Origin of the sequence: Tahibacter sp. (assembly GCF_032229445.1) — a bacterium.
GTDB lineage: Bacteria > Pseudomonadota > Gammaproteobacteria > Xanthomonadales > Rhodanobacteraceae > Tahibacter.
On record NZ_JAVTWC010000019.1, the window covers coordinates 1 to 44,629 of the forward strand.

The following is a 44,629-nucleotide window of genomic DNA, read 5'->3' on the forward strand; positions in this document are numbered from 1 at the left end:
TAACGACACCAACGCACTCGCGTTCTTGATCTCCGGAATAGCGGGGCAGCTTCAGGTTACCGTACCCGTTTTGACAGTTGATCGTCAGCAGGCACTGGTCTATGTCGCTCATCGCTGCGATGGGCTGTGTGGCTCAGGTACATTGTTTCTCATGCAGCGGTCTGCGTCCGGCTGGCGTGTAGAAAAGCGCATGGTGTTGTGGATAAGCTGACGCCCTGACTATGCGTTCCAGCGGACAGCGCGGACAGGTCGTGATAATTCCTGGACTTCTTTCGGCCCGTTGCCGCTGAGCGTGGCGCTGGGCATCTGAAAATGCGGAGATTCCGATGAGCTATGACTTGATGGTGTTTGATCCATCAGCCGCTCCGAGTAAGCACTCGGATTTCATGGATTGGTACGACCAACAAACGGAGTGGGAAGAAGACCACGGGTACGACAATCCCGATGTCACTACGCCGGCGCTTCGCGCGTGGTTTCTGGAAATGACAAAGGCGTTCCCGCCCCTGAATGGGCCGAACGCTTCGAGTGACGACGACTCAACCGTCACGGACTACAGTGTTGGCAACTCCGTCATCTACGCAGCTTTTGCATGGTCCGTGGCGGAGCAGGCATATGAAGCCATGTTCGCACTGGCGCAGAAGCACGGCGTCGGCTTCTTCAATGCCAGCTCTGATCAGGCGGAGCTGTGGCTTCCCCAGAACGGCGGCCTGGTGTTGGTAGGCAGTGCGTGATGCGCAACTGTCGCTTGCAGCCGACGTCCCGGTCTCCGCTGCACCGCTCCGGCCGGCCCGCGACTGAAGCGGGGCGTTAGGCCATATGATCTTTGTCTTGGCAACTGATGACAGATCGCTGCATGTCTTTGCAGATGCGGACCAGGCCATCTCCTATTGCGAGGGCATCGATGTGGAAGACGGCGTGTGGGAGTTCTGGGGCCCAACTGGCGAGGCGCTTGAGGCTGTCTTCTCTACGCCAAATTGCCGCAGTGATGGTTGGGTGTCGAGCGGTGTGTACTCGCTGCAATCGAGCCTTGGGCGCCCGCATCTGCTCGTAGCGCTGGAGAGAATCGGGCATCTGGAAACCAATCCGCACTTCGCTTGCTTGGCCGCCGTCAGGGACCATCTTGCCCAGTGCAGCGAGCTCCAGCAGCATAGCGTCTAACCCATCGCTCAAGCCGACCGCCGAGGAAGTTGCGCGTATCATCCAAGCACCATCGCGCGGCGGCTTAACACGGCACGAGGCGTCAGCGGGAATGACTCCGATTCACTGCACCATCAATGGCGACGAGCCTCGCATTATCGGCCAGGCTTGCACTGGCTTCTTTGTGCTGCACTTCTACGATGGCACAGCAATCTCGGATCAAGTTGTCGTCGCGCATCTCAAGTTCGACGAACAGTGGTATCGGTTGTACTTCGAGTGCGGCATGGTTTTCTGGCGTGAGTCTCATGAGCCACCGGGAACGCCCGTCAACTCAACGCTTGAGTACGGCTTGGTTCTAAATGACCTATCGGAACTGAGTTCAGTTGTTGGGCAAGTCGTTGAGTCAATCAGCTACTCCGGGAACGAGTTCGGTGACGTAGAGGTCCGTATAGGCTTCGCTACTGGAATTGCTATGAAGTTCAGCTACTCGGCGGCGTCTGACTCCACTCGTGTTGCCGCCTAGCCCTCCCATCGCGCTGCCGTCTTCCAGCGGGCTTCGCCTGCTTCCGGCCGCAGCTCGTGTCAAACGTCAGGCGTGATATGAAGCGTCCTCGCACCTCCAAGAAACAAGTGAAGTCCCGGCGCGTCGAGCTGGATGCAAAGCGCAAGCTGAAGCTCAAGGAAATGTCCGGCTTCCGCTCTGTCAATGGCGTTGAGCTACCGCCGGGAGCCGTTCTCGCAAACTGGGCGGCGCTTGAGCACAACTACGCTACGTTTCCGCACATTGCCTATCCGCGCTTCTATGCCGATCGACCGTTCACGTGTCGGGACTGTGGTTCTGAGGAAATCTGGAGGGCTACTCAACAGAAGTGGTGGTATGAAACGGCGAAGGGGCCGATCGATTCAATCGCGATACGTTGCCGATCCTGTCGACGCAAGGAGCGCGAGCGCGTCGCTGCAGCCCGCGAGTCGCAAATGGCGGGGCTCGCTCGCAAGCGGCAAGACAAAGTCGCTTAAGCTGCGAGCTCAAACCTAATCATGCGTTCGAGCGGACCACGGGCGAGACTTCGATGATTTCTGATAGGTTGTCAGCCCGCGGCCGCTTGACGCGGGCGTTAGTGCTCATGTGGAAGCCGATCGTCGTCGTGTTGGCCTACGCGTGGGCGTTGCTCGCAGGCGCCGTACTCGTCTACTACGGGTCCTACGTGTTCCGCACTCCGGTAAATCCACTCGGCGCTGAGGCTCAACTCGGAGCGTGGCTCGGCTTCATTTACGGCTTGCCGGCATCGGTGGTTCTTGGTGTGGCTGCATGGCGCGTACGCAGTCAACGAAGTGCTTTGGCTGTTCTTTTGGCGTTACCCCCAGTGTTCGCCGTTGCGTACTTCGCCTGCCTCTGTGCAGTCATTTGGCGTGCGGGCGCTGCATGAGCACTAACAAGCGCCGTAGTGGGCCGGATAGCTCGAACGTTGGCCTTCTCATGAAACGACTGCTCTTGATTCCGGCGTTCCTTCTTTTGGTCTCCTGCGGCGGATTCGTCTGCGATTCCAATCATGCTGCCGCGGTGAGGGCTCGTTCCCTGACTCAGGCCGAGCTTGCTGCACTTCATGCCTACGTCTACGAGCTGCGGAAGTCCGACGCATTGCCCGGACGAGCGGACTCCCGACCGGAGATCGTTCAGAAGCTCCAGCCCGTGGAGATTCGCACTTCCCGCTGTGGCGCCCAAACCGGCCCATGCATCAAGCTCGCCGGGTGCTTTGACGAGTTCATTTTCCTCTACTTCTCTTGGGCCGAGGGCCAGAAGCGCATTGAGCTCGAATGGTCCGAGGGGCCCAACAAGCTTGCGAGAGAAGTGCTGTGGCAGGGCGAAGGCACTCAACAACGCCTCCCCAGTAGTGATTTCGCGGTTCGGCCCTTTCACCTCGACTGAGGGTCGGGGATCTGAATCGGGCCTCACCCGATCACCTGGCGGACCCCATGAATAGGCCGCACGAAGCCTTCGGGGCAGCGAGCTGGCGATCAATCGAATGCCCATGCATGCGAGAGCGTACTCACTTGGCTTCGACGCCCTCCCGGCCGGTGGAATTGTGCACACCGTTGATCGCCCGGGTATCTCCAGCTGGCCATTCAACAATGAGGCACGGGTGGCATCCGTCGAGTTGCAGAACACGATGCCACCTGATGGTTTCCGTGCGCTCTCAATCGCCGACTGTTTCTCGCGAAAGGTTTCTTAGGGCTTCGGCCAGTCCGCCATTCGTTGTCTGGCGCACGATCTCGAGGTTGATCGCCAAGTTGCTATCTTCCATTCAACGAAGGCGACGCGCGCATAAGCCGACGGCCAGCTCCTTGTGAGCGAGGCGATTTTGAGACCCACTGCCAGGATCGATCAGAACCGTTGTCGCGGCGATCAGTACTCACACCGAGCGCGAGGTCGTGGCCTTCAACGCAGACCAGTCCGGTCCGCGTACGGACGAAAACCTAATTGCCACTCGCTTCGGGACCCAACTGGAATTCCAGTGTGCGCGCCACGTCGACAACGCCCCCAATGTGCCGCAGTTTTTCCACGTTCTTGGCGGTCGCGTGGCCATTGACCACGCCAACTTCCTCCAGCACATCCGTGATCTGCATGCCGGCCTCACGCAAAGCTGCGGCGACGGCCGGAAGCGCAACACCCGGTTCCACAGTCACCGTCCATAACGGTTTCACGCTCACGATTGCTCTCCCAGCGACGGCCGCGAGCACACGCCCACGGCCGGCGCCACGGTAGCGCGTTCAGGGTGCCTGCACCAGTCCACGGCCGACGCGATTGGCGGGAACGGGCAGCGCCCGCGCCGTAGCCAACAAGCGATTCCACAGCGCCTGTCCACGTAAGGCTGGGTTCGATTGGGCCCACAGCGCTGCACAGCCGGCGACGTGCGGCGCCGCCATGCTGGTGCCGCTCTTGTAGCCATAGCGTGTGGGCCGCGGCACGGACGAATAGACGTCGCGCCCCGGCGCCGCAATCTCGATCTTGCCGAAGCTCGAGAACGCAGACGGCTGCAGGTTGTTGTCCAGGGAGGCAACCGCCATGATGCTTGGTGAATTGGCTGGCGCACCCGTGTTGGAGGCGGCGTTGCCGGCCGCAGCGATCATCAGCAATCCCTTCTGCAGCGCTGCTGCGCCCGCATTGGTGTAAGCCGCCTGCACGGGGGCCTGCGAACCCAGCGAGAGCGAGATCACCTCGCAGCGGTTGGCAATTGCCCAATTCATGCCAGCCAGAACGCTGCCGCCCACACTGCCACCGGAATTCGACAGCACCTTGCCGACAAAAATGTTCGACCGGAACGCGATCCCGTAGCGCGGCGTTGTGCCCGCCGGCGCCTGCGGACCGCAGGCCGTGCCGATGCAGTGAGTGCCGTGACTATGCAGATCCTGTGGCAACTGGCCTACAAAGGTAGCGGCAGTGATGCTTCGCCCGGCGAAATCCGGATGTGCGAGGTCCATTCCGGTATCCAGCACGGCCACCTTGATGCCCTGACCCGTGAATGCGCTGGCCGGCACTCGGCACGCAGCCAGGCCCCAGGTGGCGCCTTGTACTTGCACCGTCTCGCTGCTGTCCTCCAACGCCGGCTCGCCGAAATCGGCGGAAATCGCCTCGACGGCCCGGCGGAATCCGCGCAGATAGTCTGATGAAATGCCCTCGGCGAAGACGAAATACTCGGGCTCGACGATTTGCAGCGGATTCTCCGCGACGGCGGCCTCGAGTGCGCCAAATGCGGTGGCGGCCATGTCGCCGCCGCCAACCAGTGCCACACCAATTTCCGGGAAGATCACGGCGTCGGCGTCACCCAGTGCACCCATCTCCAACGCCTGCGCACCAAAATCGCGCGCATCTGCTACGCGCATGCCGCGCTTACGGAATACGGCGTCGCCACGTTCGAGTGCGCCGTCCTTGAACGTGACCAGGAAACGCCCGGTTTCCAGACTGTCATCGCCGCGTTGCTGCGCGGCCAGCAACAACTCATCGATACTGAGCCCGGCAGCCACGGGTGCTGGTTCGACCGCAGCGCTGGCACGGGATGTTGTTTTCCGTCGTTGGGTAGGCATAAGTACTCCATCGAACTGATCGATTGAATGTGGGCCAACCGGTGCGCCGGCGGCCGGTACGCTCTGGCGCCATTCGTCTGCGGACAGCGATCAGAACTCCATTCACCAGTGCTGCGAGCACGCTGAATCTCGCAGCGCGTCGCCGAAGAGGCTGTCGCAGATGCGGCCGGCGTCACCCGACAGCGCTGAAGCCACCTACCTTGCAGAATCGAGGGAGTGGGCGCGTTACGTTGCCTGGTCGCAGTACGGGCGCCAGGCGTAAACGCAGCGAAACGTCACGGCGTTGAATTCGCGCTATCACGCGGTGACAGTGGCGCGCTGCCGTCGACTACGCTCCGCTCAGTCATGTTTACTGTGGTGCCGGCATTTTCACCACGACTGAAGGCCAGGGATCAGTTGCACGTCGAACGGCTTGGTGCGATGGGCGAGCTGCCGCATGAGGCGTTCCCGACAGCGTTCTTCGAAATCGTCCTGGCCGCGATGGGTGCATTCCCCGCCTTTCGTCAGCACCGCGCAGATCAGCCTCGCGAGTTTGTGCGCGGCGGAGGTGATGGCTTTGCTGTTGTCCATGCGTGCGCACCGACGCCGGTCGTACGCGGCGATCGCCGACTGACAGGTGCGCCGTGCGGAGGCCGCACGACGCAGCGCCTCAACGGTGCGGTTGGCGCAAGGTTCCGTCTTTCCGCTCATGACGTTGGCGCCGGTGATCGTGGTGCCCGAACACAGCCCGAGCCACGAGGCAAACTGCTTGTCACCCGGGAACCTACTCCGATCCGCACCGACCTCGGAGACCACGGTCAACGCGGCCGTCGCTTCGATGCCATCGATGCGCGTGAAGTCGACGCCGCACCTGCGGTATGGCTGGGTAGGCAGCCTGCACTCCCACCCGTCAACGCTTAGCCTCACCGTCACCGGTTCCGGCCCATGACTCGGTTGCCTCGGCAGGTTGCCTGCCTTTCCGAGTAGAGGAACACCCCTCCCATGTTCTGCCGGATTCGTCCCGGCGCTCCGGGTGTCCTTATCCGGTGCAGACCGCTCCGTGCGAATCCCACTTGAAGCGCCGGAGCGACGCAGCGCCGACCCGGCATGGGGCAAGCCTACGGCCCCTTCTCCGAACGGGCTTCCATCAGCTCGCGCACATCTGCGTCTTTGCAAGGTTCACACCACGGCCCTCTCAAGCTTTCTCGTGCGTTATTACATAAATATATTAAGGCATGATTTTTTATTGACACCTACACTTAGTGAAAATAGCATCTGTGAACCACAAAGCGAGGAGGGTCAGCAATGAACAAGTATCCCGCATTTGATGATTCGGCGATTCAAGCATCAATCGAAACCGCCAAGAGCCACTATCAGGCTGTCGCCGCAGAAAGCGCCAAGTCATCGCCATCCATCGCGGATGATGGCCATATCAGCTTGCTCGCACAGTGCATCTCCGTGACTGTGTCAAACGGCAAAATTTGTTTGAATCTCCCCCTCGGGATTGGCAGTGTCTGTCTGCCGATTCCTTCTAGTTTTCCCGACGGCACGGCGGCCCAGGCCTGCTTGAGCATCTGCACAACGTGGGGCATCCCCACTGGCGTACAGGTCACGGTGTCCATCGCTGGCGTTGTCGTGGTGAGGAAATCCTTCGGGAAGTGCTGATAGCAAGTCGGAGCTGGACGCCATTGTGTCCAGCTCCGCTCTGCTCGAAAACGTGGGATCGCTATTCCTTCGTTGTGGGGGACTTGCACCTTTTACGCTCCGCCGGTTTCGCCGGCGCACCTACTGGAAACCGTGCCGGAAAAGCAGATCGGAATCCGACAGGCAGTACAACGCCTGGAACAAGCTACAGCCCACCGAGTCGAGATAGGACCTGGGCCAGCGTGGACCATTGGCTTCCGGCAGACTCGTCCAGCCCGCTCCCGACGATGCGTTCCAGCCGCTGCAATTCGCACCGAAACTGCCGGTGTTGTCCACGCCGGTCCATGCGTAGTTCACGAATGAATTCCTGTACAGGCCGGTCTCGGTCAGGTTCAGCGGGGCACGTACGAAGCCCGAGCTGATCTGCGCGAAATCGTCGGCGAACCTGACGCCGTCGAGCCGGAACCAGGGACCATCGTTCTGGAAGCGCGCCGCGGGATTCGAGCCGGCTGCGATATACGCCTTGTAGCTCTGTGGCTCGTACAGATTCGCGGCCTGCGCAGAGTTGCGGCAGATCGCATCGGCCGCAGCGAGGCCGGAATTCCCGCCCGCCAGCGGCGACGTCCCCAGGTTGCCGTTGGAGAGCTCCCGGGTAATGAACGCCTGCTTCCTGCCACTCGGCGGTAAGGACAGTGCAGGTCCCGCACCTTTCTGCATGCAGGCCAGACGGCCGCTGTTGCAGAAGGCCCTGCCGGAAGACTGGGTCCATCCCGGATACGTCTGGGACGTACTGCCGACTCTCACATCGTCATCGATAAGCCAGTTGCCGCAATGCAGATCGGTCACCGTGCCGTCGGACGTGGTCCCCGTATAGAGGCGCTGGTTGTTTACCGTGGCGCCGAACTCGTCGAGGCTCAACGGCATGTAGACGTCTCCTTCCACCGCGCGTTCGATCACCGCCATGAATGGCGTGCCGTCGACGCGCTGCCACGGTCCGGCGCCCTCCGGCAGCGTGGCCTGCCCGCACGAGTTGGCCTTGGTTCCGTTGAAGCCGTGAATGCGGCAGTAGGCGTCGTTCGTCGAATCCGACATCCACGCGACGAACTGACCCGGGTTGGGCAGATTCGCCGCCGTTGCGCGCGCCACGCAGATCGCATCGCCCGCGGCCAACCCCACGTTGCCTCCCGCATCGGCCCAGTTGCCCAATATCCCGCTGTCGGCGATGGAGGTGACGAACGCCTGATTGGCCGCCACAGCGGGCGTGCCGGCCCCGGCCGCCAGAAACAATGCGCTGGCGAAACCGAACCGGCCCGCTTGCTCGATCAGTAGATTCATGTCTCGCCCTTCGATGGATGGTTGTGACACAGCACACCCCGCGCCCACGCGAATGAACCTGCGTACGAGCGACGCTATCGACGGGACGTGTGGACCCAGGTGCTGTCCTGTGTTGGGCGCAGAGCGCCTATTCCATTGAACGACGGAAGCGCAGGAGCTCTGCCATCGCGTTTGCGGATCTGTCTCAGCAGCCTGCCAACCAGGCCCGCATCCGCCGCTTGGCGTGTACGCCAGCCCGGCGCCGCGCGCGGAACGGCCCTGTCGGCCCATCGCGACCCGACGCAACAGCGGGCCGGCGGGCACGGACTGATGCGAAGACCAGAGCCTTCCGCACACTGGGCATACGCACGCTGCACGTGCGGATTGGTAACCGATGCCCGCGTGATCGCACAGTGGGGATCGTCGATGAGGATGCGCTCGGACACGCCGCCGAAGTGCTCGAAGGCGCGGCGGTAGCAGGCCAGCCATGTGGCCACCGTCTGGTCGCGCACCACCTCGGCGCACGGGGGCGCGAGAACGCCAATGTCATGACGAAGATCCACGTCTCCATCACCTTGACGGTGTGCACGTCCACGATCGTCGGGCCAGCGCCGAAGTCCACCTGTGCCGCCTCCGCCGGCAAGAACGTCAACCGCATCGTCGTCACCAGCGGTCGCTGCGCGACCAGATGCTGAACAACCAAAACGGCGGACCGCGGAATAGCTGCCGGTGTAACCGTGGTTGCCCTGAGCTTGGCGTGGATCGTGGCAAACGCACCTCCGGCGGACCGACCGGCAGCACGCTCATCGGTGACATCCAAGGCTGGAGGGTCAAGTAGGTGGCACCTAATGCATCAACGGCCCCATTGCTCTACCAATCAGAAGCCATAGCGCCACCATTCCACCGGCGGCCAACAGCGTCAGGAGCCACGACGGATTCCTGGTCATCACACTCATAAACATTCCACCACCACTGGACACGATCAGGCTCACGACAAGAATGCGGATTATCATGCCCTCAGCACGTCGCGAGCCCGTAAGTAGCTCGGGGGCGAGTAGCCACAGCGCGGCGACAGTGAGCACGACGGCCGTCGCCAGAATGACTATGCCGCCTACTGCGCGTAGCCCTCCCGATTGCGCTTTAGCGAGGTTTTCGCCCTTCACGGCAACTTCATCACGTTGATCCGATGCAGTCATTGTCGTATTCCTACATGGAGTTGATGCGCCAGACGCCGGTCGCGTCACGCACAAAATGTGCGGGGTAGCCGCGCACCTCGCCGGTCAGATTGCGCACTGCCAGCAACCCTCCCATGTTCTGCCGGATTCGTCCCGGCGCTCTGGGTCGCAATCCGGTGGCGGTAGCGTGGACAAGCCCGCGCTGGAGAGCATCAAAGAACGGCGCAGCGGTGTGTAGGAAAGTGCTTGAGTTCAGGCGATACTGGATCCATTGCACCCTGAGTTGGGGCATGAATTGAAGCTAGCCGGACGAGAGCAATCATGGACCTGGCGAATCCCTGGGTAGCGCTGATCATCGGAGCAGCGGGCAGCCTGCTCGCAGCGGCCCTGATTCGCCTCGTGGCGGGGATCGGCGACTTCCTACCCCGGAAGATCGAGACGCTAAGCGTCGGTTCGTCGTTCCAGCCTTTTCGGGCAACAGGCGTGGGCGACCGCTACGACGACGTGCTGTGGATTCAACTCCGGAACGTCGGGAAGTCACCCCTCTTTGTCGTGCGTGCTGGGTTTCGTAACACAGATGGGCTTCCCATCTACGTGAACGCCCGACGGTCTCAGGCGCTGCGAAACGCGTACGAGGTCAAGTTCGGTGAACAGTGGCAGGAGGTGTCGACGCTGATTCCGGGTGATACGCAGGTGGAAACGTACGTGCCCCTTGCTGGCTCGGTGGAAGACGAGAACATGCCCCAAGGCAAACGCGGCATGCTAATTCTCGACTACGTCTATGATGGCCGACCGGGAAGGCACGTCGTTCAACTGTAGGAGCCACCGGCGGACAACCGGTTGCCGTGGACAGTCACTGCGCGGTCCGCCGCTGAACCGGGGCGTTAGCCGACCAATGTTTGAATCTTCGGAGGTGCGCGGGACGTGAAAGTCAGTGAAGTTCTGAAGTTGCTGCATGACGATGGCTGGTTCCTCGCCGCAACGCGTGGCAGTCATCGTCAATTCAAGCACGCTAGCAAACCTGGCCGGGTCACGCTTCCGGGCAAACCCAGCGATGATTTGGCAACCGGTACACTTTTGAGCATTCTCAAGCAAGCTGGTCTGAAGAGGTAAGCACCATGCGTTACGCCGTCGTCATTGAGCAAGCGGAATCCAACTTTTCGGCCTATGTGCCCGATCTTCCTGGTTGTGTCGCCACCGGGGGTTCGTTGGAAGAAACGGAGCGCGAGATTCGGGAGGCAATTGCATTCCATCTTGAGGGCCTCCGCGAAGATGGGCTGCCGCCACCGCCAGCAGCAAGCGTAGTCGAGTACGTCGAAATCGCCGCCTAACTCTGCGGCACTACTCGCGAGTCTTCAAACATTCATGGGCTACGCGGAGCCCGCAGAAAAGCATCGCATCTCTGGCGCTCACCCTGCGCCGCGGGCATCAGGGAAACCAACCGTCATGAATACTCCCAAAGCCGAAGTTGCTAAATTTCTGAGTTCGCTTCCCGACAACGCGAGCTACGAGGACATCCAGTATCACTTGTATGTCATTGAGAAGATCAGGCGCGGCGCTGAACGGGTTGAGACAGAAGACGCGCTGAGCCATGAAGAGGCGAAAAAGCGGCTCAGTCGATGGCTCACGAACTGACCTGGTCACGAGGCAGTTGAGGAAGTTGAGCAGATCGTCAGCTATCCCGTCTGGGCGGCGAAATCTAACGAATAGGCCCTGCGGTACAGCCGGGCGTGCAGCGTGCACTTCCACCTGTCAACGCTTGACCTCCGGCTCCGGCCCATGACCCCTTTACTACTGCGCGCGCTCGGGCAGCGGCATGTCCTCGAATGCCACCACTTCGACTAGCGCGCGCTCCATTACCGCGCGAGCCTGCGCGGTGCTGGCTCGCAGCATGGAGTGCAGGGCCGCCTCGTCGGCACCACGGTGTTCGCAATTGGCGCTGTAAAACTCGAACTCGTTCAAGGTACGGATGATGCCGACCAGATGGTGCGGGCATTCGCAATCGACTGTCGTTGAGCGTCGCGCAATCTCAAGCAAGGCTGCATCTTCGAACATGCGCGGCTCAAGGACCGCGCGCGTCGAGGCGGGTCGCGGATGCGCCTCGTTGGGTGATCGCCGCAATTCGCGAATGATCTGGGAAGAGCCAACGGGTGACTGCAGTGCAATCACACCTTCCGCTTCGAGTCGCCGCACCTGCGCGGCTTGGGAGAATCCATAGCAGACGACCACGTGCACGAAGGGCGATCGCCAGAACAGCCGCAGGATGTCGTCCACACGCTGCGGCATGAGCGCCGCCATTTCGATGACCATTGCTGCCGGTGAGCGCTCCAGGACGGCGGTTTCAAACGCCGCCCAGTTGTTGTACTGCCCAAGTACCGTCACGCCCTCGGACGCTGCCTTCTCGGTATTCATGGAACTCGGCGAGTCGCTGTAGCAGCAGACTTCGGTGGCGTCAGTCTCGCCTCGAATCTGCGCGTGCGCCGGCGCCTCGTGTAGAGCAAGCATCGCTTCCAGTTCCGCTCGCGAAAGGTTCGCCACGGAACCAATGGCGTGCCCGACGTCGACAAGTCGCTTGATGCGTACCAGCCGTTCGACATCGTCCTGGTCGTACAGGCGCGCCGGAGACAGATCGCGGTTCGGGGCGACGACTGCGTACCGACGCTCCCACACCCTCAGGGTATCCACCGGGACCTTGGTGAGCCGGGATACCGCGCCGATACGAAACTTCGGAGGCGGATCGGGAACGCTGGTTTTCGACGCTTTTCTGGACATGTTTCCAACTCTGTATGGGTGCGGCACCACGGACATTCTGCACGCGAACGCGGTGCCGTGACTGTCGCCGGGTGGGCGGAGTCTGTACCGTTGCGGCATCTGGTGTCCAGGTTTTGTCTAGTTCACAACCTCTTCACCGGGAAGGTGGCTAACTGCCGCCGCGGCCTGGGTAGTGATGGGCGCCTCGGTGGCTCCTGCCGACGCGCCGCTTCATGGGTCGCGCTTCTTCCTTCACAGCTGAACGACTTTCCCCCATCCCACTTTTCATCCTGATTCGCCACCCCAAAGGACACATCATGAAGAACAAACTGCTCGCACTGATTGCAGGCTCCTTCTTCGCAGCAGGCGCGTCTGCGGCGGACATCGTCGACACCGCGGTCGCGGCCGGACAGTTCAAGACGCTTGCCGCCGCACTGACCGAAGCCGGCCTGATCGATACCTTGAAAGGCCCGGGTCCCTTCACCGTGTTCGCGCCGACCGATGCCGCGTTCGCCAAGATCCCGAAGGCGGATCTCGACGCACTGCTGAAGGACAAGGCCAAGCTCACTGCCGTGTTGACCTACCACGTCGTGCCGGGCGCGCTGATGTCCAAGGATGTGAAGGCCGGAATGGTCAAGACGGTGCAGGGTTCGAACCTCAACGTCACCACGGACGGGGGAGTCATGGTCAATAACGCCAAGGTAACGGGCACCGACATCGTCGCCGACAACGGCGTGATCCATGTGATCGACACGGTGGTCATGCCGAAGTAAGCAGCCAGCACCACGTGAGCAAGTTCCGGCCCGGCAACGGGCCGTGACCTCTCCTCCCCTGGCCTCAACTACCCGACAGCTATCCATGCCATGCAAACGACGTTAGAGCGGACCGACGAGGTTGTTCCGAACGAGGGCGAGCCCATTCCGGTTTCGGAGAGGATCCGAGGGCGGCTGCGGTCAGCGCAACACCGCTTCCACGCCAACGACAACATCGCGCGTCACATCGAGGCGGCGGAACTGCCCCTCTTGCTCGAAGAGGTGACGCTGAAGATGCAGGGCGTGCTGCAGAGCCTGGTAATCGACACCGAAGGTGATCACAACACGCGGGACACGGCGCGGCGCGTCGCGAAAATGTACCTGACTGAGGTCTTCAGAGGCCGCTACCACCCGCAACCAGACGTCACGGAATTCCCCAACGTCGAACATCTGAACGAGCTGATGATCGTAGGTCCGATCACGGTGCGCAGTGCCTGCTCGCACCACCTGTGCCCGATTATCGGCAAGGTCTGGATCGGAGTCATGCCCAACGAGCATTCCAATCTCATAGGGCTGTCGAAGTACGCGCGCCTGTGCGGATGGGTGATGAGCCGCCCGCAGATCCAGGAAGAGGCGGTGAAGCGACTTGCAGATCTGCTGCAAGACCGCATGCAGCCGGACGGGCTCGCACTCGTGATGGAAGCCGACCATTTCTGCACTCAATGGCGCGGCGTGAAGGATGCGAACTCAAAAATGATCAACAGCGTGATGCGCGGCTCCTTCCTGAAGGACTCGAACCTCCGCCGTGAATTTCTCGCCCTGCTGCAACGCCGGAGCTCCTAGGGAGACTCGAAGGCGCGGCGGTGGCATGCCAGCCATGCGGCCACCGTCTGGTCGCGCACCACCTCGGCGTACGGGTGGCGCGAGAACGCCAATGTCATGACGACGATCCGCGTCTTCATCACCTCGCCGGTGTGCACGTCCACGATCGTCCGGCCAGCGCCGAAGTCACCTGTGCCGCCTCCGAGAGCAGCGGTGAATGGGAGTTCGAGAGCCCGATCAGGGCATCAGCTGGCGCCTCTAGCCCGATCCTCGGCTGGCTCCATTACGGCGATCATCGGCTGGCTCCAATAGCCCGGTCATTCGCTGGCTCCATTGCCCCGGTCAGCCCTGGCTCCATTGCGGCGATCCTGGAATGGCTCCATAGGGGCGGTCGGTGACACGGTGCACGGCGTGAATGGTGAGAACCTGTTGACGTAACGACAAGACGACAAAGCCGTGCCGCCTCAGGGCCAGGCAGCGACCGAGTGCATCGACGGTGGGGCATGGGACAGGCATGCAAGAAAGCTGCTGCCAGCCCGGTCAGATGCGCACCCCCCCTTCTTGCGAGACAGCAATGCTTAGTCTGTTGAAGACCCTCGTCCTGTCGTCCTTGCTGGCAGCTTCCTCCGCGGCGTTGGCGGATCCGGAACTCGCGGCAAGCGAAACCGACATTCGTCCGATCCTTCTCGGCAGCCCCCTTCCGGATGCGGCGGTTCTAACACTCGGTGGAAAGCCAAGCACGCTCAAGGAAGTCGTGCACGGTGCGCCGGCCGTCGTGGTGTTCTATCGAGGTGGGTGGTGCCCCTACTGCAATCTTCAGCTCAGCGAACTACAGAAAGTCGAAGGCCAGTTGCAGGAGCTGGGATACCAGGTGATTGCCGTCAGTCCCGATCTTCCCGAGGAGATCAACCAGACCCTGGAGAACAACCCCCTCAAGTACACCCTGGTTTCCGACGGCAACGCTAACGCCAGCAGGGCGTTCGGCATCGCCTACAAGGTCGACGACAAGACCTTCAAGCAATACCGCGATTGGGGCATCTATCTGGACAAACGATCGGGCTCGGATCTGCAGGCCTTGCCGGTACCTGCGGTCTTTATCGTCGACGCCCAGGGCACGATACAGTTTTCTTATGTCCACCCCGATTACAAGATCCGCACCCCGGCCGGCGTCGTCGTGGAGGCAGCCCGCGCCATTGCACAGCGAAAGCATCGGTTGAAGCCCTGAGCCGAACGCCAGTGGCGTCCTGCGCGGCCAGCACCGCACAGGCGTGTATGACGCGCAGCGGGGCCCGCGAAGGCGGCCGTGCACGCTGCCGGAAGGACTGCAAAGTGCGCCGCGACGGCCGGCCCGGGACAACCCATGCCGGCCGGCCGAAGCGACTACGTAGAGTATTCGTACGCCGCCGAAGACCATGCCGGAAATCCGCATCGGCATTGGTTGTCGGTGCGGGCGAGCTCACTCATCCTTGGGCCCCCCGTCCACTCTGGAGAACACGGCGTGTCGAGTTCCGATCGCTGACTCGAGGTGGAGTTGCTCTTCGACGCCAGGAACGAAGACCATGACCTTGTCTTTACACAGATCAATCGACGCAACTGCGGAGCGACTAGTGGGCGATAGCAGAAAAGCGCGTACGAGCCGATTTTAGCGAGCTGGACGCATCCGAAGCGTTGTCAGAACGATCGGCGCTGCCGGATCGTAGCTCGTGCGGAAGACGCTGCTTCTGCTGCGTTGACAAGCGCTGCAGCCAGGTCGTCGGTCGTGCACGAGGGAATCAGCCGCACGCGACGCGGTGGTAGGCGCAACGCTTGGTCTTGCCGCTCACGACGTTGCCGCCGGTGATCGTGGTGTCCGGACACAGCCCGAGCCACGCGGCGAAATTGCTTTTCGCTCGCGAACGCGCCAGGGGGTAGCGCGGACTGTGCGACGAACCGCGAGCGTCGCCGAAGTACTGCACTGCCCCGGATATGTCGACGCATGTCACCGACCGGGCCAATGCAGCCATGCAACACCTGGCTAATGGAGCACGAATTTGTCCCCAGCGGGAACCAAGTACATTTTGCTCAATGGTGAGAGGTTGCTGTTGCCGACGACAGACTCATAGCAGAACTCCAGGGGGAATGAGCATGTCGAAGTTTGCTGAGTGGGTCGTGAGCGCATTTGAGAGCTTGACGCCTGACCGGAGTGGCATCTTCTCGGATGCACACGCTCAGTCGATGAGTGACTGGCGTGTCAAGCAACAGGCGATGGTCACTGGCAGCGGCGCCGCAGCTGCCGCTATACCGGTTGCGCACTTGGCCACCATGTCCGCAGATGTCGTGTTCCTGATGAACCGGATGTCCGTCTGCGCCTACGGCATAGGAGCGATCATCGGTGGCACTGCGCAGAGCCGGGACTTTCTGGAAGAAGAGGACTTCCCGAACATTCTGGCGGTGTGGGCTGGTGACGACGATGTCGACAACATGCTCACATCAAAAATGGTGGTCGACATTGCAGCACAGGTGGGCGGGAAGATGGGTGCCAAACTCATTGGCAAGACTATCGCGGTTGCTGGCGGCGTCATGCTCGGCAAGGAGCTGAGCGCCAAAGTAAGCGCCAAGGTGGCGCTAAAGTTCGCCAGCAAGCTCGCCGCCAAGGCAGCCGGCGGCTTCATTCCGTTCGTTGGCGCGGCCATTGGTGGCGGCATCAATCTCTGGTTCATTACCAGCATTGCAGATGCCGCTGACCGCTACTACAGGTTCAAACTGGAAGTTGCCCGCACGGCGTGAGCCCGCCGGTGACGCCTAACCCTTCGCGCGAGCGGACCTCCACCAGGGTATCTGTGCGAATCCTGCCTGAAACGCCGGAGCGGCGCAGCGCCGCCCCGGCAAGGGGCGAGCCTACGGCTCCTGCTCCGAACGGGCTTCCAGCAATCCCCGCACATCGCGCGAGAGGATGGCCACGGCTTCGAGGATGCCGCCGTGCGAGCGCGAGCCCGGCCACTCCAGCTGCGCCGTTGCGATGGTTTCGCTGAGTTCCTGGATCGCCCCGAGGCGGGTCATGATCTCCTCATCCAGCGCCTCGCGCTGTTCTTCCGCGTCGATGATGTAGGCGAACATCACGGGATGATCGCCGCGCGCGTCGCGGCGCAGGGGATAGAACGAACCTTGAGGGGTCATGGCGCGCGCCTCCCGGAACAGGGAACAACGCCGCCAACGCGCACAAGGGAACAAGGACGCGGCTCAGTGCCGCCAACTGCAGACCGATTTTCCATGGACAACTCCCTTTGAGTGGAGTCGCCACCCGGAACGGCGAAAAGGGTGGCGAACGGTGTGCGGGTTGGCAGACCGGCCACGGACCGGCGAGCCTTGCGGCTCCCCGCACACCGCCGCCAGAAAATCGGCAGGCTACGCCACACGATTTCCGGGCATAAAAAAACGCCGGACATAGTGCGGCGCGGTATGCGCCGTGGATGCGGGCTGCCAAGCCCGGTTGCCGAATTGGCGGCAACGCACGGATTGTTTACCTGGGGGCGGGCGGCGTCAAGGGTACGGATTTGCCCCCAGCGCGAACCGAGTATATTTTGCTCAACGGTGAGAGGTTGCTGTTGCCGACGACAGACTTATCGCAGTGTTGGCACAGACGAGGTGTTTTCCGCCGCGTAAAAGGGGCAGGTTGACTTCCATGGGGTTTCAATATGGCTGGAAGTTGACCTGACCCCGTTGTTCTCGCAACACCTCGCGGCCCCGCGTTTTGGTCGCTGTCAAGTGCCCAGATGGACAGGTTCGACCAAGGATGGCTAACAATCAGCGAGTTAGATACCACATGAAAATTTCCGATGATTCAATTGAAGCAGCAATTCTTAGCTCAGGCGGAGAGTTTGACTCCCACGAGATAATCCGAAGAATTGCTCAGCAAAATCAGCATGCGTACATATCAGAACTTTCATCTGTAGATAGCGACACCCCTTTTCAGACCTTTCACTCGATGCTCGGCAAGCGCATCAAAGCAATTTGCGAGCGTCATGGATTCACCGGCGAGGCATCACGAAGCCAAGACATCTTCGGCCAGTACAGCAATTGCGTCTTCTGGTCTCGCCAGCTTGGCCTCTAACGAATAGGGATAGATCGCGCGCAGCCGCGATCTTATCCCCATGAACGGAGTCAGGTTAAGTTGGGCAGTAAGTTAACCTGACCCCGTTACTGCGCGCCCCGAGTTGGGGTATAAATTGAAGTTAGGCTCCGAGGAAAGGTAAGTATGCGCGCCCTCTATATCGCTCTCCTGCTCTTTGCGAATATCCATTGGACGTCCGCTTGTGCCTCCGAATACAGCATCGCACCGATACGGATTGATATCCCTTCGGGTTTTGAGGGGCCGAATCAGCAGAGTCAGGGGCAAGCCACTGTAGTGGCGTTTTTGAAACCGCATAGCGATTCAGCCGTAAAGACACTGTTACAGATCTCGTTTCTCGACTTCGGCACACAACTGCAGAACGTACCGAAATCTGACCTTGACTCTTCGGCGGCCAAATACCTCCTTGAGCTTGCAGGGGGCGTCGAGAGGCGACGAGTCGACTTCAAGCGCTCTGAGCCAAGCAGCGTCATGCTCGGCGGCCTCCCGGGCGCAAAACTCACTTGGACGGGTCGCATCGACGGCATGGATGCCGTTGGTGTTATGTACTGTGTCGTCGTCGGCACCCGAATCATTAGCTTTCACACACAAGACGTGGCGGCAGCGCCAACCCCAGCGATGAACGATGCCGTACAAGCAATTGAGTCGGTCAAGATCGACGGCGGTGCCTAGTATTGTGTTTCGAAAATAGCTGACATAAATCTTGCGATGAACGGGGTCAGGTTAACTTAAGTGATGTTGGGCGGTAAGTTAACCTGAACCCGTTATTCGACAGATGGGCGACGTCTTGCGGCCGGATTGATAATTGAGAGCGGGTCGGCGCCTCGGCAGGTTGCTTGCCTTTCCGAGTAGAGGAACACGCCTCCCCTGTTCTGCCGGATTCCTCCCGGCGCTCTGGGTGCCCTGATCCGGTGCAGACCGTTCCGTGCGAATCCCGACCGGAACGCCGGAGCGGCGCAGCGCCGCCCCGGCAAGGGCGAGCCTACGGCTCCTGCTCCGAACGGGCCTCCAGCAATCCACGCACATCGCGCGAGAGGATGGCCACGGCTTCGAGGATGCCGCCGTGCGAGCGTGAGCCCGGCCACTCCAGCTGTGCTGTTGCGATGGTTTCGCTGAGCTCCTGGATCGCCCCGAGGCGGGTCATGATTTCCTCATCCAGCGCCTCGCGCTGTTCTTCCGCGTCGATGATGTACGCAAACATCACGGGATGATCGCCGCGCGCGTCGCGGCGCAGGGGATAGAACGAACCTTGAGGGGTCATGGCGCGCGCCTCCCGGAGCAGGGAACAACGCCGCCAATGCGGACAAGGGAATAACGACGCGGCTCAGTGCCGCCAACTGCAGACCGATTTTCCATGGACAACTCCCTTTGCGTGGAGTCGCCACCCGGAACGGCGAAAAGGGTGGCGAACGGTGTGCGGGTTTGCAGACCGGCTACGGACCGGCGAGCCTTGCGGCTCCCCGCACACCGCCGCCAGAAATCGGCATGCGGCGCTGCACAAAAGCTGGGCGTAAAAAAACGCCGTCTTCGGTGCGGCGCTGTGTGCGCCGTAGATTCGGGCTGCAAAACCCGGTTGCCGAATTGGCGGCAACGGACGGATTGTTTACCTGGGGGCGGGCGGCGTCAAGGGTACGAACTTGTCCACCGCGCGAACCGAGTATATTTTGCTCAAGCGTGAGAGGTTGCTGTTTCCGACGACAGACTCATAGCCGTGTTGGCACGGACAAAGCACGCTCTGCGTCGCAAACAGGGTCAGCTTGACTGCCGCGGGGTTTCAATGAGGCTGGAAGTTGACCTGACTCCGTTGTCCAGAGAAGTCCCGGCTTGCGCGCGACGTCCGCCTCACCAGTTCCACATTCATCTTGCCATACGTAAGTCATACGCCCCACATTGCTGAAGCAACGGCGCTAGCGTGGACGAGCCCGCGCTGGAGAGCATCAAAGAACGGCTCTCAATTCCCCCTCGTCCTCAAGCCGATGCGCTGCAGCGCATCGGCTCAGTCCGTCCATTCTCAGCCTGCGAATGCTTTGGGCGTGTCGAGTTCGACACGCCTGTTACAGTTGAATGCACGTACCTCGACGCTTCCGACAAGGGCACCGCGATGGCTATAGCAGCACGCATCAAGGCGAACTATTTGGCTCGGATGGATGATCTGATTGCCGCAGGGACGGGTTTACCGATGAAGCAGCACTCCCAGCGGACGAGCATCAACATGCATGGTGAAACGACATACCGCCAATACAACCTCGCCAGCAGGCCCGAATTTATTGAGTGGCGGACTTCCTGTGTTGCGATCCTGGATCAAGTTGTTCCTCCCACAAGCCTACTGAGGAAGACCCTGAACGGATTGCACGGCCTTAAGAGTGATCCGTCGCAAGTGGAATACCTGATTGGGTTTCTTCGATCAGTACGTAAGGAGCTTGAGGCCGGCTCACTTGACTCGCTTGCGCTGCAAATAGAGGCCGAGGTTATCTCCGACTATCTTGAACAAGCATCTGCGGCACTTGCCGGTAATCGGGATGAGCCGAACTACATTGCAGCCGCTGTAATTGCCGGCGCTTCGCTCGAACGCTGCCTGCGTACAGTGTGCGGCGCGCTTTCACCGCCGGAGCCGACGAGCACCGACAAAGGTGCGCCCCTCGGCATGTCTTCGCTGATTGACACACTGAAAAAGCGCGGCGCCTTCAACGAACTACAGGCAAAAGAGCTGCGTGCCTGGGCAGCGTTACGCAATGCAGCAGCGCATGGCAATTTTGCGGAGTTCAACCGGCAGCAGGTCGAAACCATGGTTTCCGGCGTCGTTCGTTTTGTCACTGAGAATTCTCGATAGTTTCAGTGCGTTAGGTCGAACGCACCCTGCCGCAGCAATCAGTGCCTCGACAGACTAAAACCATAAACGGGGGTCAGGTTAACTTAGTGACGTTGGGCAGTAAGTTAACCTGACCCCGTTACTTATCTTGAATACTATGGGTGTCCCAATACCAACCAGCTCGATCAAACGTTGCGGCCGCGCAGGCCGCTTACCCTAGTCGTTAGCCTGCACAGAACATGATTCCGATCACCGAGGACGAGATCGCGCGAGGCCCCAGGATCCCTGCGCTGATGCAGTGCCAAGTCGTTCAACAGATCCAGAGCGCCAACATCCGCTTGGTCGATAGCGCCGTGCCAGAGGCTATGCGGTTTGAGATCGCTCGGATTGCATACGTGGCGCAAAGCTCCATGCCGAAGTTCAAGACCGGGTACGACGGGACGGTTACCGAGGACGACCAGCGGCTATACGTCCTCACGACCGGACCAAGAGCGGTGGGATTCGTTCTGACGCTCCTGCAGTGTCGATTCTGGAGCGTCGAATGGGCCAACGACGGTGCCGTCCGGCTCCATAGCGACGAGGCTATACACAAACGGTGTCCTGCCATAGCGAGAGTCTGGGTTGCGAGCAACAAGCGTAAAGCTGGTTTGGGCCTAGCGCTCGCCGGCGCCACCCTTCGTCACCTACATATCGGAGCCTCAGTCGTGGGATGGGAGTATCCCTTCACAGAGCCAGGAAGCGCGCTGGTCCGCCGGCTCTGCCCGAAACAGTTCCTCGTATGCTGCGATCGCATGACATTGAGCAAGAACACTGTTTCAAAGTAAGCACAGCGAAGTGCAGCCTAACCCCTCGCTCATCCGGACTCGCTACCGCAGCCTTCCTTGGCCCGGTCACCGCTACGTCGCACATTTTCACCTACCGTCCCATACGAAGCATCCGATGGGTACCACAAACTGGCTTTGGAGTGCGTAGCCATGCCATCCAGCGCCGAGTCAAACCGGAACGCGGCCCGATCCGTAAAGGTGGAAGATGCTACCTTGCCCTTGTTTCAAGCTGACCTGCCCACGGCAGTTCGCTTAGGTAAAATGTTAGGCCACAACAAGACCTACACTTATGCGATCACTCGATCTTGCTCAGTTTCCCCAGCCGGAATCGAACGATTCAGGCAACTCATAAGCAGCACTCGAAGCGCTTCGCACGGCCGAAGACGAATCGACCGCCAGTGACTCCTACGATGTGTTTCTCTGGGTAGTGGGCAACTACCATGCAGGAACGTTCCATCCGGTCAGCTTGGGTGTTCTTCCCGAGATTGACAGATCCTCATAGAAGGGAAAGCTTGGGCCTAACGAGCAGTGATGGAGTCACTCATTGACCTTGGGGGCTCATTCGTCCCGGACGAAGGCTACGAAAACTATCTATTGGAGACTCTGTATAAAGATTGCTTAATGCATTCATCCGTTCAACGCGTCACCATGTTGCGCCGTTAGCCAATGGCAATGATTCACGCGCCAAGAGTGCAATACAGCTACTTGAGCTCATTGATGACCAAACTGCATGACCCTTCAATCGAAAGGACAAACACCGGCAAGCCGGTGGTTGCCTCTCATCTCAAATTTTAGGCAGGCAGCAGCGACGTGGCGCACGCGCCCCACTCAGATGGGCGAAGAACCTTAGGTTTCATCTTTACTCAACCCGTCAGAACGGGCAGCCGGCGCATTTTTCTCGGCTGTCACAGCAGCCTTGTGTCAAGCCAAGTGGTGACTTCATCATGGCAAAATCTGCATCAAAGACCCTGCATGAGTCGTTCGTTCGCTTCTTTGAGAGCCCAACGCGTGAGTCCCTGCGCGTACTATTGCAAGAGCACATGGGTGAAAACAGAAATTGTGACTTTAAGGAACAATGGCCAGAGCATGGCCCGCTTGCGAAGCATTTGCTCGGGCTGGTAAACACCGGCGGCGGTTGTTTGATCGTCGGAGTAGAAGAGCGATCAGACAAAACACTTCATCCTTCCGGGCTCAGCGAAATCAAGGACAAGGCTGATGTTGTAAACGGGATAAAGCTGTTCTTGCCAGAGCCACTTCAGACGGCTATCGAAATAGGAGACTTTTCGTATGACGCTACCGAGTACGCCTCTCTAATCGGCAAGCGATTTCAAGTGGTCTTCGTTCATCCCCGACCAGCGGCTTTGCCGTTCGTAGCACAGAAAGCAGGATCTGGAATTCGGTCGGGAGCCATCTACATTCGTCGTGAAGGGCAGACTGAAGAAGCCACATACGACGAAGTTCAGCGTCTTATCGTTGAGCGCTTGAACATCGGGCCACAAACAGCGGAAGCAAGAAGCCTCAAGGAACATCTTGAGGAACTCAAAGTACTTTACGCCGAAATTCCGCGGTATCTACAGGCTGGGTCCTTTAATGAAAATTTCTTTCAGCAGCTTGCAAGGGCAACAATGTTTTTTGGTGGAGAGTCGAGAGCGAACCCAAACTACCCTGCGGAGGACTATCAGGCATTTGTTCTCCGCGCTCTGGAAGCAAAGAAGAAGGTAATAGAAAGCGAACTGCGTTTGCGCACTTAGACACCAATCTTACCTTCGACTCTTAGTCACTCGTTTGGGAAACCTCTGATAAGTAGCTGAGCCTGAAGCAGTTACCCGCGCCCGGATCGCCGAACACGCCCTTGAGCGTCGCCGCTGCCACGAAGCCGGGATAACAAGGTCAGGTTTGCTTCGGATTCTGACTATGCGTGGCGATTCTCCGCGCCATACTCGAACTCCGGCTGGGCGGGCGCCGCGCACCAACTAATTCTGTGCTGACACCGCAGCGAGCCGGGACGGGAGTTGTCCGACGCGGCCTACACAAACACCCACCGCGGCAGTTTGAGCGCCCCAGAGTTCACCCCGCCCCCTCCATCGCCGTAACCCAAGGCGCCTGCCGCGGCCCAACCCAGCCAAGCGATCCAACCGCCATGAGCCCCGCCTCGGCAAACGTCTGCCGGTACCAGCGCGGTGACCGCCGCTGGAAGCCTTCGAGGTCGCCGACGAGTTTGTCGCGCGTCGTATAGACCTCGATGTAGGCCATGCCTTCGAGCTGGTCGACGATGCCGGCGAGGCCGCGGCGCACTTCGGAGGCGCGCAGATAGTGCAGTACGTCGGCGCAGACGATCAGGTCGAAGCGTTCGTCGAAGCGCAGGTGTTCGAGCTGGGCGAAGGTGGCCAGTCGCAGGTTGCGCGTGCGGCCCCAGCGGCTGATGGCGTACTCGCTGGGATCCAGTCCGAGGTAATGCGCATGCGGCCGCAGCGCGTGCAGCGGCGCGTGCCAGGCGCCTTCGCCGCAGCCGACGTCGAGCACGTTGCGTATGGGCCGGCCGAGGTAGTACTCGGCCATGGCGACGGCCATCGCGACCTTGCGCCCCAGCACGTCGCGCGAGATCACGCGATGCTCGTCGTTGCGGTACCACTTGTCGAAATAGGCGCGGTCGTAGGTCTTGGGCATTCGGGGAGGCTTCGCGAAGAAAAGCAAAAAAGCGACAAAGGCGGGATGCGTGCCTTGCGGGTGTTCAGTGCGGCCTTGCACTGCATGCGTTGCGGAATTCAGTGCGGTCTTGCGTTGCTGCGCATGGCCGGGTTCGCGCCGGTCAGCACGCTACATCCCGATCAAGCGACCCGCCGGCGCGCATCGCGTGCTTGGCGTTCACTCCGCGCTGTCGGTCGCGCGCAGTCCGCGCTGCACCTTGAGCGGCAGTTTTTCCACGACCAGATCGTAGGAGCGCCGCAGGAACCGTTCGAGCTCGCCTGCGGCGAGCTGGTCCGGGTCGGTCAGCGTGACCCAGAAGGCGCGCGCCATGTATGGCGCCGGCATGAAGCCGGGTTGCTCGGTGAGTTCGAGGAAGCGGTCTGCGTCGACCTTGAAGGACACGCGCCCGCGTTCCACGCCCAGCGTGCAATAGACGGCGAACATCTTGCCGGCCACGCTGTAGACCAGGTCGACTTCCCACTTGATGGCCGTGCTCACGCCCGGCCAGGGCGCGCAGATCGAATCCAGTTGTCCCGACTGCAAGGTCGTCATCTGTCCCTATCCTTCGATGCGATAGCGCCGGTCCCGCACGCTCACGCGCGGCGGCTGGCGCACGCGTTCGAACGCATCGTACCCGGGCTTGAGCTCGGACCAGAAATCGAACCACGGCGAGCCGCGCTCGGCGGACAGCGCCGCATCGTCCAAACGGAACGGGAGCGCATGCACGTCGAACGCCGGCTGGCCCGCGCGCAGGGCGGCGTCGACCACGGTGTAGATTTCCTCGATCGCCGCGTCGCCCATCGCATAGCAGCCGATGGAGACGCAGTTGCCGTGCACCATGAGGAAATCGCCGGTATAGCCGTGCGCGCGCTCGTAGGCGTTGGGATAGCCGAGGTTGAACGCGAGATGGTAGCGGCTGGCCGGATTCAGCTGACCGCGGGCGACGCGGTAGAAACCTTCGGGCGCCTGGTTATCGCCCTGGCGGCGCTTCGGGCCGAGCTGGCCCGAAAAGGTGCAGATCGGATAGGTGCGGAATAGCTGATAGCGGCCATCCTTGCCGCCGAGCCAAAGCTCGAGTTCGCCTTCGCGCTTGAAGAGGCGGATGAAGGCCGGTGCGCCGAGGGCGAGGCCGAGCGTGCGCAGATCGCGCTGCAGGCCGGGCGTGACGCGCGCTGCGGCCTGTTCGGGCCGGCTCTGTCCCGACACCGCATTCATGACGCGACCGCCGACGCGGGCCCAGGCCCAGGGCGCCGCGGCGATGAGTGCTGCAACCAACAGGAGGACGATCCAGCGACGACGCATGGCAATACCTGCACGAGTCCGGGACGCAGTGTATCGGCGGTCCGCGATGCGCGGGGTCGAGCCGCGCGCATGCGGGCCGGTTTTGCGCGCGGAAACCCGCTCACCGGTTCGCGTTGCCGATGGTCAGGTGCAGCGGCGGCTGCGGTTCGCGAGCCAGGCCAAGGCCGGCGCGAAGCGTGAGCGCGGCGGCGCACTCCACGGGACACCAGAAGAAGCCGTTGGTTTCGCGAACCGCGGGGTCGAAGTCGAACGCCACGCGCTCGCCGTCACCGCGACCCCACACCGCGGGATCGGCCGGCGCCTCGTCGCGGATCACGCTGATGTGCGGTCCCCACAATGGATTCTGCAGCGAGCGCGTGCGGTGCTGCGCGAGCAGATAGAGGTGGCGCAGGTAGCGTCCCAGTTCCGGATCGCAGTCGATGATCAGCCACCAGCGCGAACTGCCGCCGTCGCGGCGCTGATGCGAGCCGGGCCGCAATTCGGGACTGAAGCGCAGGATGCCGCTGGAACGCATGGCCGTGACGACGAGGAAAAACGGCGCAAATGGTGCGTCGGGCGGGTGCGCAAGGCAAGCGCCGCAGGATCAATCGGTCGCCGTCTCGACGCGATTGCGGCCGCCGTCCTTGGCGCGGTACAGCGCCGCGTCGGCCCGCGCGAGCAGCAGGTCAACCGCATCCGTTGCCTCGGGCACGGTGGCCGCGGCACCGATCGAGATCGTGACGCCGCAGGATTCGGCCACGACCGCGCAGAGACGCCGGCCGAGTTCGCCCGCCGCGGCCAGGTCGCACTGCGGTACCACCAGGCAGAACTCCTCGCCGCCGAAGCGCGCGACCAGCGTGTTCTCGCGCACGCCGTGGACCAATGCCGCGGCCACGCAGCGCAGCACGCCGTCGCCGGCGAGATGGCCGTGTGCATCGTTGTAGGCCTTGAAGTGGTCGACGTCGGCGAGCAGCACGGCGACCGGGCGGCGCGTCTGCGCCGCGGCCTCCAGGCTCGCGGCCAGGAATTGATCGAAGCGGCGGCGGTTGGCCACGCCGGTGAGTCCGTCGCGCTCGGCGAGGTCGCGCAGCTGCGTGTTCGCGAGTTCCAGCTCGGCGGTATGCGCGCGCACCAGCGCATGCAAGGTGCGGTTGCGCGCATCGAGCCGGCGTATGCGCGCGCGCAGGGTCAGGCTCAGTGCGAAACCGGCGAGCAGGAACGCGAGCAATGCCGCGAGCGCCTGCAGCGAAGCGCGCTGGTACCAGCGCGGCACGATGCGGAAATCGAATACCTGCGACGGGAATTCATGCCCGCCGCTGCTGCGCGCGCGCGCCTCGAAGCGGTAGTCGCCCGGCGGGATCTGCGCGTAGCTGAATTCGGCGCGCGGGCTCCAGTCGGACCACTGCTCGTCGAGCCCGGCCACGCGCGCCTGGAATTGCGGCGGCGACGTGCGCGCAAGATCGACGAGGCCGACGCGGAAGGTCAGCCCGCCCGCGGCATAGTCGATCTGCGCCTGCTGGTCGAGCGCCAGCGCGCGGCTCGCGCCTTCGCGCGGCTGCAGGCGCACCGAATGCAGGCGCAGTTGCGGCTCGGCGTAACGCGCGAGTGCAGCCGCGGCGTCGTAGTGCAGCAGGCGGCTGGAACTGCCGATGACGAGGTCGCCGTCGGGCAGCGCCGTCACGACTTCGATCGCGCCGGCGCTGCGGTCCACTGCATCGATGCGCTGCCAGCGCCGCGCCGCGTCGCGCTTGTAGACGCTGCGAAAGCTGTAGGCCCAGGCCACGCCGCCCACGCCCTCGCGCAGGCGCACGAGTTCCTGCGCCGGCAACAGCGCGGCCAGGCCGTCGATGGCGTCCGCGGAAAACCGCGTGCCGTCCCAGCGGAACAGGCCGGTCCTGGCACTTGCGTAGAGCACGCCGGCGAGTTCGCTGACCACGACCTGGTCCTGGGGCTCCAGGCCCAGCGCGGCCTCGAAGCGGTCGATCTGCGGCGGCTGCGCCGGATCGGCGGCCAGGCGCACGCGCACGAGGCCGTGGTCCTCGCTACCGAGCCAGGCTTCGCCGCTCGCGGTTTCGACGATGCTCATGACGCGCGCGCGCATGTCGGTATGCCGCGCGGCAAGCTGCCAGCCGTCGGCGCCGCGCTGCAGGACCGCGAAGCCCGCTTCGGCGCCGACCCAGGCGCGTGCCGGATCGAAGCGCGAACGCAGCAGCAGGCGCGGATACAGATCGTCCGGCCCCAGGCGCGCCGGCGTGCCGTTGATGCGCTGCAGGCCATAGGTGTCGGCGAGCAGCCGCGTGTCGCCGTCGACGAGCAGGCTCCAGGCTTCGCCGCCGTGGTCGCGCTGTCCGGCAAAACGCGCGTGCGCACCATGTTCGTCCCAGGGCGCGACGATCTCGCCCGACGCGGTCTGCAGGCGCATTTGTCCAGCTAGCAGCTGCGCATCGTGCACGCTGCCGCTGATGCCGTCGTCCTCGCCGTAGACGTTCCACGCCACCGGCCACGGCAGGCGCACGACGCCGACGTCGTCGACGACCAGCAACGCGCCGTCGCTGTCGACATCCATGCCGTTCTGAAACGTGCTGCCGAGACGGATGCGGCGCAGCGCGCCGCTGGCGACGTCGACGATGCGCAGCACGCCGTCATCGCTGGCGAAGACCACATGGCGCTCATCCAGCAGGCGGCCGTCCTGGAAATGCCCGGTGTCGCCGTCGCCGACCACGGGCACGGGGCGCGCTACGCCGTCCTCGAGCACGACCAGGCGCGGCGTCTCGTCGTGCACGAGCAGGCGGTGCGCATCGAGCGAAAGCAGCGTGAATGCGGGCTGCTGCGCGAAGCTGGCGCCACCGGGAATCAGCTCGAAGCGATCGCCGACGCGTTTCTTCAGGCCTTCGCCGCGCCAGTTCACGATCAGCTCGCCGTTGTGCTCGGTGATGCCGCCGAAACGGTTCGGTGCATGCCAGGCGTGCAGGCGGCGTCCGTCCGCATCGACATGGAACAGCCAGCGCAGCGCGCGAAAATACATGCCGTCGTCGCGCTCGAGGCCATCCCAGACATCGGCGAAACCGATGGCGCCGACTTCGGGCTCGAACGCGGCCGTCACATCGACGAGGCGTTCGCCGCCGTCGGCGGTGCGCTCGATCCAGCCGAAGCTGTCGTTCGCGCCGAACCAGAGCCGGCCGTGGCGGTCGCGCTGCAGCACCCGCACGGCACCGGGCCGCGGCAGCGCGAAGGACTCCCAGCGCACGCCGTCGAAACGCAACACGGCGTCGATGGTGCCGACATACAGCAGGCCGTCGCTGCTGCGCGCGACCGAGAAATATTGCGGATAGACGTCGAGGTCGGGCGGGAAGCGCGTCATCAGCGGCGTGGCCGCCCACAGCGCGGATGCGAAAAGCCACAGCATCACGCCGGCGAATCCGCGACGTACTGTGCCCGACCGCATGCCCGTCCCCTGTCGCTGGCGCCGTTGCGGCGCGCAGATGGACCGATGCTAGCGTATCGCCGCGCGCTACGCGCCTGGGCAGTGGCTGAGGCCGCAAGCGCGTGCGATGCGTCTTGCGCAGGCCGCCCGATACGCGCGCGAAACGCGCCTCGCGGTGCAGGCCCGGCGCGGTGGCGCGAATGCCTCAACTGACGAGCAAAGCGTCGAATCCACGCCTCGCCTATCACGCGGAATCCACCGCGAAATCCGCGTTGACACCCCAGTTACAAAGGTCCACTGTTATACCCGCTGCGCGGCAACGCGATACATCCGCAGCGCGACGGAACGGTGAAGGGTGGGAAGGCCTTTCACCGTTTCGGAGTCTTCCTGAGTCAAGGGACGGACGGCCAGATACGACACGTCTGGCCGGGTGGTGGAGATCGGGCGCAAGGGACGCGAGCGACGCGCCAGGGCTTGTTCCGAAACGTTCGAGGGGAGAATTTCAATGCAACGTGATGGCAATGCGGCGCTCGGTGCCGCGTGCGGCGTGCTGTTGTCTGCGCTCGCCGCCGCAGGTCCAGCGCTGGCCCAGACCACGCCCGACTATTCCAGACTCAAGCCGACCATCGACGGCAACATTCCGCGCACGGTGCCGTCGTTCCCGTTCTCGGCGTTCCCGATCGACACGCGGCCGATGTTCGACACCTTTGCGTGGCAGAACTTCATCGCGATCATGTGGCCGTCGCTGGCCGACGACCACGGCGAGCCCTACCAGCCCGGCAACGCGTCGGTGTTCGGCAAGTACGACGCGCGCTTCGCGCCGGCGTGGATGCGCTGGAAGACCGCGTTCGATCTGTATCCGCAGAACGGCAGCGAGCCGCCGGCCTGGGACCAGCCCAACGGCTACGCGGTCTGCCGCAACATACCCGCAGACGACAAACGTCCGCGCCTGGACATGACCAGCGAGTTCGGCAGCATCGCCGACGAGATCGACGAGGCCTTCGCCGGTCCGCTGCCCGACCAGACCGGCTACTTCACGCGCTTCGAAGTGCGCGTGAACCGCGTCGAATACGACTACGTGCGCAGCAACGGCTACTACAACCGCAGCAACTGGCCGGCCAGCGGCAAGCCGCCGATCAGCTTCCCGGCCAGCTCCGCAGACCAGCTCGGATCGATCGAGGTCAAGGCCGCCTGGCGCAACCTCGCCAAGGTGCCGGCGAAGTTCCAGACGCGCTTTTTCGCGATCGATGCGCTCGCCGCCAAGCCCGGCACCTGCACGACCGAGACCGGTGGCCGCACCACCTGCGATTGCGAGCCGATGAAGGCCGGCCTGGTCGGCTTCCACATCGCGCACAAGACCGCCGACTTTCCGCAATGGGTCTGGTCCACCTTTGAACAGGTGGACAATCTCGGCGAAGATCCGACCACGCCGGCCGACATGCAGGCGTCGTACTTCGATCCGGAGCTGTACAGGAAGCAGAAGATCCCGCGTTCGAATCCGGCCGATCATCCGGGCGCCAGCCGCGTTCCCGGCCCCGACGACTACGACCCGGCGCCGATCAACGTCGTGCGCCTGTCGGCGATACCGAGTACGCCGGCGGGCAACTCCACCACCGACATCAACGCACGCTATCGCGCGCTGCTCAAAGGCACGGTGTGGGAGAACTACCTGCTGGTCGGCACGCAGTGGTCGACCGCGCCGTCGGTGCCGCCGACCACGCCGCTGAACAACGACTTCGGCTGCGAGGACGGCACGCCGCCGGCGCAGGGCGGACTCGCATTCCCGCAGTGCCAGGTCTCCAACGTGACGATGGAGACGTATCACCAGTACGACAGTTGCCAGAACTGCCACCAGGGCGCGCAGCGCTCCGGCGCGGATTTCAGCTGGATCCTGGCGCTGCGCGCCTGGAGCCCGCAGCCCGTCGCCAGCCCGATCAAATCGCCCGACAAACCCAAGCCCAAGCGCTGAACAGGAAGCCGTCATGTCCAAGACCGCCACCGTACTCTCAGCAACCCTGCTCGCCGTTCTCGCCGGCACCAGCGCCCAGGCGCAGGATCGCGGCGGCAGCGACACGCCGCGTACCGATGCCGCGACGATCGGCTATCGCAACGCCGTGGTGCCCGCGCCGCCGGGCTGGAAGGGACCGACCTTCCAGCTCAGCCACGACTACCCGACGCAGGATCCGGGTACCTGCCCGAAATCCGAATGCACCTGGCTCGACCTCAAGGTCGACTTCACGCTGCCGCTCAGCGGCCCCGCGCCAACCTGGGGCGCGCCGTGGTCGGATTACATCGAGCGCGTGCTCGACTACGTCAAGAAAGGCCAGGACCCGGCCCTGCGCAACGAGATCGGCTGGAAGGCCACGGTCGGAAACGACAGCCGCTGGTTCCATGTGCCGTGGATGGCCTACGACCCGACGCGCGGTCGCGAATACGTGCATGGCATGACGAACGAGCGCACCGCCACGCTCTCCGACTTCGGCGAAGACGTCGAGATCGACCGCGGCGTCAGCAAGCTGCTGCTCGCCAACGGAAAGGAGTCGACCCAGTTCTTCGAGACCTGGGCCTTCGGCGTCTACAACCGCTGGGGTGCCTATGCGATCGGCCGCAGCATCGGCCGCGACGGCGTGCCGATCGCGGGCAACTACGGCGGCGTCCCGGCGCCGGCCGGCCTCCCCTTCCCCGAAGGCACGGTCGTCGCCAAGCTGCTGTTCACCACGGCGACGCCGGCCGACGTGTCCTATCTCAAGGATTCGCCGGCCTGGCAGGCTGATCGGCATATTCCTAAAGGTGAAGATTTCCTTTGTGAACGCAAGGTCGCCGACGTGCGCCTGATCCAGCTCGACATCGCCGTGGTCGACTCGCGCTCGCCGACGCGCTGGGTATTCGGCACCTTCGCCTGGAACGGCAACAAGGCCGGCAAGACCGCCTGGGACAAGCTGGAACCGGTCGGCCTGCAGTGGGGCAGCGATCCGTGGACCTTCCCCGCGGTCGGCCAGTCCGGCAGCATCCCGGTACACGAGAGCGTGCTCAACACGGCCATCGGCACACCGCAGCACTTCGGCTGCAACGGCCGCCTCGCCGGTCCGGTCGACAACAAGCTGTCATCCTGCCTGTCCTGCCACGGCGGCGGCTTCGCCCCGCCGATCGGCTTTGCCGCCACCTCGACCACCGCGCCGCCGATCTTCGGCTTCAACGGCCAGTGCGAAGTCAACTCGGTCGACAACGCCCAGTACTTCAGCAACAACCAGTTCCCGATGGCCTATACCGGCGGCCAGTACCAGGGCCTGCTGAGCATGGACACCTCGCTGCAGATGCAGGTCGCCTTCGAGCAGTACGGCCAGTACAAGCAGTACGGCAAGCCGATGGCGTGCAAGGCGAGCAAGTGACTCTATAACAATAGAGAAAACTACATTAATACAAAGCGGCCTGGCGACGCCTGGCAGAGCACCGGATGCAAAGATGCGAATCTGAGGTGCACGCGTTAGCCCTCCCCTTCAAGGGGAGGGCTTTAGTTCAAAGATCCCGCGCCACCCGGAAACCCACGCGCCCGCTGCGCGTCGTCGCCAGGGCCGACAGGCGGAACGCCGAGCGGACCTGGTCCGGGTCGCTGCCCCAGGAACCGCCGCGCACGACGTGGCGCTCGCAGCCGGGATTGATCCACGCTTTGCTGTCGCGCGGGGCGCGGATGTAGGTGTCGTGCCAGCAGTCCTCGACCCATTCCGACACGTTGCCTTCCAGGTCGAACAGGCCCAGCGCATTGGCCGGAAAACTGCGCACCGGCGCCGGGCCCCAGTGGTCGTCGGTATAGCGCGGAAACGCCTTGCGCCAGGTGCGATGGGCCGGTGAGCGGTCGCCCGCGCCAGTGAAATTGCCGATCGGGCGCACCGGATCGCCGTCGCCCCAGGGGAAGCGCGTGGCCGAGCCTGCGCGCAGCGCGTATTCGTATTCCGCTTCGGACGGCAGGCGGTAGGCCTTGCCGGTTCGCTCGGCCAACCACACCAGATAGGCGGCCGCGTCGTCCCAGCTGACATGGATCACCGGCAGGCTGTCGGCGGCGCGGCGGCCACGGTAGTCGTCCTGCCAGGTCACGCCCTTGCCCTCGACCATTCGGCCGGAGTTCTCGTCGTAGACGCTGGAACCGCGTTCCTGCTCGGCCGTGGTGCGGTAGCCGCTCGCGCGGATGAATTCGCGGAACTCGCCGACCGTGACCTCGCTGCGTCCCAGCGCGAAACCGCTGTCGATGACGACTTCGCGCTGCGGTCCTTCGGCGCTGCGGTGGCCCTCTTCGGAGTCGGGCGAGCCCATGAGGAACCGGCCCGTCGGTACCACGAGCACCGCTGGCGCCGTGCCGGCGCGATCGAGGAACGGATCGCTGATGAGCTGGCCCGGCTTCATGCTGGCGTAGAGCCGCGCATTGCGCAGCTTGATCTGGAATTCGTCGACGCCGGGCAGGTCGGCACTGATGCCCTGGGCCTCCACGGCCAGGCGCTCGGCCAGGTCGGCGTTGCCCGAATCCAGCGCCGACTGCGCCTGCGCGAGCACGGTTTCGGCACGCTGACGGCGCACGCCTTCGGTGCGCGTGCGCGTGTCGAGCAGCGCCTGCGAGCCCGGCGCGATCGCAGCGGCCTCGGCCAGCACCGCGTCGGCCGCCGCGAAATCGTCGCGCGCGACCGCGGCCAGCGCGCGTTCGAGCACGCCACGCTGGATCTGTTCCAGGCCCTGCTGCGCGAGCACATTCGTCGGGTCGATTTCGCGCACGCGCCGGTAGACATCGAGCGCGCTCGCGCCGGCCGGTTCGAGGCCCCTGCCCTGCTTGAGCAGCTCGGCCGCGCTGGCGAGCAGCGGATCGACTTCCTGCGCCCGCGCGAGGCGCGTGCGCAGCTCGGCAAAGCGCGCCTGCTCGTGCGGCACCTTGTCCAGGCCCGCGAGGATGCGCTGCGCTTCGGCGGTATCGCCCTGATCAAGCGCGGTGGTCACGTCCTGCAGCAGAAGGTCCTGCACCGCGGCCAGGCCGCTGCGTGCGCGCCGGTTGGTCTTGTCCTCGTCGAGCGCCTGGCGATACAGCACCAGCGCGTTGGCGTCGGCCGGCTCGAACAGCTGGCCGTCGGCAACGGCCTTGTCGGCACGTGCGAGCAGGGCGGTGATGCTCTCGGTGGCGGGGATTTCAGGCTCGGCCGGCAGCTCGGGAACCGGTGGGTCCGCGGCAGCCAGTTCGCGCGGCGGGCCGAATTCGACGATGGCCTGGGTGTTGGCGCGCACGTCGATCGGCGGCGGCGGCGCGCTGGTGCGTATCGGCAGGCTGGTCGGACGCTGCCCCGGCGATACGTGGATGACCTCGGGAAAAAAGCGGTATACGAGCGCGAAACCGAGCAAGGCGATACCCGCTGCCCCACCCCATGTGGTCTGCTTGCGGACGTTTTCAGAACCAGCCATGCGCGCGTCGAATGTGACAGCAGGGACAACTGACCTTAGGCTAACGCGTTCTGCCTGACAACCGCGTGCGCCGCACGCCCTTACTGGAGTCTTGCGTGCACCACTGGATTGCGCAGCCTGAGGCTGCCGCCGCGCTCGTCGCGCGGCATGCCTCCACCCGTCTTATCGGACTCGATACCGAGTTCATGCGCATCGACAGCTTCTATCCGCGCCTGGCGCTGGTACAGGTGAACCTCGACGGCGAGATCGCCCTGCTCGACCCGCTCGCGCTGTCCGGTGTCGGCGCTCTGGCGCCACTGTTGGCGGATCCGGCCAACACCTGCGTCATGCACAGCGCGAGCGAAGATCTCGAAGCGCTGGCCGAGGCAGTGCCTGCCGGCCTGGGCCGGCTGTTCGACACGCAGATCGCCGCGGCCATGACCGGCTTCGGCGCCGGACTGAGCTACCAGAAGCTCGTCGCCGCGATCGTCGGCGTGGACCTGCCCAAGGCGGAAACCCGTTCCGACTGGCTGCGCCGGCCGCTCAGCGCCGAACAGCTCGACTACGCGGCCCAGGACGTGGTCCACCTGGCCATGCTGCATGCGGAACTGGATGCGCGGCTCGACCGGCTCGGCCGCCGCGAGTGGCACGCCGAAGACTGCCAGCGCCTGCTGCACAAGGCACGCAGCCGCGACGGCGACACCCAGCCGCAGCGCGGCTTCAAGAGCGCCGCGGAGTGGCCGCCCGAACGACAGGCGCTGCTGCGCCGCGTGCTGCTCTGGCGCGAGGCGACCGCGCGGCGCGTGGACAAGCCGCGTCCGTGGCTGCTCGACGACATGCACATAATGGATTTTGTGACAAAGCCACCGCACGATGCGGACGAGCTGTTCCAGCGCGCCAAGGGCCTGCGCGCCCTGCGCGGCGCCCAGCGCGACGAACTGCTCGCCGTGCTGCAGGAACCGCTGACGCCGGAGGAGATGGACTTCGCGCCGATCTTCCCGATGCCGGCGCCGGCACAGAAACGCACGATCGCCGCGATGAAGGACGAGGTCGTCGCGATCGCCGCCGGCCTGGAGATCCCCGACGGCCTGCTGTGCGCCCGCCGGCATATCGAGGCGTTCGTGTTCGATCGGCAATGGCCTGAAGCGCTCGAGGGCTGGCGCAAGGCGCTTCTGTTCGAGACGCTGAGCGGGAAGCTGTAGCGGCGCTGCGGGGTGCGGGCTGCGTGGTACTAAGCCAAGCGGGAGCGGTAAGCCCTCCCCTTTTCATTCAAGCCGACGTCGCCTCGCGACTCGGCTTAATTCAGGTGTCACGACTCTCATGATGCGACTGTTTCTTCTGATCGGGCTTCTGTCCTTCTCTTCGACAGCGCTAAGCGGGTCCGTAGAGGCATGGTCTTACGCCTTTGCAACTCGAACCGACGAACTTGTCGCCGGGCATGGCACATCAATCTTCGAGACCGACAGTGGCAATCGTGCCGCCTTTCTGTACTCGCAAGAGCGGTTGAAGTTTGAGCTTGCATTCAGTATTTCGGGCAGTACCGCGCATGGGACTCTCACATCGACGAAGGGGCGCAATCGGAGCACCGCACTCCAGGGCACGGTTAGCCACGAGACCCACCGCGGTGGTTGCGTTGTGCGTGTCGTTTTTCATGAGGGTCTCCACCACATCGTGCTCGAGCGGAGCGCCCCCTCTGGTTGCGAGTCCTGACGAGGTGTCCAAGCTGACGATGTGCCGGTTCAAGTGAACGCGGCCCCCACAGACCTGATCGGTGCCCGAATGCCCCGCGCAGCACTCAGAGAGCTTTGAACGGGTCCTTAAGCTCGGGCCGATCATCCTGTCGAACTGCATATTCCTTCGCGCTGCTTGACACGCCGCCGGCGCATCCGTTCCACTCGGGTTTCATGCGCACACCGGCCCGCCACCGCCCGAATCGATTGACCGCCCCCGCGGCGGCCTGCGGCGTTGGCTCCGGTACGACGATTACGACGTCCACCACGACTAGCGTGGTGCGGCGAGTCGTGCGCGAATAGGTTTCTAAACGCAAACGGCCCCGCACCTCCTACAGGATGCGGGCGCGAGTCCCGAATCCTGCGGAACGCGGAGCCTCAATGGAGGCTGCATGAGTTCGTCCGCTGTCGCTTTGCAGGATCGTGAACCCGCCGAGGCGGCCGAACCTGCGCCCCTGTCCGTCATCGCGCACAAGTTCGGCGGCTCGTCCGTCGCCGATGCGGCGCGCTATCGCCATGTCGCCGGTCTGCTGCGCGCACGCGGCGAGGCCATACAGGCCAGTGTGGTATCGGCGATGAAAGGCGTCACCGACGCGCTGATCGCGCTGGCCCACACCGCCGCCGACGGCGGCGACTGGCGCACGCCGTGGCACGCGCTGCGCGAGCGCCATCTGCGCACTGCCGACGAACTGCTAGTCGAGCACGCCGCGGCCAGCGCCGACTGGCTGCAGCGCCAGTTCGACGAACTGGCCGAACTGCTTCATGCACTCGCCGTGCTCGCCGCGCCGACGCGCGAAGCGCTCGAGCGCGTGCAGGGACTCGGCGAGGTCTATTCGGCCCGCCTGCTGTCGGAACACCTGCGCGCGCTCGGCGAGGACGTCGCCATGCTCGACGCGCGCGACGTGCTCGTCGTGCATCACGGCGATCTCGGCGTCGCGGTGGACTGGCCCGCCAGCGAGGCGCGCCTGGCGCGATGGCGCGAGGCCAACCCGTCACCGCGCATCATCATCACCGGCTTCGTCGCCCGCGACGGCGCCAACCGCATCACCACGCTGGGCCGCAACGGCAGCGACTATTCCGGCGCCATTTTTGCTGCATTGTTCAAAGCGCAAGAGCTGCATATATGGACCGATGTCGACGGCGTGCTGTCGGCCGATCCGCGCCTCGTGCCGGAGGCCGTGCCGCTGGCCGCACTGTCCTATCACGAAGCCTGCGAACTGGCCTATTTCGGCGCCAAGGTCGTACACCCGCAGACCATGACGCCGGCGATCAGCCGCGGCTTGCCGATCCTGATCCGCAACAGCTTCCGGCCGGACCATCCGGGCACGCGCATCAGCGCCGCCGGCGACGACGCCGGCCCGGTCAAGGGCCTGACCCTGTCGCCGGATCTGGCCCTGCTCAACCTCGAAGGCGCCGGCATGATCGGCGTGCCGGGCACGGCCGAGCGCGTCTTCGCCGCGCTGCGCGACGCGCGGGTCTCGGTCGTGATGATCTCGCAGGGCTCGTCGGAACATTCGATCTGCTGCGTCGTGCGCGAGAGCGAAGCCGACACCGCGCGCCGCGCGCTGCAGACCGCGTTCTCACGCGAACTGGCCAATGCGCAGGTGCAGAACGTGCAGTTGATCCGCGGCATCAGCGTGCTCGCCGCGGTCGGCGACGGCATGGCCGGCACGCCCGGCGTCGCCGCGCGCCTGTTCGCGTCGCTGGCGCGGGCGCGCGTCAACATCCGCGCGATTGCCCAGGGCGCCTCGGAACGCAACATCTCCGTCGCCGTCGCCAGCGCTGACGCGGACAAGGCGCTGCGCGCCGCGCATGCGGGCTTCTGGCTGTCGGCGCAGACCCTGTCGGTCGGCGTGATCGGCCCAGGCAAGGTGGGTGCGGCGCTGCTGAACCAGTTGCATGCGGCGCAGGCGCGGCTCAAGCGCGACAGCAACCTCGACCTGCGACTGCGCGCGGTCACCTCGCGCGGACGCATGTGGCTCGACGATCGCGGCGACACCGCGGACTGGCAGCGCCGCCTCGACGAATCCGCGCTGGATGCCGATCTCGATGCGTTCACCGACCACCTGCAGGCCGCGCACCTGCCGCACACCGTCATCGTCGACTGCAGCGCGAGCGACCGCGTGGCCGAACGCTATGCCGCGTGGCTCGCTGCGGGCATCCACGTGATCACGCCGAACAAGCAGGCCGGCGCCGGACCGCTCGCCCGCTACCGCGCGATCCGCGCGGCCATGGCGAGCGGCGGCGCGCGGTTCCGCTACGAGGCCACGGTCGGCGCCGGCCTGCCCGTGCTCAGCACGCTGCGCGACCTGCTCGACACCGGCGACGACGTGCTCGCGATCGACGGCATCTTCTCCGGCACGTTGGCCTGGCTGTTCAACCGCTATGACGGCTCGACCGCGTTCTCCGCGCTCGTGCGTGAAGCGCATGGCCTGGGCTATACCGAACCCGATCCGCGCGACGATCTTTCCGGCACCGACGTCGCGCGCAAGCTCGTGATCCTCGCGCGCGAAGCCGGTCGCGACCTTGCGCTGGACGACGTGCGCGTCGAAAGCCTCGTGCCCGCCGCACTGCGCGACGCCGCGCCGGATGAATTCATGGCGCGCCTGTCCGAAATCGACGCCGCGTTCGCGCAGCGCCAGGCCGCCGCCGCGGCGGCCGGAAAGGTGCTGCGCTATGTCGCGCGCCTCGATCGCGACGGCGGCGCCAGTGTCGGCCTGGTCGAACTCGGGCGCGAACACGCGTTCGCCCACCTGCGCGAGACGGACAACATCGTGCAATTCTCCACTCGGCGCTATTGCAACAACCCGCTCGTGGTGCAGGGCCCCGGCGCCGGACCGGAAGTCACCGCGGCCGGCGTGTTCGCCGACCTGCTGCGCGTCGCCGGCAACCTCGGAGCACGCGTCTGATGCGTACGTCCGCGACTGCGTTTTCGCCGGCCTCGGTCGGCAACATCGGCGTCGGCTTCGACATCCTCGGCCACTCGATCACCGGCGCCGGCGACCGCGCCACGGTGCGGCGCATCGACGAGCCCGAAGTGCGCATCAGCGCGATCCGCGGCAGCACGGTCGACCTGCCGCTGGCGGCACCGGCGAATACCGCCGGCGCGGCGCTGATCGCGCTGCGCGTGGCCTTGCAGCTGGACTACGGCTTCGAGATCGAACTCGACAAGGGCATACCGCTGGGCTCGGGCATGGGCGGTTCGGCGGCGTCATGCATCGCCGCCCTCGTCGCGGCCAATGCGCTGCTCGACGAACCGCTGTCGCGCACCGCGCTGTATCCGTTCGCAGTCACCGGCGAAGCCGTCGCGAGCGGCGGCCGCCATGGCGACAACGTCGGGCCGATGCTGCTCGGCGGCGTGGTCCTCGCCACCGCGAACCATACGGTTTCCGTGCCCGTCCCTCCCGAATGGACCTGTGTGCTCGTACACCCCGACGCGGTACTGGAAACGCGGCGCGCGCGCGCCGCCCTGCAGGGCAGCTATGAACTCAAGCAGTTCGTCACGCAGAGCGCGAACCTGAGCCTGGTCCTGGCCGGGTGCTGGCGCGGCGATGCCGCACTCGTTCGTGCCGGCCTCGAGGACGTGCTCGTCGAGCCTCGCCGCGCGCCGCTGATCGAAGGCTTCGCCGCGGTCAAGCAGGCCGCGCTTGATCACGACGCGATGGGCGCGAGCATCTCCGGTGCCGGGCCCAGCGTGTTTGCCTGGTTCGAGTCGCCGGTACAGGCGCAGCGCGCCGCGCCGGCGATGCAGGCCGCCTTCGCCGCAGCGGGTTTCACGAGCCAGGCCTATCTGTCTCCCGTCGCCGGCCCGGCCGCCGAGGTCATCGCATGAAGTTCGTCAGCACGCGCGGCCAGGCCGCGCCTTGTAGCCTCGGCGCCGCGATCGCGGCGGGCCTCGCCTCCGACGGCGGCCTCTATGTGCCAGCCGAACTGCCGCAGTTCTCGGTAAGCGATTTCGACGGTTGCGAGGACCTGCCCGGCATCACGACACGGCTGCTGCAGCCCTTTTTTGCCGGGGATGGACTCGCTGGCGAAGCGCTGGCCGGCGATCTCGCCGCGATCTGCCGCGAGGCGTTCGACTTCCCCGCGCCGCTGAAAGCACTCGCGACGCCGCAGGATTTCGTGCTCGAACTCATCCACGGTCCGACGGCCGCGTTCAAGGACTTCGGCGCCCGCTTCCTCGCGGCCTGCCTCGCGCGGCTGCCGCGCATCGACGGCGTTCCGCTGACCATCGTGGTGGCGACGTCCGGCGACACCGGCGCCGCCGTGGCCGCGGCGTTCCACGGCCGGCCCGGACTGCGCGTCGCCGTGCTGTATCCCGACGGGCGCGTGTCGCCGCGCCAGGCGCACCAGCTCGGCTGCTTTGGCGACAATATCCACACGTACAAAGTCGATGGCGCGTTCGACGATTGCCAGGCGCTGGTCAAGCAGGCCTTGAACGACGCGGACCTGCAGGCGCAGGTGCCGCTGAGTTCCGCCAACAGCATCAGCCTCGGCCGCCTGCTGCCGCAGATGAGCTACTACGCCGCGGCGTCGCTCGCGCACTGGCGCGCCCACGGTCAGCCGCTGAACTTCGTGATACCGACCGGCAACCTCGGCAACGCATTCGCCGCGATCCTCGCGCGCGCAATCGGCCTGCCGCTGGGCCGGATCGTGCTCGCGACCAACGCCAACGACGTGCTGCCTCGGTTCTTCGGCGGCGGCGCCTACGCACCGCAGGCGAGTGTCGCGACCATTGCCAACGCCATGGACGTCGGCGCGCCGAGCAACTTCGAGCGCCTGCGCTGGCTGTATCCCGACGACGCGCAACTGCGCCAGGCCTTCGTCGCGCGGCGTGTCGACGACGCGACGATCCGCGACACCATCGCGCGCCGCTTCCTCGACCACAGCGAAGTGTTCTGCCCGCATACGGCGACCGCCGTGCGGGTGCTGGAAGACCTGCGCCGCGACGGCGCGGATGGCGACTGGTGCGTGGTCGCTACCGCGCACCCGGCCAAGTTCGAGAGCATCGTCGAGCCGCTGATTGGCCGCACCGTCGAAATACCGCCGGCGCTGGCGGCGTTGCTGCAAAGGCCGGCGCGGGCCGAGCCGCTGGCGGCGGACTATGCGGCGTTCTCGCAGCGACTGAGGGCGGTTTGAGCATCCGGCGACTGCGCGAGTTTGCACGTAACCAGAAATGACCCGGGAAATTCCTGTCTCCAGGCAACGTTGCCTGGAGACAGGCACGAGAGTGAAACTTCCCTAGAGCACTTCAATACACAAAAACAACGCGTTTACGGCATCCGCTAGGGCAGATTCAGCACCGCCACATCCCCGTCGTTCGCCGTCACCGCGTCGTATTGATTGCCACTGATCTGAACACTCGCCACCGGCGCCGAATCAGGACCGGCGCTCACGCGCACGACCAACGGTGACGCCACGGCCCCAGCGGCGAGCGGTGCGAGGTAGGTACAGCGCGGCACGCCGGAAGCCGTGTCGCAATACCAGTTGACGCCGGTGGCGCTGAGCAGCGTTGCGTCGGCCGGTGGATTGACGAGCGCGACGATGCCGCTGGCGCTGCCGAGCCCGGGTGTCGTGGTCGCAGGCCGCAGGTTCTGCACGTCGAGCCGGTATTCCAGTGTGACCGGGGTGGTGGACGCATCGATGCTGCCACTCAGATCGGCGCCCAGATCGATGCTGGCCTGGCCCGCGTAGCGGCGTCCCATCACGCCATAGTCGTTGCTCGACGTGCCTTCGTTGTCACGCCAGATCAGGCTGAGATCGCCGTCGGCGTCGCTGGCCAGACGCGGATAGTTGTGTCCCGTTCCCGTCGTCGATGCGACGAACTCGTCACCGTAGGCCGTGCCGTTCGCCGCGTAGCGCCGCAGATAGACCTGGCCGCCGTCGCGGCGCCAGGTCGCGGTGAACTCGCCGCTCGCGCGCGCCATGGTGACCGCGGCATGCGAAGCCGCGCCTGGCCACTGATACGCCAGGACGAACTCGCCTCCGACCGCGAAGCCGGCGCTGTCGTAACGCTGGCCGACGATGCGGACGTTGTTGCTCGACGGCAGGCTGTCCCAGATCACGACGCTGTTGCCGGCCGCGTCCATCGCGATGTCGGCCTTGCGCTGCGGTCCGGTGATCGCGCTGTTGACCCGCTGCGCCAAGCCCTGGGCCGTGCCGGTCGCATCGTAGCGGCGGCGGAATACGTCGTAGTTCGCGCCGTTGTTCTTGTCCTCGGTCCAGACCACGGTGAACCATCCGGCGTCGTCGAGCCCGACGCGGATCTGCGGACCGTAGATCGTCGTCGCCATCGTGGCGACCGTGATCTCGCTGCCGATCGCCACGCCGGCGGGGTCGTAGCGACGCACACGCAAGTGAGTACCACCGCCGTAGGCATACCAGGCAACGACGCTGGCGCCGCTGGCGTTCATCGCGATCGTTGCCGTGCCGGCTTCGTTCGTCGCCAGGTCGTCGAGGCGCATTTCCGGGCCCAGCGCGTTGCCAGCCGCATCGAAACGGCGACGGTAGACATGCGGCAACGAGGTCCACGACGCACCGAGATTGGTCCAGACCACGCTGAAATTGCCGTCGCGGTCGGCGGCGACTTCCGGACGGGCGATCGAGCCGTACAGCGGCGTCGAATTGACGACGATCTCGCTGCCATAGGGCGCTCCGGCCGCATCGATGCGTCGCGCGCGAACGCCCTGCGGGGCGGGAAACGCGGGCGCGCTGTACCAGACGGCAACGGCACCGCCCTGCGCGTCGCTCGCAATCGACGCCTGCTCCTGCGCGCCGGACGTGGTCAGGTTGTGTCGCTGCGGCGGACCGGCGGGCGCGCCGGGAGCCGTCGCGGCGTGAAGGGTGCCGCTGACGCCGAACGCGGCGACCAGCAGCAGCGGACGCGCGAACGACGCCGCGCGAATGAAGGATCGAGCTCTCTGCGATTTCATGCCTGCTCCTTGCATAGGGGAAGCTGCAACGCGCGGTGGGCGGCGCCCGCGACGCGTTGCCGCCCGAGCAGTCTGCGGACCGCGCGCCGATCGAAGAATCACGAGCTTGTCCGGTAATCCCGGCGCCGCACCGGACAAATCGTCCGGCGCCGTTCGCAAACGGTAAGACAGTGCGCGGACACTGCGTCCGGGGCTTTCGCCTGGCGTGCCATGGACATCACCGGCTCAAATCGGAAGACAGCAGGCTTGCGCGGCTGGGCAACGGCTGCTCTGATCGCGCTGCAGGCCGCCTGCAGCCCGCAGACGGCCGTCACGCCTACGGAATCGCGCATGCCCGCGGAACGCCCTTTCGTCATCGCCCATCGCGGCGCCAGCGGCTACCGGCCCGAGCACACGCTGGAAAGCTACGCGCTGGCGATCCAACAGGGTGCCGACGCGATCGAACCGGACCTCGTGGTCACGCGCGACGGCGTGCTGATCTGCCGCCACGAGAACGAGATCGGCGGCACGACCGACGTCGCGCGGCATCCCGAATTCGCCGATCGGCGCACGCGCAAGCGCGTCGACGGCGAAGAGATCGACGGCTGGTTCGCCGAAGATTTCACGCTCGCGGAAATACGCACCTTGCGCGCGCGCGAACGCCTGCCGGAGTTGCGCCCGACGAACACGCACTACGACGGCGCGTTCGCGATCCCGACGTTCGCCGAGGTCATCGCACTGGCCGCCGCGGCACCGCGGCCAGTCGCGATCTATCCCGAGACCAAGCATCCGACGTATTTCGAACACGAAGGCCGCCATCTCGACGGCACGCCGATCGCACGCTCGATCTCGGCGCTGCTCGTCGACGAACTCGTGCGCAGCGGATTCCACGATCCGGCGCGGATCTACATCCAGTCCTTCGAGCTGGCCAACCTCATCGAGCTGCGTACGCGGCTTCTGCCGGCCGAGGGACTCGATGCGCGACTCATGCAGCTGTTTGGCGATACGGATGCCGTCACGCCGCGGAACGAGCACTTCGCCCTGCCCTACGACCTGCGCTGGCATGCGGCGCGGGGCGATGATCCCGATGCGCTGTATCCGGGGCTGCGCACGGTACTGCCCGGTATGCAGACGCAACCGATTGGCTATGGCGATCTCGCCACTGCGCCCGTACTGGACTGGATGCGCGCGCGTTACGCCTACGGCATCGCGCCGTGGAAGGACAATCTGCTCGTGCGCATGCGGGACTCCGCGGGGACGGCGGCCCTGACCGGCGTCGCGCATCCGTTGCCGGCGCTCGCCCACGCGGCGGGACTACAGGTGCACACGTATACACTGCGCACGGAAGCGCTGTTTCTCGTGCGTGATCCGCAGGGCCAAACCCTGAGCATGGAGCAGGAGCTGCGGCAATTGCTCGATGCCGGCGTCGACGGCTATTTCACCGACTTTCCGGATCGCGGCGCCGCGGTGCGCGACGCGCACCGCTAGAAATCACTCCTCTCCACGCCCGGTTCACGGGTGAGCGGGGCGCCGCCCAGAACCGCAGGTTCTGACGCCCCCCCCGAACGCCCAACGGGCCGGGAGAGCGCTTGTCCTCCCTCTCCCCCCGACTTTGTCGGAGGGAGAGCGGGCGACGCTCAGAACCGTCAGGTTCTGGCGCCCGCGAACGCCCAACGGGCCGGACGAGCGCTTGACACACCGACCGCCGCGGACGTCTTTACGATTCCCGATTCCCGATTCCCGATTCCCGATTCCCGATTCCCGATTCCCGATTCCCGATTC

41 protein-coding genes and 2 pseudogenes are annotated in these 44,629 nt (G+C 64.2%); 25 read left to right on the top strand and 18 right to left on the bottom strand.

The window, feature by feature from the left end; all coding sequences use genetic code 11:
* The 6 genes from RUU78_RS04335 to RUU78_RS04360 form a co-directional block, all read left to right on the top strand.
* Nucleotides 1-211: hypothetical protein (locus RUU78_RS04335; RefSeq protein WP_313914047.1), on the top strand; the 211-nt coding region annotated here is incomplete at its 5' end.
* Nucleotides 212-326: 115 nt separating this feature from the next.
* Nucleotides 327-731: a hypothetical protein gene (locus RUU78_RS04340; RefSeq protein ID WP_313914049.1), complete on the top strand. Its 405-nt coding sequence runs from the start codon at nucleotides 327-329 to the stop codon at nucleotides 729-731.
* 85 nt (nucleotides 732-816) lie between these two features.
* Nucleotides 817-1,158, top strand: coding sequence for a hypothetical protein (locus RUU78_RS04345; RefSeq protein WP_313914051.1), 342 nt, complete (start codon nucleotides 817-819; stop codon nucleotides 1,156-1,158).
* A 91-nt stretch (nucleotides 1,159-1,249) separates the two neighbouring features.
* Nucleotides 1,250-1,660: a hypothetical protein gene (locus RUU78_RS04350; RefSeq protein ID WP_313914052.1), complete on the top strand. Its 411-nt coding sequence runs from the start codon at nucleotides 1,250-1,252 to the stop codon at nucleotides 1,658-1,660.
* A gap of 77 nt (nucleotides 1,661-1,737) precedes the next feature.
* Nucleotides 1,738-2,154, top strand: coding sequence for a zinc-ribbon domain-containing protein (locus RUU78_RS04355; RefSeq protein ID WP_313914054.1), 417 nt, complete (start codon nucleotides 1,738-1,740; stop codon nucleotides 2,152-2,154).
* 460 nt (nucleotides 2,155-2,614) lie between these two features.
* A complete protein-coding gene (locus RUU78_RS04360) occupies nucleotides 2,615-3,064 on the top strand; it encodes a hypothetical protein (protein WP_313914056.1) in 450 nt (149 codons plus the stop codon).
* A 548-nt stretch (nucleotides 3,065-3,612) separates the two neighbouring features.
* On the opposite strand, the gene RUU78_RS04365 is transcribed toward RUU78_RS04360, so the two are convergent.
* From RUU78_RS04365 to RUU78_RS04375, 3 genes are all read right to left on the bottom strand, one after another.
* On the bottom strand, nucleotides 3,613-3,846 hold the full coding sequence (locus RUU78_RS04365) for a hypothetical protein (RefSeq protein ID WP_313914058.1): 234 nt from the start codon (nucleotides 3,844-3,846) through the stop codon (nucleotides 3,613-3,615).
* Nucleotides 3,847-3,906: 60 nt separating this feature from the next.
* Entirely contained in the window at nucleotides 3,907-5,130 is a 1,224-nt protein-coding gene (locus tag RUU78_RS04370) for a S8 family serine peptidase (protein ID WP_313914059.1), read from the bottom strand.
* A gap of 459 nt (nucleotides 5,131-5,589) precedes the next feature.
* Nucleotides 5,590-6,132 carry a transposase gene (locus RUU78_RS04375; protein WP_313914061.1) on the bottom strand — a complete coding sequence of 181 codons (543 nt, stop codon included), beginning with the start codon at nucleotides 6,130-6,132 and terminating at the stop codon, nucleotides 5,590-5,592.
* Between the two features lie 372 nt (nucleotides 6,133-6,504).
* Between RUU78_RS04375 and RUU78_RS04380 the strand changes: the two genes are divergently transcribed.
* Nucleotides 6,505-6,864: a hypothetical protein gene (locus RUU78_RS04380; protein ID WP_313914062.1), complete on the top strand. Its 360-nt coding sequence runs from the start codon at nucleotides 6,505-6,507 to the stop codon at nucleotides 6,862-6,864.
* A gap of 120 nt (nucleotides 6,865-6,984) precedes the next feature.
* Here RUU78_RS04380 and RUU78_RS04385 read toward each other — a convergent pair whose 3' ends face one another.
* From RUU78_RS04385 to RUU78_RS04395, 3 genes and pseudogenes are all read right to left on the bottom strand, one after another.
* On the bottom strand, nucleotides 6,985-8,178 hold the full coding sequence (locus RUU78_RS04385; RefSeq protein ID WP_313914064.1) for a hypothetical protein: 1,194 nt from the start codon (nucleotides 8,176-8,178) through the stop codon (nucleotides 6,985-6,987).
* A 290-nt stretch (nucleotides 8,179-8,468) separates the two neighbouring features.
* Nucleotides 8,469-8,900: pseudogene (locus tag RUU78_RS04390) on the bottom strand (IS21 family transposase); the annotation flags it as partial.
* A gap of 102 nt (nucleotides 8,901-9,002) precedes the next feature.
* Entirely contained in the window at nucleotides 9,003-9,353 is a 351-nt protein-coding gene (locus RUU78_RS04395) for a hypothetical protein (protein ID WP_313914065.1), read from the bottom strand.
* 300 nt (nucleotides 9,354-9,653) lie between these two features.
* Here RUU78_RS04395 and RUU78_RS04400 point away from each other — a divergent pair, with 300 nt between their 5' ends.
* From RUU78_RS04400 to RUU78_RS04410, 3 genes are all read left to right on the top strand, one after another.
* Nucleotides 9,654-10,151 (top strand): hypothetical protein, encoded by a 498-nt coding sequence (locus tag RUU78_RS04400; protein ID WP_313914068.1) that lies wholly within the window; start codon nucleotides 9,654-9,656, stop codon nucleotides 10,149-10,151.
* Nucleotides 10,152-10,450: 299 nt separating this feature from the next.
* Nucleotides 10,451-10,663 (top strand): type II toxin-antitoxin system HicB family antitoxin, encoded by a 213-nt coding sequence (locus RUU78_RS04405; RefSeq protein WP_313914070.1) that lies wholly within the window; start codon nucleotides 10,451-10,453, stop codon nucleotides 10,661-10,663.
* Between the two features lie 115 nt (nucleotides 10,664-10,778).
* Nucleotides 10,779-10,967 carry a hypothetical protein gene (locus RUU78_RS04410; RefSeq protein WP_313914072.1) on the top strand — a complete coding sequence of 63 codons (189 nt, stop codon included), beginning with the start codon at nucleotides 10,779-10,781 and terminating at the stop codon, nucleotides 10,965-10,967.
* Nucleotides 10,968-11,123: 156 nt separating this feature from the next.
* On the opposite strand, the gene RUU78_RS04415 is transcribed toward RUU78_RS04410, so the two are convergent.
* Nucleotides 11,124-12,104: a MerR family transcriptional regulator gene (locus RUU78_RS04415; protein WP_313914074.1), complete on the bottom strand. Its 981-nt coding sequence runs from the start codon at nucleotides 12,102-12,104 to the stop codon at nucleotides 11,124-11,126.
* 296 nt (nucleotides 12,105-12,400) lie between these two features.
* Between RUU78_RS04415 and RUU78_RS04420 the strand changes: the two genes are divergently transcribed.
* Together RUU78_RS04420 and RUU78_RS04425 are read left to right on the top strand one after the other, a co-directional pair.
* Entirely contained in the window at nucleotides 12,401-12,856 is a 456-nt protein-coding gene (locus RUU78_RS04420) for a fasciclin domain-containing protein (RefSeq protein ID WP_313914076.1), read from the top strand.
* A gap of 90 nt (nucleotides 12,857-12,946) precedes the next feature.
* On the top strand, nucleotides 12,947-13,678 hold the full coding sequence (locus tag RUU78_RS04425) for a GTP cyclohydrolase I (protein WP_313914078.1): 732 nt from the start codon (nucleotides 12,947-12,949) through the stop codon (nucleotides 13,676-13,678).
* 8 nt (nucleotides 13,679-13,686) lie between these two features.
* Here RUU78_RS04425 and RUU78_RS04430 read toward each other — a convergent pair.
* Nucleotides 13,687-13,845, bottom strand: a pseudogene (locus RUU78_RS04430) (IS21 family transposase); the annotation flags it as partial.
* Between the two features lie 386 nt (nucleotides 13,846-14,231).
* Between RUU78_RS04430 and RUU78_RS04435 the strand changes: the two are divergent.
* Complete coding sequence (locus tag RUU78_RS04435; RefSeq protein WP_313914081.1) at nucleotides 14,232-14,882, top strand: peroxiredoxin-like family protein; 651 nt, start codon at nucleotides 14,232-14,234, stop codon at nucleotides 14,880-14,882.
* Nucleotides 14,883-15,429: 547 nt separating this feature from the next.
* Here the strand turns inward: RUU78_RS04435 and RUU78_RS04440 are convergent.
* Entirely contained in the window at nucleotides 15,430-15,660 is a 231-nt protein-coding gene (locus RUU78_RS04440; RefSeq protein WP_313914083.1) for a hypothetical protein, read from the bottom strand.
* Nucleotides 15,661-15,781: 121 nt separating this feature from the next.
* Between RUU78_RS04440 and RUU78_RS04445 the strand changes: the two genes are divergently transcribed.
* Entirely contained in the window at nucleotides 15,782-16,423 is a 642-nt protein-coding gene (locus RUU78_RS04445; protein ID WP_313914084.1) for a hypothetical protein, read from the top strand.
* A gap of 111 nt (nucleotides 16,424-16,534) precedes the next feature.
* Here the strand turns inward: RUU78_RS04445 and RUU78_RS04450 are convergent, their stop codons facing one another.
* Nucleotides 16,535-16,813 (bottom strand): hypothetical protein, encoded by a 279-nt coding sequence (locus RUU78_RS04450; RefSeq protein WP_313914086.1) that lies wholly within the window; start codon nucleotides 16,811-16,813, stop codon nucleotides 16,535-16,537.
* Nucleotides 16,814-17,459: 646 nt separating this feature from the next.
* Here RUU78_RS04450 and RUU78_RS04455 point away from each other — a divergent pair.
* Entirely contained in the window at nucleotides 17,460-17,747 is a 288-nt protein-coding gene (locus tag RUU78_RS04455) for a hypothetical protein (RefSeq protein ID WP_313914088.1), read from the top strand.
* Between the two features lie 144 nt (nucleotides 17,748-17,891).
* Nucleotides 17,892-18,437, top strand: a complete 546-nt coding sequence (locus tag RUU78_RS04460; RefSeq protein WP_313914090.1) for a hypothetical protein — start codon at nucleotides 17,892-17,894, stop codon at nucleotides 18,435-18,437.
* Between the two features lie 310 nt (nucleotides 18,438-18,747).
* Here the strand turns inward: RUU78_RS04460 and RUU78_RS04465 are convergent, their stop codons facing one another.
* The gene (locus RUU78_RS04465) at nucleotides 18,748-19,026 is read right to left on the bottom strand and encodes a hypothetical protein (protein WP_313914086.1); all 279 of its coding nucleotides are present in this window, start codon (nucleotides 19,024-19,026) and stop codon (nucleotides 18,748-18,750) included.
* A 651-nt stretch (nucleotides 19,027-19,677) separates the two neighbouring features.
* On the opposite strand from RUU78_RS04465, the gene RUU78_RS04470 reads away from it, so the two are divergent.
* On the top strand, nucleotides 19,678-20,595 hold the full coding sequence (locus RUU78_RS04470) for a hypothetical protein (protein WP_313914093.1): 918 nt from the start codon (nucleotides 19,678-19,680) through the stop codon (nucleotides 20,593-20,595).
* A gap of 1,747 nt (nucleotides 20,596-22,342) precedes the next feature.
* Nucleotides 22,343-23,149, top strand: a complete 807-nt coding sequence (locus RUU78_RS04475; protein WP_313914094.1) for an ATP-binding protein — start codon at nucleotides 22,343-22,345, stop codon at nucleotides 23,147-23,149.
* Between the two features lie 316 nt (nucleotides 23,150-23,465).
* Here RUU78_RS04475 and RUU78_RS04480 read toward each other — a convergent pair whose 3' ends face one another.
* The 5 genes from RUU78_RS04480 to RUU78_RS04500 form a co-directional block, all read right to left on the bottom strand.
* Nucleotides 23,466-24,065, bottom strand: a complete 600-nt coding sequence (locus RUU78_RS04480) for a class I SAM-dependent methyltransferase (RefSeq protein WP_313914096.1) — start codon at nucleotides 24,063-24,065, stop codon at nucleotides 23,466-23,468.
* A 198-nt stretch (nucleotides 24,066-24,263) separates the two neighbouring features.
* On the bottom strand, nucleotides 24,264-24,638 hold the full coding sequence (locus RUU78_RS04485; protein ID WP_313914098.1) for an MmcQ/YjbR family DNA-binding protein: 375 nt from the start codon (nucleotides 24,636-24,638) through the stop codon (nucleotides 24,264-24,266).
* A gap of 6 nt (nucleotides 24,639-24,644) precedes the next feature.
* Entirely contained in the window at nucleotides 24,645-25,388 is a 744-nt protein-coding gene (locus tag RUU78_RS04490; protein WP_313914100.1) for a murein L,D-transpeptidase family protein, read from the bottom strand.
* A gap of 100 nt (nucleotides 25,389-25,488) precedes the next feature.
* A complete protein-coding gene (locus tag RUU78_RS04495) occupies nucleotides 25,489-25,902 on the bottom strand; it encodes a hypothetical protein (protein WP_313914102.1) in 414 nt (137 codons plus the stop codon).
* Between the two features lie 69 nt (nucleotides 25,903-25,971).
* Nucleotides 25,972-28,773: a diguanylate cyclase gene (locus RUU78_RS04500; RefSeq protein WP_313914206.1), complete on the bottom strand. Its 2,802-nt coding sequence runs from the start codon at nucleotides 28,771-28,773 to the stop codon at nucleotides 25,972-25,974.
* A gap of 523 nt (nucleotides 28,774-29,296) precedes the next feature.
* Here RUU78_RS04500 and RUU78_RS04505 point away from each other — a divergent pair.
* Together RUU78_RS04505 and RUU78_RS04510 are read left to right on the top strand one after the other, a co-directional pair.
* A complete protein-coding gene (locus tag RUU78_RS04505) occupies nucleotides 29,297-30,760 on the top strand; it encodes a hypothetical protein (protein WP_313914104.1) in 1,464 nt (487 codons plus the stop codon).
* A gap of 13 nt (nucleotides 30,761-30,773) precedes the next feature.
* The gene (locus RUU78_RS04510; protein WP_313914106.1) at nucleotides 30,774-32,180 is read left to right on the top strand and encodes a hypothetical protein; all 1,407 of its coding nucleotides are present in this window, start codon (nucleotides 30,774-30,776) and stop codon (nucleotides 32,178-32,180) included.
* A gap of 127 nt (nucleotides 32,181-32,307) precedes the next feature.
* On the opposite strand, the gene RUU78_RS04515 is transcribed toward RUU78_RS04510, so the two are convergent.
* Entirely contained in the window at nucleotides 32,308-34,227 is a 1,920-nt protein-coding gene (locus RUU78_RS04515; protein ID WP_313914108.1) for an SUMF1/EgtB/PvdO family nonheme iron enzyme, read from the bottom strand.
* A gap of 95 nt (nucleotides 34,228-34,322) precedes the next feature.
* Between RUU78_RS04515 and RUU78_RS04520 the strand changes: the two genes are divergently transcribed.
* The 4 genes from RUU78_RS04520 (at nucleotide 34,323) to thrC (ending at nucleotide 41,075) form a co-directional block, all read left to right on the top strand.
* Nucleotides 34,323-35,408, top strand: a complete 1,086-nt coding sequence (locus tag RUU78_RS04520) for an HRDC domain-containing protein (protein ID WP_313914110.1) — start codon at nucleotides 34,323-34,325, stop codon at nucleotides 35,406-35,408.
* 920 nt (nucleotides 35,409-36,328) lie between these two features.
* Nucleotides 36,329-38,845 carry a bifunctional aspartate kinase/homoserine dehydrogenase I gene (gene thrA / locus RUU78_RS04525; protein ID WP_313914112.1) on the top strand — a complete coding sequence of 839 codons (2,517 nt, stop codon included), beginning with the start codon at nucleotides 36,329-36,331 and terminating at the stop codon, nucleotides 38,843-38,845.
* The gene (locus RUU78_RS04530; RefSeq protein WP_313914114.1) at nucleotides 38,845-39,768 is read left to right on the top strand and encodes a homoserine kinase; all 924 of its coding nucleotides are present in this window, start codon (nucleotides 38,845-38,847) and stop codon (nucleotides 39,766-39,768) included. Before thrA ends, RUU78_RS04530 begins: the two co-directional genes overlap by 1 nt.
* Nucleotides 39,765-41,075 carry a threonine synthase gene (gene thrC / locus RUU78_RS04535; protein ID WP_313914116.1) on the top strand — a complete coding sequence of 437 codons (1,311 nt, stop codon included), beginning with the start codon at nucleotides 39,765-39,767 and terminating at the stop codon, nucleotides 41,073-41,075. Before RUU78_RS04530 ends, thrC begins: the two co-directional genes overlap by 4 nt.
* A gap of 146 nt (nucleotides 41,076-41,221) precedes the next feature.
* Here the strand turns inward: thrC and RUU78_RS04540 are convergent, their stop codons facing one another.
* Nucleotides 41,222-42,868 (bottom strand): hypothetical protein, encoded by a 1,647-nt coding sequence (locus RUU78_RS04540; RefSeq protein WP_313914117.1) that lies wholly within the window; start codon nucleotides 42,866-42,868, stop codon nucleotides 41,222-41,224.
* A 330-nt stretch (nucleotides 42,869-43,198) separates the two neighbouring features.
* On the opposite strand from RUU78_RS04540, the gene RUU78_RS04545 reads away from it, so the two are divergent.
* Nucleotides 43,199-44,335 (top strand): glycerophosphodiester phosphodiesterase family protein, encoded by a 1,137-nt coding sequence (locus RUU78_RS04545; protein WP_313914119.1) that lies wholly within the window; start codon nucleotides 43,199-43,201, stop codon nucleotides 44,333-44,335.
* Nucleotides 44,336-44,629: the final 294 nt, after the last annotated feature.

Excerpts from the sequence above, each read along its gene's own strand:
- RUU78_RS04340 (WP_313914049.1), top strand. The coding sequence starts at position 327 with ATGAGCTATGACTTGATGGTGTTTGATCCATCAGCCGCTCCGAGTAAG.
- RUU78_RS04345 (WP_313914051.1), top strand. The coding sequence starts at position 817 with ATGATCTTTGTCTTGGCAACTGATGACAGATCGCTGCATGTCTTTGCA.
- RUU78_RS04350 (WP_313914052.1), top strand. The coding sequence starts at position 1,250 with ATGACTCCGATTCACTGCACCATCAATGGCGACGAGCCTCGCATTATC.
- RUU78_RS04355 (WP_313914054.1), top strand. The coding sequence starts at position 1,738 with ATGAAGCGTCCTCGCACCTCCAAGAAACAAGTGAAGTCCCGGCGCGTC.
- RUU78_RS04360 (WP_313914056.1), top strand. The coding sequence starts at position 2,615 with ATGAAACGACTGCTCTTGATTCCGGCGTTCCTTCTTTTGGTCTCCTGC.
- RUU78_RS04380 (WP_313914062.1), top strand. The coding sequence starts at position 6,505 with ATGAACAAGTATCCCGCATTTGATGATTCGGCGATTCAAGCATCAATC.
- RUU78_RS04385 (WP_313914064.1), bottom strand. The coding sequence starts at position 8,178 with ATGAATCTACTGATCGAGCAAGCGGGCCGGTTCGGTTTCGCCAGCGCA.
- RUU78_RS04395 (WP_313914065.1), bottom strand. The coding sequence starts at position 9,353 with ATGACTGCATCGGATCAACGTGATGAAGTTGCCGTGAAGGGCGAAAAC.
- RUU78_RS04400 (WP_313914068.1), top strand. The coding sequence starts at position 9,654 with ATGGACCTGGCGAATCCCTGGGTAGCGCTGATCATCGGAGCAGCGGGC.
- RUU78_RS04405 (WP_313914070.1), top strand. The coding sequence starts at position 10,451 with ATGCGTTACGCCGTCGTCATTGAGCAAGCGGAATCCAACTTTTCGGCC.
- RUU78_RS04410 (WP_313914072.1), top strand. The coding sequence starts at position 10,779 with ATGAATACTCCCAAAGCCGAAGTTGCTAAATTTCTGAGTTCGCTTCCC.
- RUU78_RS04415 (WP_313914074.1), bottom strand. The coding sequence starts at position 12,104 with ATGTCCAGAAAAGCGTCGAAAACCAGCGTTCCCGATCCGCCTCCGAAG.
- RUU78_RS04420 (WP_313914076.1), top strand. The coding sequence starts at position 12,401 with ATGAAGAACAAACTGCTCGCACTGATTGCAGGCTCCTTCTTCGCAGCA.
- RUU78_RS04425 (WP_313914078.1), top strand. The coding sequence starts at position 12,947 with ATGCAAACGACGTTAGAGCGGACCGACGAGGTTGTTCCGAACGAGGGC.
- RUU78_RS04435 (WP_313914081.1), top strand. The coding sequence starts at position 14,232 with ATGCTTAGTCTGTTGAAGACCCTCGTCCTGTCGTCCTTGCTGGCAGCT.
- RUU78_RS04440 (WP_313914083.1), bottom strand. The coding sequence starts at position 15,660 with ATGGCTGCATTGGCCCGGTCGGTGACATGCGTCGACATATCCGGGGCA.
- RUU78_RS04445 (WP_313914084.1), top strand. The coding sequence starts at position 15,782 with ATGTCGAAGTTTGCTGAGTGGGTCGTGAGCGCATTTGAGAGCTTGACG.
- RUU78_RS04450 (WP_313914086.1), bottom strand. The coding sequence starts at position 16,813 with ATGACCCCTCAAGGTTCGTTCTATCCCCTGCGCCGCGACGCGCGCGGC.
- RUU78_RS04455 (WP_313914088.1), top strand. The coding sequence starts at position 17,460 with ATGAAAATTTCCGATGATTCAATTGAAGCAGCAATTCTTAGCTCAGGC.
- RUU78_RS04460 (WP_313914090.1), top strand. The coding sequence starts at position 17,892 with ATGCGCGCCCTCTATATCGCTCTCCTGCTCTTTGCGAATATCCATTGG.
- RUU78_RS04465 (WP_313914086.1), bottom strand. The coding sequence starts at position 19,026 with ATGACCCCTCAAGGTTCGTTCTATCCCCTGCGCCGCGACGCGCGCGGC.
- RUU78_RS04475 (WP_313914094.1), top strand. The coding sequence starts at position 22,343 with ATGGCAAAATCTGCATCAAAGACCCTGCATGAGTCGTTCGTTCGCTTC.
- RUU78_RS04480 (WP_313914096.1), bottom strand. The coding sequence starts at position 24,065 with ATGCCCAAGACCTACGACCGCGCCTATTTCGACAAGTGGTACCGCAAC.
- RUU78_RS04485 (WP_313914098.1), bottom strand. The coding sequence starts at position 24,638 with ATGACGACCTTGCAGTCGGGACAACTGGATTCGATCTGCGCGCCCTGG.
- RUU78_RS04490 (WP_313914100.1), bottom strand. The coding sequence starts at position 25,388 with ATGCGTCGTCGCTGGATCGTCCTCCTGTTGGTTGCAGCACTCATCGCC.
- RUU78_RS04495 (WP_313914102.1), bottom strand. The coding sequence starts at position 25,902 with ATGCGTTCCAGCGGCATCCTGCGCTTCAGTCCCGAATTGCGGCCCGGC.
- RUU78_RS04500 (WP_313914206.1), bottom strand. The coding sequence starts at position 28,773 with ATGCTGTGGCTTTTCGCATCCGCGCTGTGGGCGGCCACGCCGCTGATG.
- RUU78_RS04505 (WP_313914104.1), top strand. The coding sequence starts at position 29,297 with ATGCAACGTGATGGCAATGCGGCGCTCGGTGCCGCGTGCGGCGTGCTG.
- RUU78_RS04510 (WP_313914106.1), top strand. The coding sequence starts at position 30,774 with ATGTCCAAGACCGCCACCGTACTCTCAGCAACCCTGCTCGCCGTTCTC.
- RUU78_RS04515 (WP_313914108.1), bottom strand. The coding sequence starts at position 34,227 with ATGGCTGGTTCTGAAAACGTCCGCAAGCAGACCACATGGGGTGGGGCA.
- thrA (WP_313914112.1), top strand. The coding sequence starts at position 36,329 with ATGAGTTCGTCCGCTGTCGCTTTGCAGGATCGTGAACCCGCCGAGGCG.
- RUU78_RS04530 (WP_313914114.1), top strand. The coding sequence starts at position 38,845 with ATGCGTACGTCCGCGACTGCGTTTTCGCCGGCCTCGGTCGGCAACATC.
- thrC (WP_313914116.1), top strand. The coding sequence starts at position 39,765 with ATGAAGTTCGTCAGCACGCGCGGCCAGGCCGCGCCTTGTAGCCTCGGC.
- RUU78_RS04540 (WP_313914117.1), bottom strand. The coding sequence starts at position 42,868 with ATGAAATCGCAGAGAGCTCGATCCTTCATTCGCGCGGCGTCGTTCGCG.
- RUU78_RS04545 (WP_313914119.1), top strand. The coding sequence starts at position 43,199 with ATGCCCGCGGAACGCCCTTTCGTCATCGCCCATCGCGGCGCCAGCGGC.